Genomic DNA, 54859 nt, shown 5'->3' on the forward strand with positions numbered 1-54859 from the left:
CGCCGAGGCGATCGTGAGGGCGTGGCACGCGGCTCGCAGCGTCATCCGGCCCGCCTAGCTCCGCCACCTCAGGGTCGCGGGCTCCACGGGGTTCACGAACGCCCGCCCCTCGCGGCGGCTGGCGAGCCATTCGCGCTTCAGGGCCTGGTACCACTTGGCCTGGCGGTCGGCGTCGTCGAGCCAGAGCAGCGCCGGGTCGTGCTTCAGGCCCTGGTTCTGCAACTCCACCATCTCGGCGTCCTGGCGCAGGAAGGTGCGCGCCATCGCGCCCACCACCGGCTTCAGCAGCGTGAAGGCCGGATGGTCCGACCAGGCGATCTGGGTCACCCGGGTGCGCGCCCCGTCGATCGGCGTCAGGCAGGTCAGCGACAGCACCTGGCGCCTGCCCACCGTCACGTGCTCCCAGCGCAGGCCGGGCAGGCGGAAGGTGATCTCGGTGAGCGGCTGGCCGCCCAGGATCGCGTAGGCGCGGCTGTTCTTCGAGGGCGCGTGCCGCACCATGGCGAAGCCCTGCTCGCGCGGTTCGAAGCGCTTCTCCTTGTCGTGCTCGGACCCCGCCGTGCGCCACCACCACTGCCGGTGGACGTAGGGGCCGTGCGCCGGGTCCATCAGCCCCACGACCGCCTGGTCGATATGCGCCTCGAACACCATCCGGTCGACCAGCTTCGGCGCGCCGCCGACCACGCCGGGGAAGGCCGGCGCGGGATGGTCGGGCTCGGACGCGGGCGACGCGCCCATCCAGACGAACACCATCCCCTGGCTCTCGGCCACCGGATAGCGCCGCACGCGGATGCGTTCGGTCTCCATCGCCTGGTCGGCGGTCAGCGACGGGATCGCCGCGCAGGCGCCGTCGGCCCGGAAGCGCCAGCCGTGGTAGGGGCAGGCCACCGTCTCGGCGCCCGCGGCGTCGCGGTGGAACCGCCCGGCCGACAGCGGCGCGGCCCGGTGCGGGCACACATCGCGCAGGGCGAACAACTCGCCGCCGCGGCTGCGGCCCAGCATCACCGGCTCGCCCAGCATCTCGACGTGGTTGAGCTTGCCCGGCTTCAGGTCGCCGGACAGCGCGCCCAGGTACCAGGCGTCGGTCAGGAATCCCTGGCCGAAACGTGTCTCGGCGCGGGTGGTGCGGGTCTCGCCGTCAGGCATGGTCGCGTTCACGCATACTGCGCCCTGAGTACGCGGGCGCCCGGCCCAACGTCCATTCAACTCTGGCCTCCTCTCCCCCCGCGAAGCGGAGAGGGAGAGGGCAGGGAGAGGGCGGCGCAGGTCGGAGATCCACTCCGAGGCGCCGCGAGGACCCTCGGGCCACCCCCTTGCGGGCCGACGTTCGGAGCCGCCCTCTCCCTACCCTCTCCCTCTCTCGCGCCTTCGGCGCTTGGGGGAGAGGCGATCACGATACCGGCCGCAGGAAGCAGGCGGCGTAGGGCGAGAGGCCGACGGACTCGCCGCGCAGGTCGGCCTCGCCGTTGCGGAGCGGCAGCAGCTCGGCCTGCGCCAGGCCCGGATGGGCGAACACCTGCGGCTCGCCCGAGAAGTTGAAGACGCACAGCACGTCGCCGTCCTCGTGCGCGCGGACGAAGGCCACCAGCGGCGCCGGCACGCCCAGGAACGCGATGTCGCCCACGCCGAGCGCCGGCGTCGCCTTCCGGAGCGCGATCATCTCCTTGGAGAAGCTCAGCACCGAGTCCGGGTCCGCGCCCTGTTCCTCCACCGAGAGCCCCCGGTGCTCGGCCGCCAGCGGCAGCCAGGGCTCGCCGTCGGTGAAGCCCATGTTCTCGCCCGCCGTCCACGGCATCGGCGTGCGGCACCCGTCGCGGCCGCCGTCGTAGGGCCAGTAGAGGTCGCCCACCGGGTCGCGAAGCTGGTCGCGCGTCAGCGACGCCTGCGGCAGCCCCAGCTCCTCGCCCTGGTAGACCAGCGTCGTCCCCTTCAGCGCGATCAGCAGCGCGAACATCATCTTCGCCAGTTCCGGCGAGGCGTCCTTCCCGCCGAACCGCGAGACGGTGCGCGGCACGTCGTGGTTCGAGAAGCTGATGGTCGGCCAGTGGCCCGGGAACCGCGCCAGGGTGTCGTAGTGCCGGGTGACGAACCCGGCCTCCAGCCTGCGCTGCAGCAGCATCACGAAGGTGTAGCCCGAGTGCAGCCCGTCCGCCGGCGACAGGTAGGCGCCGCACCGCTCCTCCTCCTCGGAGAACTCGCCGAACACGAAGCGGTCGGGGAAGGCGTCCACCCGCCGCCGGATGACGTCCAGGGTCTCGACGTTCTCCTCGAGGTTGGAGTCGTAGAAGTGGAACTGCAGGTTGCCGGCGTGGCTCCAGTTCAGCCCGCGGCGCTCGGCCATCGGCACGGGCGGGTTCGGCGTCAGCGCCGCGTCGTGCAGGAAGGTGCCGGCCACGTCGAGCCGGAAGCCGTCGACGCCCTTGTCCAGCCAGTAGTCCAGCACCGAGAGCGCCGCCTCCCGCGCCCCCGGATCGCGCCAGTTCAGCTTCGGCTGCTGGCGCAGGAACTTGTGGTGGTAGTGCTGCCGCCGCGCCGGCTGGTAGGCCCAGGCGGGGCCGCCGAACACCGAGAGCCAGTTGTTCGGCGCCGTCCCGTCCGCCTGCGGGTCGGCCCAGACGTACCAGTCGGCCTTGGGCCCGTCCTTGCCGCCGGTCAGGCTCTCCACGAACCACGGATGGACGTCGGAGGTGTGGGAGAGCACCTCGTCCAGCACCACCTTCAGCCCGCGCGCATGGGCCTCGTCCAGCAGCGCCTGGAAATCCTCCAGCGTCCCGTAGTCCGCCTGGATGCCTTCGAAGTCGGCGATGTCGTAGCCCCAGTCGCGGTTCGGCGACGGGTGGATCGGCGACAGCCAGATCCCGTCCACGCCCAGGCCCTGGATGTAGTCGAGCTTGGACATCAGCCCCGGCAGGTCGCCGTGCCCGTCCCCGTCCGAGTCGCAGAAGCTGCGCACATACACGTGGTAGAGGATCGCGCCCTTCCACCAGGGATCAGCCGCCATCGCGCCCTCCGCTCTCACCTCCCCCTCCCGCCGCTGCGCGGGGGAGGTGAGGCGTTTGGCTAGACCTCCGACGCGTCGGTGATGATCTTGCCTACCAGGCCGTACTCGACCGCCTGCTCGGCGCTCATCCAGAAGTTCCGCTGGGTGTCCTTGACGACCTTCTCGTAGGTCTGCCCGGTCTCGGCGGCGATCGTGCGGTTGATGCGCTCCTGCATCTTGATGATCTCCTCGGCCTCGATCTGGATGTCCGAGGCCTGGCCGCGCACGCCGCCGGCCGGCTGGTGCAGCAGGAAGCGGGTGTTCGGCAGGCAGAGCCGGTTTTCCTTCTTCGCGCCCAGGAAGATGTGCGCGCCCGACGAGGCCACCCAGCCCGTCCCGATCACCTTCACCTGCGCGCCGCAGAAGCGGATCATGTCGTGGACGGTGTCGCCGCTCTCCACGTGGCCGCCCGGCGAGTTGATGATCACGCGGATCGGCTTGTCGCTCTCGGCGGCCAGCGCGGTGATCTGCGCGGTGACGCGCTCGGCCAGGCGCATGTCGATCTCGCCGAAGATCAGGACGGTGCGGCTCTTGAACAGCGCGTTCTGCACCGGCCCGGCCGTCATCGGCATGTCGGGCAGGCGGCCCTTGTCCTCGTCGTCGCCGTCTTCGTCGTCGAGGTAGGAAGTCCACTTCAGCATAGGTCGCGCCTCAAAGTCGGGTGTGTGCCCTTGGAGTTATTGGTCCGCCGCGGTTCCGGCAAGTGCGGAAGGATCGCAGAGCGCCGCTCATCCACCCCAACGAACCCTAACCCCACCGCTCGCGGTCGGCGTGGTCCTGGGCGGTGGGTTCGATCCAGCGTTCGCCGTCGGGGCCGTGCTCCTTCTTCCAGAAGGGGGCGCGGGACTTCAGGTAGTCCATCAGGAAGTCGCAGGCCTCGAAGGCGGCGCGGCGGTGGCCGGCGGCGGCGGCCACGAAGACGATGGGCTCGCCCGGCGCGATGCGGCCGACCCGGTGCAGGATGGCGAGGTCGTGCAGGCCGAAGCGCTCGCGGGCCTGGTCGGCGATCCTGCCGATCTCGGCCTCGGTGAAGCCGGGGTAGGCCTCCAGCTCCAGGATCGCGGTCGCGCCGGCCTCGGCGCGGGCGATGCCGGTGAAGGTGGCCACCGCGCCGGTCTCAGTGCGGCCCTTCGTGAATTCGGTCAGGAGCGCGCCGGGGTCGAAGGGCGCCTCGGTGAGCCGGATGCTCATCCTACTCCGCTCCTGGCGGAGCTACGAAGGATCGACCAGACCCTCCGAAGCCTTGGCGAAGGAAGGTCATCCGCCGCTCATGGGCGGCAGGAAGGCGACCTCGCTGCTGGCGCTCAGCGCCACGTCGCCGCGGACGACGGCCTGATCCACCGCCACCTGCACGCCCTTGCCGCCCAGCGCCGCGCCCAGGTCGGCGTCCTCGGCGGCGAGGACGCTGCGCAGCTCCGCGACGGACGCCGCCGCGATCCGGCGCTCGCGCCAGCCGGCGAGGTCGCGCAAGGGACCGAAGAGCAGCACGCGGGCCATGGCTCAGCCGCCCGTGGTGGACATGTGCCGCGCCACGGCGGGCCGCCTGCGGGCGATCTGGAAGTCGTGGCCCCTGGGCTTCACGTCCACGCCGCCGCGGATGGCGGCGACCAGCTCGGCGTCGCTCGCGCCCGCCCGCAGGACCGCGCGCAGGTCGGTGGCGTCCTCCTGGCCGAGGCAGGTGTGCAGCGTGCCGGTGCAGGTGAGCCGCACCCGGTTGCAGGTTTCGCAGAAGTTGTGGCTGAGCGGGGTGATGAGGCCGAGCCGCCCGCCGGTCTCGGCGATGCGGACGTAGCGGGCCGGGCCGCCGGTGGAGAGCGGCAGGTCCTCCAGCGTCCAGAAGCTCTCCAGCTCGGCGCGGACGTCCTTCAGCGACAGGAACTCGTCGGTGCGGTCGACGTCGACCTCGCCCATCGGCATCGTCTCGATCAGCGTCAGGTCGCAGCCGCGCCCGTGCGCCCAGCGGATGAGGTCGGGGATCTCCCGGGCGTTGGAATCGGCCAGCGCCACCGCGTTGATCTTCACCGAGAGTCCAGCAGCCTGCGCCGCCGCGATACCCGCCTGCACCCTCGCAAGATCGCCCCCGCGGGTGAGCTTGCGGAAGAGGTCGGGCCGCAGCGTGTCCATCGAGACGTTCACGCGCTGCACGCCCGCCGCCGCCAGCTCGGGCGCGAACTCGGCCAGCCGCGTGCCGTTGGTGGTGAGCGTGAGCTCGTCCAGCGCGCCGGTCTTCAGATGGCGCGCCAGGCTGCGGACCAGGTCCATCATGCCCTTGCGCACCAGGGGTTCGCCCCCGGTCAGCCGCAGCTTGCGCGCGCCCAGCGACACGAACGCCGAGGCGACGCGGTCCAGCTCCTCCAGCGTCAGCACCTCCGCCTTCGGCAGGAAGGTCATGTGCTCGGCCATGCAGTAGACGCAGCGCAGGTCGCAGCGGTCGGTGACCGACAGGCGCAGGTAGGTCACCGTGCGGCCGAAGCCGTCGGCCAGCGCCCGGCGCGCGACGGGACCGGGATCGAGGGGCCTGGGACCGAGGGGGCTGTGCGGGGCGGCGATGTCGTCGTACGGCGTCATTCGAACGCCAAGATAGGAGGAAAGGCCGCGTGACGACAGGCGCCGACTTCGCCGCGCTGGTCCTGGCCGCCGGCGCGGCCTCGCGGTTCGGGGGCGGCAAGCTGACGGCCGCCTACCGCGGCGCGCCGCTGGTCCATGGCGCGCTGGCGGCCGCGCGGGCCTCGGGCGGCGCGATCACCGTCGTGACCGGAGCGGACGCAGACGCGGTGGCGGATGCGGCGCGGGCGTTCGATCCCGGCGTGCGGATCGTCCATGCGGCCGGCCACGCCGAGGGCATGGCCGCCTCGCTCAGGGCCGGGATCGCGGGCCTGCCCGACGGGCTCGCGGGCGCCTTCGTGTTCCTGGGCGACATGCCGCGGATCCCGCACGCGGTGCTGGCGCCGCTGGCCGAAGCGGTGCGTGGCGGCGCGCCGGCCGCGGCCCCGACCTTCCAGGGCGTGCGGGGCCACCCCGTCGTGCTGTCGGCGGCGCTCTTCGCAGGCGCGCGGACGCTCAGCGGCGACGTCGGCGCGCGGCCGCTGATCCAGGGGCTGGGCGCGCGGCTGGCGCTCGTGGAGGCGCCCGACGACGGCGTGCTCTTCGATGTGGACGAACGGCCCGATCTGGCCGGCTAGAGCATTCGGCGGTTCGCTTGAACCGTCGAATGCTCAACGCTTCGCTTGGAAATAGACCATTCGGCTTCCCGACCTCGGACCTACCTAAGCGCCGAATGGTCTAGACCTTGATGTCGACCTTGCCGCCCGTGCCGTTGCTGGGGGTGATGCGGACCTGGTCGGCCATGTTGAGCTGGCGCGCCGTGGCGGCGAGCGTCTGGGCGACCTGCACCGAGGTGGGCAGGCTCAGGGCCGTCCAGAGCCCCTGTCCGGAATTTCGTAGCTGCACGCTGACCATAGCGTCTGCCTCGACATTCTGGTCGGCATCCTAATGGCCACATCTTAACCGGCAGTTAACCGCACCTCACTTTCTGGTTGTGGCGATCAACTGTCGCGGGTTTCCTCCCGCAGCCCGCCCGATGCGGGTCCCGTTTCGGATGACGTGTTCGCCGGACGCCGTCTTTCCAGCCTTGCTTGCCCCGGTGGCCGCGCCGCGCGATGTTCGGCGCATGGCGTTTCGTCTCGCACCCCTCCTCGCCGGTCTCGCGTGCGCCTTCGGCGCCGGCGCCGCGCTGGCCAGCGACTATATGGTGGTGACCTCCAGCGATCCGGCGTTCGCGCGCGGCCAGGGGTTCGACGCGGGCGCCAGGGTGGCGCTGGGCGCGGGGCAGAAGCTGACCCTGATGCATGCCTCGGGCGACCTCGTCACCCTCAGGGGCGCGGCCGGCGGCGTGACACTGCCCAGGCGCATGGCCAACCAGGCCGAGGCCGACCGGCTGGCGATCCTGAAGGTGATGGTCGCGCCGGCCGCCAGGCAGATGGTGGGCTCCACCCGCACCCGCTCCGGCATCTGTCCGAGCCCGGAGAGCCTGACCAGCCTCGACGCCATCGTGCAGGTGCAGGCCGCGGGCTGCCGCGGCTCGGCCGGCGAGGCGCTGGAGACCTGGCTGGCCTCGCACGAGCCGCAGGACCCCTGAGGGGCCGGCGCCGGCCCCGGGCCGGCGCATTGACACCCCGCCCTTCCGCTGTATAACCGCGCCTCCCTCGTCCGGCGGGTCTCCGTCGGGCGCGAAAACGCTTTCAATCAAGAAGAAATACAAAGGCGCAGACGACGATGTACGCGGTGATCAAGACCGGCGGCAAGCAGTACCGGGTCCAGCCCGGCGACCTGCTGGTCGTCGAAAAGCTCGACGGTGAGCCCGGCGCGAAGGTCGCGTTCGGTGACGTGCTCCTGCTGGGCGAAGGCGAGGCCGTGACGGTCGGCGCCCCGCTCGTGGCCGGCGCCTCGGTCGCCGCGACCCTGATCGAGACCCGCAAGGGCGACAAGGTGAAGATCTTCAAGAAGATCCGTCGCCAGGGCTATCGCCGCACCCGCGGCCACCGCCAGGCCGAGTCGGTCCTGCGCGTCACCGGCATCACCGCCGGCGGCAAGGAGACCAAGTGGGACGGCGAAGTCTCGCTCGTCACCAAGGCCGAGCTGGACGCCCGCGCCCGCGGCCTGGACTTCGCGACGATGAACCAGCCGCGCAAGACCAAGGCGCAACTGGCCGCCGAAGCCGCCGCCCCGGCGCCGAAGGCCGCCAAGGCCCCGAAGGCTGAAGCCGCTCCGGCGCCGGAAGCCGAAGCCCCCAAGGCCGAGGCCAAGGCCGCCGCGCCGAAGAAGGCTGCTGCGCCCAAGGCCGAAGGTGAAGCCAAGAAGCCGGCCGCCAAGAAGGCGGCTGCCAAGAAGGACGACGCGGCGGAGTAATCCGGCCGCGCAGTTGAGGACAGGAGCAGACCATGGCTCACAAGAAATCCGGTGGTTCGTCGCGCAACGGTCGCGATTCCGCGGGCCGCCGTCTCGGCGTGAAGAAGTTCGGCGGCGAAGCCATCAACGCCGGCTCGATCATCGTGCGCCAGCGCGGCACCAAGTTCTGGCCGGGCGAAGGCGTGGGCATGGGCAAGGACCATACCCTCTTCGCGCTCGTCACCGGCGCGGTGAAGTTCGTCACCAAGGCCAAGAATCGCACCTACGCCACCGTAGTGCCGGCCGACAAGGTGATCGCAGCCGAATAGGCGGAACCCGCTTTCTCCGGGTCCGCCAGCACCAAGGCGGACCGGACAGACGACCTTCGCGGGGAGTCCGGTTCGTCCGGGCTCCCCGCAGTCGTTTTGGGCCCCCACGCAACCAAGAAGGGGCCGGGAGGTAGGGAAATGTGTGCAGTCGACGTCAGGCCGGCCATCGCGACCGAGCGGCTGGTGCTCCGGGGTCTCGTCGCGGGCGATGCGCCGCAGGTGGCCGAGCTCGCGAGCGATTTCAACGTGGCGGCCATGACCGCGCGCATCCCGCATCCCTACGCCCTCTCCGACGCCGAGTGGTTCGTGGGCTATGCGCAGGCGCGCGATCCGCGGCGCGAGGCGAACTTCGCCATCGAGCATCGCCGGTTCGGCGTGATCGGCGTCCTGGGCTTCGACGGGACCGACCCGAGGCGGCCGGAGGTCGGCTACTGGCTGGGCCGCCCGTTCTGGGGCCGCGGCTATGCCTCGGAGGCGCTGAAGGCCGCGATGGCCTGGGCGCGCGCGGACTGGGGGAAGAACGCGGTCTGGGCCGGCCACTTCGCCGACAACCGCGCCTCGGGCGGCGTGCTGGTGAAGGCGGGCTTCCTCTACACGGGCGACGTCGAGACCCGCCACTCCGTCGCCCGCGGCGAGGACGTGCCCACCCGCATGATGGTCTGGCTCGCCTAGGCCATTCGTCGGGACGAACGGCCTGTTTCCAAGCAAAGGTCCCGAGCATTCGGCTGTTCGCCGAATGCTCGGGGGCTGGTATGCGCACGCCATGACCGCCGCTGCATCCCGCCGCCGCGCTTCCGGCGCCTCCAGCCAGCCGCTGCCCTTCCAGGCGGCGGCCGTGGCGGCGGGCGCGCTCGCCATGGCGGCGGCCGGGCGCTTCAGCTTCGACCTCGGCCCCGTGCCGATCACCCTGCAGACCTACGCGCTCTTCGTGATCGCCGGGCTGTTCGGCGGGCGGCTGGGCCTGCTGGCCGTCCTGGCCTGGCTCGTGGCCGCCGCGCTCGGCCTGCCGGTGCTGGCGGACGGCGCCGGCGGCTGGCGCGCGGTGGCCGGCCACACCGCGGGCTTCCTGGCCGGCATGGCCGCCGCGGCCTGGGTGGTGGGCGAGGCCGCGCCCAAGGCCAAGGGCTGGATCCCGCTCATCCTGCTCGTCCTCGCCGGCCACGCCATCGTGCTGGCGGTCGGCTGGGCCGGCCTCGCCACGTTCATGGACCCCAAGCCGGCGCTGACCGTCGGCATCGTCCCCCTCCTGCCCGGCGCGGTCGTCAAGTCGCTCGCCGCCGCGGCCACGATCCGACTGATTTCCCGATGAAGTTCCTCGATCAGGTCAAGGTCTACGTGAAGAGCGGCGCGGGCGGCGGCGGCGCCGTCTCGTTCCGCCGCGAGAAGTACATCGAGTTCGGCGGCCCCGACGGCGGCGACGGCGGCAAGGGCGGCGACGTCTGGATCGAGGCGGTCGAGGGGCTGAACACCCTCATCGACTACCGCTACCAGCAGCATTTCCGCGCCGGCACCGGCGTCCACGGCATGGGCCGCAGCCGCCACGGCGCCGCCGGCGCCGACGTCGTCCTGAAGGTCCCCGTCGGCACCGAGGTCCTCGACGAGGACAAGCGCCTGATCGCCGACATGTCCGCGCCCGGCCAGCGCCTCCAGCTCCTGCAGGGCGGCAACGGCGGGTGGGGCAACGAACGCTTCAAGGGCCCCGTGAACCAGGCCCCCCGCCACGCCAACCCCGGCCAGGAGGGCCAGGAGATGGCGCTGTGGCTGCGGCTGAAGCTGATCGCGGACGTCGGGCTCGTCGGCTTGCCGAACGCCGGGAAGTCGACCTTCCTGGCGGCGTCCAGCGCGGCGAAGCCGAAGATCGCGGACTATCCGTTCACGACGCTGGCGCCCAACCTCGGCATGGTCGACCTGTCGGTGGGCGAGCGGTTCGTCCTGGCCGACATCCCTGGCCTGATCGAAGGCGCCAGCGAGGGCGCAGGGATCGGGACGCGGTTCCTGGGCCACGTCGAGCGGACGGCCGTGCTGGTGCATCTGGTCGACGCGACGCAGGAGGACGTGGCGGGCGCGTGGAAGACGGTGCGCCACGAACTGGAGGCCTACGGCGAGGGCCTGGAGGACAAGTCCGAGATCGTGGCGCTGAACAAGATCGACGCGCTGGACGAGGCGACGATCGCGCAGAAGGCGGCCGAGCTGGAGGCCGCGGTCGGCCACAAGGTCCGCCGGGTCTCGGGCGTGGCGAAGATGGGCGTGACCGAGATCCTGCGCGAAGCCTACGCCCTGGTGCGCGAGAAGAAGGGCGAGATCGCCGCCGAGGACGCGGCCCCCGAGGAATGGCGGCCCTGACATGAGCGAGATCGCGTCCGCCCGCCGGGTCGTCGTCAAGGTCGGCTCGGCCCTGCTGGTCGGGCCCGACGGCGCCGCGCACGGCGCGTGGCTCAGCGACTTCGCCGCAGACGTGGCGCGGCTGCGGGCGCGGGGACAGCAGGTGCTGATCGTGTCGTCCGGCGCGGTGGCGCTGGGGCGGCGCAGGCTGGGCCTGGGCAAGCGGGCGCTGACGCTGCCGGAGAAGCAGGCCGCCGCGGCGGCCGGGCAGTCGGCGCTGATGCGGGCGTGGGAGGAGGCGCTGGCGCCGCTCGGCCTGGTCTGCGCGCAGGTGCTGCTGACGCGCGACGACACCGAAGTGCGGCGGCGCTGGCTGAACGCGCGGGCGACGGTCGAGGCGCTGCTGGGCCTGGGCGTCATCCCGGTGATCAACGAGAACGACACCGTCGTCACCGAGGAGATCCGGGTGGGCGACAACGACCGGCTCTCGGCCCGCGTGGCGCAGCTTGTGGGCGCCGAGGCGCTGGTGCTGCTGTCGGACGTCGAAGGGCTCTACACGGCCGATCCGCGGCGCGATCCGGCGGCGACGCTGGTCCCGCGCGTCGGGCGGCTCACGCCCGGGATCGAGGCGATGGCGGGCGGCGCGAATGCCGCGGCCGGCGTCGGCACGGGCGGCATGGCGACCAAGCTGGAGGCGGCGCGGATCGCGAGCCATGCCGGGTGCGCCACCATCATCACCCTCGGCGAGCGGCCCGGCCCGCTGGCCGCCATCGAGGCCGGCGCGCCGGCCACGGTCGTCGAGCCGGAGACGAGCCCGCGCGCGGCCTACAAGGCGTGGATCGCCGGCTCGCTGGCGCCGGCCGGATCGCTGACGGTGGACGCCGGCGCGGCGGCGGCCGTGCGGCGCGGCAAGAGCCTGCTGGCGGCCGGGATCAAGGCGGTGGACGGCCGGTTCGACAAGGGCGACGCGGTGGTCGTGCGCGACGAGGCGGGCCGCGAGATCGGCCGCGGCCTGGTGCGCTATCCATCGGACCATGCGGCGCGGATCTGCGGGCTGAAGTCGGCCGCGGCGGAGGCCGAGCTCGGCTACACGTCCGGGCCGGTCGTACACGCCGACGACCTGGCGCTAGCCGCGGGCGCGCTCACCGCCTAGGTTAGGCTCAGGGCGAGCATAAGGGGGAGCCGTGGACGACGGCGCATCAGGCAGGGAGGCGCAGGCGGTCCGCACCGGACGGCTGGACGCGCTCGCGCCCGGCCAGGCGATCCCGTTCGCGGGCGACCGCGTCGCCTATGTGACCCCCGGGCTCGCCGCCGCCTTCCGGCCCGGCGACCGGCTGGCGGTCGTCCAGGACACCGGCGACCTGCTGCACATCCCCGCCCGCGAGCACGCGGCCGCCGAGGCCGCGGTGGGCCGCGCCGTGGGCGCCTTCGCGCGGATGGGCGAGGTGGACGACGCCGCCGTCACCGCCTTCTTCGACACCTTCGCGCGTCGGCTGGAGGACGACGCCGTCTGGGCGAGGATCGCAACCGCCAACGCCGCCGACGTGGAAGGCGCCAGGGCGCGGGGCCGCTCGACGACGCGGCTGATCGCGTCGGACGCGATGCGCGCCGACATGGTCGCGGGCCTGCGCGCCTGGCGCGACGCCGAGCCGCCGCGCGGCCGGGTGATCGAGACCGTGGCGCACGACGGCTGGACGGTGGAGCAGGTGACGGCGCCGCTGGGGGCGGTGGGCTTCGTCTTCGAGGGCCGGCCCAACGTCTTCGCCGACGCCACGGGCGTGATCCGCGCGGGCAACACCGTCGTCTTCCGCATCGGTTCCGACGCGCTGGGCACCGCGCGCGCCATCGTGGCCGAGGCGCTGGACCCGGCGATCGCCGAGGCGGGGCTGCCCGACGGCGCGGCGGTGCTGGTGGATTCCGCGGCCCACGCGGCCGGCTGGGCGATGTTCGCCGACAGCCGCCTGTCGCTGGCGGTGGCGCGGGGGTCGGGGCCGGCGGTGGCCCAGCTCGGCGCCATCGCGCGGCAGGCCGGGACGCCCGTCAGCCTGCACGGCACGGGGGGCGCCTGGATGGTGGCCGACGCGAGCGCCGCCGCCGAACGGTTCCACGCCGCGGTCTTCCATTCGCTGGACCGCAAGGTCTGCAACACGCTGAACGTCTGCTGCGTCGTGCGCGAGCGGGCGGACGAGTTGATCGCGGTGTTCCTGGAGGCGCTGGAGCGCGCGGGCGAACGGCGCAGGGGCGTGAAGCTGCATGTGGCCGAGGCCGACTGGGACCGCCTGCCGGAGCGCTGGCGCACCGCGCGCACAACCGTGGTCCGCGCCGAGGGGCCGGTGGAGGAGGCGCTCGCCGAGCCGTTGGCCGACGCCGATCTCGGCCGCGAGTGGGAGTGGGAGGAGACGCCCGAGGTCACGCTGAAGGTGGTGGCCGACGTCGCCGAGGCGGTGGCGCTGTTCAACCGCCTGAGCCCGCGGTTCGCGGCGACGCTGATCTCGCAGGACTCCGACGCGCACGCGCGGTTCTACGCGACGGTCGATGCGCCGTTCGTGGGCGATGGCTTCACCCGCTGGGTCGATGGCCAGTACGCGCTGAACAAGCCCGAGCTCGGGCTGTCGAACTGGGAGCACGGGCGGCTCTTCGCCCGCGGCGGCGTGCTGGCCGGCGACGGCGTCTTCACGGTCCGCGCCCGCGTCCGGCAGAGCGACCTCGACCTCGACCGCGGGGGCGCAGCCACCCCGCCGCGCAACCGGTAGCGCCGGCGCATGTGGTTTGCAGGCCCGGCGCGCCGCGCGCCCGTCGCAGGACGTCCCGGGGCGCTGAGGCTGGGCTTCACGCTCAGGCCGGGCATGCGGGTCGGCCTCTTCGGCGGCTCGTTCAACCCGGCGCACGAAGGCCACGCCCACGTGGCCGAGACGGCCCGGCGGCGACTGGGCCTGGATCGCGTGGTCTGGCTCGTCTCGCCGCAGAACCCGCTGAAGTCGCGCCACGAGACGGCCGACCTCCCCCAGCGCATGGCCGGCGCCCGGGCGCTGGCGCAGGGGCCGGGCATGGTGATCTCCGACATCGAGACCCGCCTGGGCTCGGCCTACACCATCGACACCATCCGCACCCTCAAGGCGCGTTTCCCGGGCGTCCACTTCGTCTGGATCATGGGCGCGGACAGCCTGGCCGGCTTCCACCGGTGGAAGGGCTGGACGCAGATCATGCACGAGGTCCCGGTGGCCGTGGTCTCGCGCCCCTGGATCTCGCTCAAGAGCCGGTTCTCGCCCACCGCAAAGCGGTTCGCCCACTCCCGGCGCTCGTCGGCGGCGGCCATGGACCTGCCGGGTTCGAAGCCGCCGGGCTGGGTCTTCCTGCGGGGGCCGCTCAATTTCCAGTCATCCACCGCGCTTCGGGAACGGATGCGCCGGGCGAAGGCTTGATCGGGTCGCGAGGCGCCTGACCGCGCGCCCATGATGTGGTAGGGTCCCGCTGGCGAGGACACAAAGGAGCTACCCCGCTGAACCGTAACCCCGCGCCGAGTGCGCACGAGACCCCGGCGAAGACCGAGGCCTCGATCCAGGACCCGGGCCGCAACACCGCGATCGAGGACCTGATCCTCAATCGCCTGGACGATGACCAGGCCCAGGACGTCGTCTTCATCGACCTCAAGGGAAAGAGCCCCGTCGCCGACGGGCTCATCGTCGCGTCCGGCCGCTCGCAGCGGCACGTGGGCGCGATGGCCGACCACCTGCTGCGTTCGCTGAAGGAGGCGGGCTACGGCAAGTGCCGGATCGAAGGCATGCCCAGCGCCGACTGGGTGCTGATCGACGCCGGGGACGTGATCGTCCACCTGTTCCGGCCCGAGGTCCGCTCCTTCTACAACATCGAGAAGATCTGGTCGGTCGAGACCGGCGGCCACCGCGCCGCCGTCTGAGCCCCTTCCCTCCCCATCAAGGGAGGGAACGGCGCTTTACAGCCGCGCCTTGCGCAGCTAAAGCGCCTGCGATGTTCGTCCGCGCGACCATGATTATCACCCGGAAAACGACCCGCTCCTGCGGGGCGTCGACGGGTGCGCGCGTGATCTGAAGCGAGCACACACCCGGAGAGAGCCCCGCCGAAGCGCGGGGCCCCGATCACCGGACCAGCACCCCGCGCCTCCGCCCATCAGGAGACGCCGCCATGACCTTCCAGACCTTCCGCAGAGCCCATCCCAACGTCGCCATCCTCGGCGCGACCGGCGCCGTGGGCGTCGAGCTGATCCGCTGCCTGGAGCAGCGCGACTTCCCGCTGGCGCGGCTGAAGCTGCTGGCCTCGCCGCGCTCGGCGGGCCGCAAGCTCGCGTTCCGCGGCGAGGAGCTGACGGTCGATGCGGTCGATAACGCCAGCTTCAACGACGTGGACCTGGCGCTGTTCTCGGCCGGGGCCGGCCAGTCCAGGACCTGGGCGCCCGTCGCCGTCGCCGCCGGCGCGGTGGTGGTCGACAATTCCTCGGCCTTCCGGATGGACCCGGACTGCCCGCTGGTGGTGCCCGAGGTGAACCTCGACATGCTGGTGGCGCACCGCGGCGTGGTGGCCAATCCCAACTGCGTGGCGATCATCGCGGCGATGGCGATCCAGCCGCTGCACCGCGCCTTCGGCCTGACCCGCGTTCGCCTGTCGACCTATCAGGCGGCGTCCGGCGCCGGCGCGGCGGCGATGGAGGAGCTGCGGGCCTCGACCGCGGCCCACCTGGCCGGCGAGGCCTATGCGCCGCAGGTGCTGAAGCACCCCTACGCCTTCAACCTGTTCAGCCACGACAGCGGCGTCGATCTCGAGAGCGGCTACAACGGCGAGGAGCTGAAGGTGGTGGCCGAGACCCAGCGCCTGCTGGGCCGCCCGAACCTGCCCGTCGGCATCACCAGCGTCCGCGTGCCGGTCCTGCGGGCCCACACCATCGCCATGACCCTGGAGTTCCCCGAGCCGGTGAGCCCGGAGGCGGCGCGCGAGGTGCTGTCGGGCGCGCCGGGCGTGCGGATCGTGGACGACCGGGCGGGCAACCACTTCCCGATGCCCTCGGAGTCGCAGGGGCAGGGCGACGTCCTGGCCGGCCGCTTCCGCACCGACCTGGCCGACCCCACCGGCCGCTCGGTCTGCCTGATGGTCTCGGGCGACCAGTTGCTGAAGGGCGCGGCGCTGAACGCGGTGCAGATCGCCGAGCACCTGTTCGCCGACGCGCGTGAGCAACTGCGGTCGAGCGAGGTGCTGGGCGAGCCCGTGGCCTGAGCCCGTCATTCGCGGCTGGACTCCGGCCGGGCCGGGTGATGCGATCCTTCCAGGGAGAAAGCACGCCATGTCCGAGACCCCCAGCCACGAGACGGTGGGCCGCGATGTCGTCGATCACACCGCGGGCGAGCTCGTCGAGATGCTCGCCGCGCGGAAGGTGGGGGCGCTGGAGCTGACCGATGCGCTGATCGCGCGCATCGAGGACCGCGACCGCGCGCTGAACGCGGTCGTCGTCCGCGACTTCGACCGCGCCCGCGACGCCGCCCGCGCGGCCGACGCCCTGATCGCCAAGGGCGAGCGCCGCCCGCTGCTGGGCCTGCCGATGACGGTGAAGGAGAGCAACAACGTCGAGGGCCTGCCCTCCACCTGGGGCAGCCCGGCGTTCACCGGCTGGACCGCGCCCACCGACGCGGTGGCGGTCCAGCGGCTGAAGGCGGCGGGCGCGATCATCGTCGGCAAGACCAATGTGCCGCCCTTCCTCGCCGATTGGCAGAGCCACAATCCCGTCTACGGTCGCACCCGCAATCCGTGGGACCTCTCGCGCTCGCCGGGCGGCTCTTCCGGGGGCAGCGCCGCGGCGCTGGCGGCGGGGATGACGCCGCTGGAGCTGGGCTCGGATATCGGGGGCTCGATCCGGGTCCCGGCCGGGTTCTGCGGGGTCTATGGCCACAAGCCCAGCTACGGCGTGATTCCGCTGAGGGGACACTCGCCGCCCGGCCTGGACGCCGGGCCGATCGCCCTGGCCGTCGTCGGCCCGTTGGCCCGCAGCGCCGCCGACCTCGATCTCGCCCTGGGCGTGCTGGCCGGCCCCGAACCGGAAGAAGCCGTGGGCTATCGGCTGGACCTGCCTGCGCCGCGCCAGGCCGATCTGGCCGACCACCGCGTCTTCGTGATCGACCGACATCCGGTGGCGGCCCTGGACGACGAGATCGCCCAGGCGCTGGACGAGGTGGCGCGGCGGCTGGACCGTCTGGGCGCCCGCGTCACGCGCAGCAGCGACCTGCTGCCCGACCTCGCGGCGCAGCATGGTGTCTACATGGGCCTGCTCGGCGCGGCGATGTCGCGCGGAACGCCGGGCGCCACCCCGATCAATGCCCATGAGTGGATGAACCTGCTGGACGCCCAATTGGCGTTCCGCCGGGCCTGGGGCGCGTTCTTCGAGGCGTTCGACGTGGTGCTGGCGCCGACGTTCGGCGTCCCCGCCTTCCCGCACGACGACAATCCTGACCAGCAGGCCCGGATCCATGTCGTCAACGGCGAGGCGACGCCCTACTTCGGCCAGATCGCCTGGCCGGGGATCGCGCTTCTGCCCAACCTTCCGGCGACGGCCTGCCCGATGGGGTTCACCCGTGGCGGCCTGCCCATGAGCTTGCAGGTGATCGGCCCATATCTCGAAGACCGCACGACCATCCACGTGGCCGGCCTGCTGGAACGCGAGTTCGGCGGCTTCGTCGCACCGCCGCCGTTGACCTGACGGCCGTGCAGACCCAGCGCCCCCTCCACCGCTTCGCGGTCCCCCTCCCCCGCTGCGCAGGGGAGGTTCGCGTTTTCCAGTACCTCCCCCGTTCATGGGGGAGGGGGACCCGAAGCGTGGAGGGGGCGCTGCCGCTCGCATGAAGATGGCCGTCGTCGCCATCGGGCGGCTCTCCCGCTCGCCCGAGACGGAGCTCGTGAAGCTGTACGTCGAGCGCGCCACCGCGGCCGGGCGTGCGCTCGGCCTCGGGCCGGTCGAGGTGGTGGAGGTCGAGAGCCGGAAGCCCGGCAAGGCGGCCGAGGCCGAGGCGCTCCGGCCCCATCTCGCCGGCAGCCACGTCATCGCCTGCGACGAGCGCGGCAAGGCGCGGGCCTCGCGCGCCTTCGCCGGAGAGATCGGGATGCTACGGGACCGCGGCGTGCGGCGGCTCGTGTTCCTGATCGGCGGGGCCGACGGGCTGGATCCGGAGCTCGTGAAGGCGGCGCAGGGCACGCTGGCGTTCGGGCCGCAGACCTGGCCGCACGCCCTGGCCCGCGCGATGCTCGCCGAACAGATCTACCGCGCTGTCTCCATTCTCGCCGGATCGCCGTATCATCGGGATTGATGCGGATTCTCCTCCTCTCGGGCGCCGCGGCCTTGCTGGCCGGCGCCGCCGCCTTCGCCGCCACGACCGACCGGCTCGAACGGTTGAACGCGGCCGAGACCACGCTGTCGGTCGACCAGGGCGCCAACACCCACCGGCTCTCGCGGCTGCTGTCGGTTCTGGAGCTGCTGCGGCGCGATCCGCCGCCGGCGCTGCTGGTCTCGCCCGACGACGCCCGCGACGCCGTGCGCGCCGCGATCCTGGTGCGCGCCATGACGCCCGAGCTCACCGGCCGCGCCCAGACCTACGCCCAGGGCGCGACCGAGGTGATGCGCCAGCGGCGGCTGGCGGCCGTCCAGAGCGAGGCCCTCTTCGAGCGCGACAGCCTCGCGGCCGAAGCCCTGCCGACGCCGGCGTCGTCGGCGGGCCTGCGACTCAGGGGCGCGGTCGGCGACGATACGGCTCAGCTCACGCCGCCGACGCGCCTCGTCTATCCGGTCGCCGGGAGCGTATTGCGGAAGTTCGGCGACCCGCTCGCCGGCGGCGGCCGCTCCAACGGCCTGACGCTGTCCGCGCCCGGGGGCGGCCAGGCCGTCAGCCCGGCGTCGGGGTCCGTCCAGTACGTGGGCCCGGTAAAGGGTTGGGGCGTCATCGTGATATTAAGACTAGCCGGTGGATATCATCTCGTGCTTGCTGGTCTGGAGAGAACGTCGATCGAGGTCGGACAATCCGTCGCGGAGGGTCAACCTGTCGGATGGGCTACCGGTGACCGACATGCGGCCTCGGAACTCTATCTGGAGGTCCGCGAGCAGGGTTCGCCCGTCGATCCGGCCCGGTGGCTGGCCAAGGCGGGCGGTTGAAACAAGTCGGGCTGATTGCGGCCTCAAAACCGTCGCTTCGGCCTGATCCATAAGCGGGGCATCTCCGCGAAAGGGAGTCTGAGCCAGGCTATGAAGAAGTATCTCCTGATCGGTGCGTCGGCGTTCGTTCTCGGCGCGGGCTCCATGGCCTACGTGAGCCAGCAGGCGCTGGCCTCTTCGCAGCCGCGGGCCAAGACCTATCGGATGCTCGGCCTGTTCGGCGACGTGCTGAACACCGTCGAGAACCAGTACGTCACCGAAGTGGACGATACGAAGCTGATCCAGTCGGCGATCGACGGGATGCTCACCTCGCTCGACCCTCACTCCGGCTACCTCAATCCCCAGGACTTCGACGACATGCGCGACCAGACGCGCGGTGAGTACGGCGGCCTGGGCATCGAGGTGACCAGCGAAGACGGCGTCGTGAAGGTGATCTCGCCGATGGACGGCACGCCCGCCGCCCGCGCCGGGATCAAGGCCGGCGACTATATCACCGCCGTGAACGGCGAGAGCGTGCTGGGCCTGTCGGTCACCGAGGCCGTCAAGCAGATGCGCGGCAAGCCGGGCGAGACCGTCTCGCTCACCATCGCGCGCGAGAAGTCCGACCCGTTCGACGTGAAGCTCGTGCGCGAGGTCATCAAGCCGAAGAACGTGACGGCGCGGCTGGAGGGCGACGACATCGTCCTGCGCATCGCCAGCTTCAACGAGAAGACGACGGACGAGGCCGAGGCCGCGTTCGCCGACGCCCGGGCCAAGAACCCGAAGGCCAAGGGCCTGATCCTCGACCTGCGCAACAACCCGGGCGGCCTGCTCGACCAGGCGGTCGGCGTGTCGGACCTGTTCCTGGAAGGCGGCGAGATCGTCAGCCAGCGCGGCCGCGACCCGCGCGACGTCGAGCGCTACAACGCCCGCCCGGGAGACATCACCAAGGGCATGCCGATCGTGGTGCTGATCAACTCGGGCTCGGCTTCGGCGGCGGAGATCGTCGCGGGCGCCCTGCAGGACCGCAAGCGCGCGGAACTGGTGGGCCTCACCAGCTTCGGCAAGGGGTCGGTGCAGACCGTGATCCCGCTGCGCGGCGGCATCGACGGCGCGCTGAAGCTGACCACGGCGCGCTATTACACGCCGTCCGGCCGCTCGATCCAGAAGACCGGCATCACGCCGGACCTCGAGGTCGCGTCCAGCCGCGACGAAGCGCAGATCATCGCCAACCGCAGCTACCAGTTCTCGGAGGCCAGCTTCAAGAACGCCCTGAACGCCGACGAGGGCAAGGTGCGCCGCGGCGCCCACGAGCCCGCCGAGGCGCCCCCGGAAGGCTTCGACGAGAAGAAGGACTTCCAGGTGGCCCGCGCCATGGACGTGCTGAAGTACGGCTCGGTCGCGGCCACGCCGAAGCTGCCGAAGCCGACGGCGCGCCTGGCCGAGATCGTCTCGAAGGCCAAGGTCGCCGAAGTGAAGCCGCCGCAGACCACGCAGAAGTAGACGAGCGCCGTTCCAGTGCTTTCGGCGAGCCTCCGCGAAAGCGGAGGCTCAGTCGTCTTGGAACCACGGAATACGCGGAAGAACGCGGAAACAGCGCCGACGCCTTCCGCGCCATTCCGCGTATTCCGTGGTTCCTCGAATCGGAAGGCGCCGCTTCGCAGCGGCTGGGCGAGCCCGCCGAAAGCCGGCGTTAACCATGTCGGGCGAGGGTGTCGGCTGAGGAGGGCTCCCCTTGGCCAGCATAGCGCTTCCCCGGTTGAAGGCGCCGCAGATCGACCTGCGGGGCGTGTTCACGAGCCCGGCCGTGGGCCTGGGCGCGGCGTCCGCGCTGTTCGCGGGCTGCGTGTTCGCCCTGGCGAACCTGCTGGGCCCGGTGGGCGGCGCCGCGACCGAGGTCCGGGTGCCCCTGGAGGCCGGCCATGCCCCGGCGGGCTGGCGCGAAGCGCTGAAGCCCGCACACGGCCAGCCGCACACCTACCGCGACGTGGTCAGCCTCTCCGAGCGCCCGCTAGCGCCCGGCGCGGCCGCGCCCGCCACGCCTTCGCCGCCGGCGCCGGTCTACGCCGGCCCGGGCCTCGCCGTCTCCCCCATCGCCGGGTTCTACGCGCCGGGCCCCGGCGGCCCGCTGCCGATCATCGCCCAGGACGGCCGCACGCCGGCCCAGGCCTATGCGCGGCCGTTCACGGCCAACGGGCGGCCCAAGGTGGCGCTGGTCATCGGCGGCCTGGGCCTGAACGCCCGCGCCACCCGCCAGGCGATCGAGACGCTGCGCCCGGAGATCACGCTGTCGTTCGTCGTCTATGCGGCAGGCCTGCAGGGCTGGATCGACATGGCCCGCGCCCACGGCCACGAGGTGCTGCTGGAAACGCCGATGGAGCCGGTCGACTATCCGGACAACGACCCCGGCCCCTACACCCTGATGGCCGCCGGCCAGCCGCCGGAGACGGTGAAGAAGCTGGAGTGGATCCTCAGCCGCGCCACCGGCTACTTCGGCCTGACCAACTACCTGGGCTCGCGCTTCCTCGCCACCGACGCGGCCTACAACGCCTTCGCCAGCTCCGTGAAGGGCCGGGGCCTCGCCTTCATCGACGACGGATCGGCGGCGCGGCGCGGCGGCGGCATGGCCCGCGCCACGGCGGAGCGGGTGATCGACGACAAGCTGTCGGGCCCGGCCATCGACCAGCAGCTCTCGGCGCTGGAATCGGGCGCCCTGCAGCGGGGCCAGGCCTTGGGCTCGGGCTTCGCCTATCCCGTGACGCTGGAGAAGGTTGCGTCCTGGGCCAATGCGGTGGAACAGAGGGGCTACCTGCTGGCGCCCGCCAGCGCCCTCACCGCCAAGCGCTGACGCGCCGCCCGCCCGATGACCACGATCGACCTGTCGTCCTACCGCCCCAACGTGGGCGTGGTGCTGTTCCATCCGGACGGCCGCGTCTGGCTGGGCAAGCGGCGCAGGACCGAGGGGTCCCATTGCTGGCAGTTCCCGCAAGGCGGCGTCGACGACGGCGAGGACCTGGAGGCCGCCGCGCGGCGCGAGCTGCGGGAAGAGACCGGCGCGACGACGGCGACCTATCTCGGCCGTACGGACGGCTGGCTCACCTACGACTACCCGCCCCTCGTGGCGCAGGAGCTCTCCCGCGGCTGGAGGGGGCAGAAGCAGGTGTGGTTCGCGCTGCGCTTCGACGGCGGCGAGGCCGAGTTCGACCTGGCCTCGCACCACCAGCAGGAGTTCGACGCCTGGCGCTGGGGCTACCTGGCCGAGACGCCGGAGCTGATCGTGCCGTTCAAGCGGGCGACCTACGAAGCGGTCGCCCGGGCCTTCGCGCCCTTCGCCGCGACGAAGAGCTCCGCGGCCTGATTCCTGCACGAAGCCTTCGCGACTTCGGTCTAGGGTGCGGGCGACGCCCCAGCGGCGTTGGGGGATAGCATGCCGACTGTGGTGATGGTTCACGGCGCCTTCTGCGGCGGCTGGGCTTTCGAGGCCTTCCGCGAGCCCTTCGAGGCGCGCGGCTGGACCGTGCATGCGCCCGACCTGCCGGGGCACGCGCCGGGTGGATCGGTGGCCGGCCTCTCGATGAGCGACTACGCCCGCGCGGTCGTGCAACTTTGCGAAGGCCTGCCCGAGCGCCCGGTGCTGCTGGGCCACTCCATGGGCGGGCTCGTCTGCCAGCTCGCCGCGCGCCGGATGCACGCGAAGGCCCTGGCGCTGCTGGCGCCGTCGGCCCCCTGGGGCGTGCCGGGCTCCAGCGTCGAGGAGGCGATCACCGCCTTCGGCGTGCAGATGGTCGACCCGTTCTTCTCGGGCGCGGTGCAGCCCGACCGGCGCCTGATGCGCCACCACAGCCTGGACCGTGTCGCCAAGGCGCAGCGCGACGCCATCCTCGACCGCCTGCGGCCCGAGAGCAGCCGGGCGGTGCGCGAGGTGCTGAACTGGTGGCTGGACCCGTTCATGACCACCAGCGTGGGTTCCGGCCCGCTGCCGTGCCGTTCGCTGGCGCTCGCCGGCGAGCGCGACGTGGTGCATCCCGCCGCGACGATCCGCCAGACCGCCCAGCGCATCGGCGGCCGCTTCCAAGCGCTGCCCGGCATGAGCCACTGGCTGATCGGCGAGGAGGGCTGGGAAGACGCGGCCGCGATCGTGCTGGACTGGCTCGAGACCGAGGTCCTGGTCGACGCCTAGGGGGCCAGGTCCAACGCGAGCTGAGTTGATCCAACAACTCCCGCTGATCGCGGAAGTCATTGCATTCGCGCTGAAGGATTTGACCCTGGACCCTAGGCCCGGTTCCGGGTCAGCGCCCAGCGCAACAGGCCGAACGCCGCAACCAGCGCCCACGCGCCTTCCATCACGGTGGCCGAGAGGTTGAAGTCGCCCGCCAGCAGCGAGGCCAGGATCAGGCTCGCGCCGACCATGTTGGCCAGCAGCGAAATGGGCCGGTTGGCGTCCAGCCGGCCCATCGCGGCGGCCGCGTAGGCCACCAGGATCATCAGCACGCCTGCGAGGCCGGCGGCGTCGAGCGCGCTCATTACAGAGCGCGTTCCTGATACTGCATCGTGCCCGTGTCGTACTTGGGCGAGAGCGCGCTGTCGTCAGGCTTGCGCACGGTGGAGAAGTTCAGGCCGACCGACCTGCCCTGCTCCAGGTACTCCCACGAGCGGCGCACGCGCTTCAGGCCGTCCGGGTCCTGCGGCTGGGTGTAGTTGGCGGTCGGGTCCAGCGGCGGCTGATGCACGAACGACCAGACGTTCAGCGACTTGGCGATGTCGACGTCGGCGCCCATCGCGTAGCGGAGCTCGACGTTGCAGACCGTCCGGTTCGAGCCCGTCGGGAAGACGATCACCTGCGAGGCCTTGTTGTCGGCGTTGAACTGGCGGCTCCAGGTCTGGTCGCGCCGGTTCATCTTGAAGCCGTTGGCCTTGGCGACCGAGTCCAGCGACTCACCGCGCACGACCGGCACGCAGACCTTCTCGATGATCTGGATCGCGTCGAAGCCCGGGCCGGCGGTGGGCAGGGTCGGCGGCGGCGGGGCCGGCGTTTCCACGGTCGGGGCGGCAGGCGCAGCGGCCGGCGGCGCGGCTTCCTCGGCCGGCGGAGCCGGAACGGCGTCCGCGGGCGGCGCCGGCTGGGCGGCCGGGTCCTGGGCGTAGGCCGCGCCGGCGAGGCCGGCGGCGAGGATCAGGCTCGGGAGGACGAGGCGGCGCATGTTCAAAAACCCCTGACTGTGCCGGGCATAGAACTTGGTCATCACGCCCTATGCAAGGCCCGAAGACGGCCAATTTACGGCAGTCAAATCTATGCCTGTTCAGGCCGCTTCCGAAGCGTGCTCCGCCAGGATCGTGAGCCCTTCCGGCGTCACGTCGGCGAAACCGCCACGGACCTCGTAGGTGGTGACCCGGCCGTCGGCGTGGACCCGCACGGGGCCTTCCTTCAGCGCGGTCATGAACGGCGCGTGGCCCGCCAGGACGCCGAAGTCGCCTTCGGAGCCCGGCGCGTCCACCTGGTCCACCGGGCCCGAGAACAGTTCCCGTTCCGGCGAGACCAGGGAGAAGTGCAGCTTCTCGGCCATCGACCTTACGCTTCCGCGGCGAGGGCTTCGGCCTTGCGGACCGCGTCCTCGATGTTGCCGACGTTGTAGAAGGCCGGCTCGGGCAGGTGGTCGTACTCGCCGTCCACCAGCGCCTTGAACGAGCGGATGGTGTCTTCGAGGCTGACCAGCACGCCGGGCGTGTTGGTGAACTGTTCGGCCACGTGGAACGGCTGCGACAGGAAGCGCTGGATCTTCCGGGCGCGGGCCACGATCAGCTTGTCCTCTTCCGACAGCTCGTCCATCCCGAGGATGGCGATGATGTCCTTGAGCTGCTTGTAGGTCTGCAGGGTCTCCTGGACCCGGCGGGCGACCTGGTAGTGCTCCTCGCCGATCACCAGCGGGTCCATGATCCGCGAGGTGGAGTCCAGCGGGTCCACGGCGGGGAAGATGGCCTGGGCGGCGATGTCGCGGCTCAGCACGGTCGTCGCGTCCAGGTGGGCGAACGAGGCGGCCGGCGCCGGGTCGGTCAGGTCGTCGGCGGGCACGTAGATGGCCTGCACCGAGGTGATCGAGCCCTTCGAGGTCGAGGTGATCCGCTCCTGCAGGTTGCCCATCTCGGTGGCCAGCGTCGGCTGATAGCCCACGGCCGAGGGGATGCGGCCCAGCAGCGCCGACACTTCCGAGCCGGCCTGGGTGAAGCGGAAGATGTTGTCGATGAACAGGAGCACGTCCTTGCCTTCCTGGTCGCGGAAGTACTCCGCCTGGGCCAGGCCGGTCAGGGCCACGCGGGCGCGGGCGCCCGGGGGTTCGTTCATCTGGCCGTAGACCAGGGCGCACTTGGAGCCTTCGGTCGAGCCGTTGTTCTCCTTCGGATCCATGTTGACCTTGGACTCGATCATCTCGTGGTAGAGGTCGTTCCCCTCGCGGGTCCGCTCGCCCACGCCGGCCAGCACGGAGTAGCCGCCGTACGCCTTGGCGATGTTGTTGATCAGCTCCTGCATCGTCACGGTCTTGCCGACGCCGGCGCCGCCGAACAGGCCGATCTTGCCGCCCTTGGTGTAGGGGCAGAGCAGGTCGATGACCTTGATGCCGGTGACCAGCACCTCGGCCTGCGTCGACTGCTCGGCGAAGGACGGGGCCTCGCGGTGGATCGGCGCCGAGAAGGCCGAGTCGATCGGGCCGGCTTCGTCGATCGGGTCGCCGATGACGTTCATGATGCGGCCGAGGCAGGCGGGGCCCACCGGCACGATGATCGCCTTGCCGGTGTCGACCACGGGCTGGCCGCGGGTCAGGCCCTCGGTGGTGTCCATGGCGATGGCGCGCACGGTGTTCTCGCCGAGGTGCTGGGCCACTTCCAGCACCAGGCGGAAGGGCTGGCCCGTCCGCTGGTCGGTGTTGGTGGTCTCCAGCGCGTTCTGGATCGCCGGCAGGTGGCCGTCGAACTCGACGTCGACGACGGCGCCGATGATCTGCACCAGCTTGCCGGTGGCGACGCCCTGGGCGGCGGCGGCCTGCGGGGCGGCGGCGGACTTGGCCGGGGCGCGCTTGGCCGGAGCCTTCGCGGGGGCCTTGGCGGCGGGCTTTTTGGCGGTGGTGGTGGCCATCGTCGTTCTCTTTCGTGTGTTCGGTCTAGATCGCTTCGGCGCCGGAGATGATCTCGATCAGCTCCTTGGTGATCTGCGCCTGGCGGGCTCGGTTCATCTGCAGGGTGAGGCTGGCGATCATGTCGCCGGCGTTGCGGGTGGCGTTGTCCATCGCCGTCATCTGGGCGGCGAAGAACCCGGCCTGGTTCTCCAGCATGGCGGAGAAGATCTGGGTCGTGATGTTGCGCGGCAGGAGGTCGGCGAGGATCGTGGCTTCGTCCGGCTCGTACTCGTAGGACGCGCCCTTCAGATCGATCCCCGCCTGCGCGGGGACCGCGCCGCCATCGGCGACCTCGGCCGGGATCAGTTGGCGCGCGGTCGGGGTCTGGGTGACGACCGACTTGAACTGGCTGAAGAAGAGCGTGACGACGTCGACCTCACCGGCCTCGAACAGCGCCTGGACCTTGGCCGACACCTCTTCGGCGACGGCGAGCGACGGGTTGCCGCCGACCTCGTAGCCCTCGACGAGGCGCGTGGCGTGCAGCCGGCGGAGCTGGTCGCGGGCCTTGCGGCCGGCGGTGATGATCTTCACGTCCTTGCCGGCGGCGAGCAGGCCGTCGATGTGCTGGCGCGCGGCCCGCACGATCGAGGTGTTGAAGCCGCCCGCGAGGCCGCGGTCCGACGTCGCGATCACCACCAGGTGGCGCTGGTCCGACCCCGTGCCGACCAGCAGCTTCGGGGCGCCGTCGCCGCTGACCCCGGCCGCCAGGTTGGCGATCACCGCCGCCATGCGCTGGGCGTAGGGGCGCGAGTCCTGCGCGGCGTTCTGCGCGCGGCGCAGCTTCGCCGCCGCCACCATCTGCATCGCCTTCGTGATCTTCTGGGTGGATTTCACCGCAGCGATCCGAACGCGCATCTCCTTGACGCTGGCCATACGCCGTCAAGCCTTCCTGAAGAGCCACCAGGTGCTGTCGTCCATCACGGTCGTCCTTCGCCAGAAGAACCCGTAGTCGACGAGCACGAGGTCGGGGAAATTGTCGAGGTAGAGCGACCCGAAGTCGTTCTTGAAGAGCAGGTCCGTCTCGCCGCGGTAGGAGATCGTCTCGGCCTTGGGCGAGAAGTACTCCGCGCAGAAGACGTACCTGGACGAGACGCGATGGATCTCGCGCATCGTCCGGTCGAGCAGGCTGGGGTCCACGTGGATCAGCACGCCCGAGGTGAAGGCCATCTCCACCGCCCCGTCGGCCAGCGGGATCTCGTGGCCGAAGCCTTCGATCACGCGGTCGGCGGGCAGGATCCCGTCTTCCACCAGGCGCCGGCGCGCGGCCGGGTTCGGCTCGATGCCCCAGAGGTCCACGTCGGCGAGCGCCTGGATGCCCTGGAGGTTGAGGCCCAGGTTCGGGCCCACCTCCAGCGCCGACGCCGGCATGTCGCCGACGATCGTGCGGAACACCTCGCCCCAGACGCGCGCGCGGCCGCGGACGGCGTCGGCGGTACGGGCGTTGCGCGCCGTATACCGATCACCGAACTCGCCCGACCAGGCGCCCAGTGCTTTGGGTTGATCCGCGACCATCAGGATGTCAGGCGAAGGTGTCCGCGAACGCCGCGAGGGCGGCCTTCAGATCGTCTTCGACGTTCTTGAGGTCCTTCTCGGTGCGGATCTTGTCCAGCAGGCCCTGGTGCTTGGCGTGCAGGTTCGAGAGCAGCTCGCGCTCGAAACGGCCGACCTGGTTGGTCGCGACCTTGTCGAGGTAGCCGCGGGTGCCGGCGTAGATCACCGCCACCTGCTCCTCGACCGACAGCGGCGCGTACTGCGGCTGCTTCAGGAGCTCGGTCAGGCGCTCGCCGCGGGCCAGCATGCGCTGGGTGGCGGCGTCGAGGTCCGAACCGAACTTCGCGAAGGCGGCCATTTCCCGGTACTGGGCGAGCTCGCCCTTGATCGGGCCGGACGCGGCCTTCATCGCCTTGATCTGCGCCGAGGAGCCCACGCGCGACACCGAGATGCCGACGTTCACCGCCGGGCGGATGCCCTGGAAGAAGAGGTCGGTCTCGAGGAAGATCTGGCCGTCGGTGATCGAGATCACGTTGGTCGGGATGTAGGCCGACACGTCGTTGGCCTGGGTCTCGATGAGCGGCAGCGCCGTCAGCGAGCCCGAACCGTTGTCCTCGTTCAGCTTCGCAGCCCGCTCGAGGAGCCGGCTATGCAGGTAGAACACGTCGCCCGGATAGGCTTCGCGGCCCGGCGGGCGGCGCAGCAACAGCGACATCTGGCGGTAGGCGACGGCCTGCTTGGAAAGGTCGTCGTAGATGATGACGGCGTGCATGCCGTTGTCGCGGAACCACTCGCCCATGGCGCAACCCGCGAACGGGGCCAGGAACTGCAGCGGCGCCGGCTCGGACGCCGTGGCCGAGACGACGATCGTGTAGTCGAGCGCGCCGCGCTCCTCGAGCGTCTTGACGATCTGGGCGACCGTCGAGCGCTTCTGGCCGATGGCGACGTAGATGCAGTAGAGCTTGGCGCTCTCATCCGTGCCGGCGTTGATCGCCTTCTGGTTCAGGATGGTGTCGATCGCCACGGCGGTCTTGCCGGTCTGGCGGTCGCCGATGATCAGCTCGCGCTGGCCGCGGCCGACGGGGATCAGGCTGTCGATGGCCTTCAGGCCGGTCTGCACCGGCTCATGCACCGACTTGCGCGGGATGATGCCCGGGGCCTTCACGTCCACGCGGCGGCGTTCGGCCACGTTCTGGATCGGGCCCTTGCCGTCGATCGGCTCGCCCAGCGGGTTGACCACGCGGCCCAGCAGGCCACGGCCGACCGGCACGTCCACGATCTCCGAGAGGCGGCGGACTTCGTCGCCTTCCTTGATGGCCTGGTCCTGGCCGAAGATCACGACGCCGACGTTGTCGCGTTCGAGGTTCAGGGCCATGCCCTTCACGCCGGCGGAGGGGAACTCCACCATCTCGCCGGCCTGGACGTTGTCGAGGCCGAAGACGCGGGCGATGCCGTCGCCGACGCTCAGCACGGAGCCGACGTCCGATACGTCGGCTTCCTCGCCGAAGTTGGCGATCTGGGACTTGAGGATGGCCGAGATCTCGGCGGCGCGGATATCCATCGTTTCTACGCTCTCTTGAGGGCGAATTTCAGGGAGTCGAGCTTCGACTTCAGCGAAGCGTCGAAGAGGCGGGAGCCGACCTTCACCTTGATCCCGCCCAGGAGGGCCGGATCGACGCGGGTCGTGATCTCAGGGTCCTTGCCCAGCGATTGGCGGAGCGCGGCCTGCACGCCCTTCGCCTGGGCGGCGGTGAGCGGGATCGCGGTGGTGACCTCGGCCGAGACGGCGCCGCGGGCGGCGGCCGACAGCCTGGCGTAGGCGTCGATGACGCTGGGCAGGGCGGCGGCGCGGCCGTTCGAGGCCAGGAGGCCCAGGAACTTCAGCGTCGTCATGTTGAACTTCGCCTTGGCGCCCACGGCGACGAGGGCCTTGCCCTTGTCCTCGGCGCTGAAGGTCGGCGAGCCGATGAGGGTCCGCAGGTCCTTCGAGTCCGCCATCGCGGCCTTCAGGGACTGCAGGTCCTTCTCGACGGCGGCGACGTTCTTCTCATCGCTCGCCAGATCGAAGAGGGCTTGGGCGTATCTGAGGCCCACGTTCGCTGCGCTGGAGTCGTCTGCCACTACTGTCCGCCCGGGTCGTATTTCGCGCGCCGCAAACGGACCGGTCCGCTGCGGCTAAAGGCTTGAAAGCGCTTGAAAAAAGCACGTCGGACCCAGGGTCGTGCATGACCCCCGGCCCAAAGCCGCGCGCTCACTAGCACGCGACGTTGTGCGCCGCAACCGAGAGGGACGGGGCGCCGTGAGGGAAGGCTGCTCAGCCGTAACCCGTGGGCGAGGACTGCAGTCCTCGCTTGGCAAAGATCGTCAATCGCGCGCCGACGCAAAAAGAAAGGCCCGCGGGTCTCCCCGCGGGCCAGGCGTGACAGAAGCTCGACTAGAGAGCTGCTGGGAGTCCGTTGGCTTACTGCTTGGCCAGCGTGGTCGAGCCGGCCTTGGCGACGGCCTTGGCGTTGCAGTCGGCGAGCTTGTCTTCGTCCAGCGACTTGCGGCCGTCGAACGAGGCCACCACGCCCACCTTGTCGGCGATCGCCTTGCAGGTGGAGACGGCGAAGGTCTGCGAGGTCGGGGCCATGGCCACGCAGGCGTCGGCGTCGCAGTTGAACATGGCGCCGCCGGCGATGAACTTGGTCTTCGCCGCGACGGGCGAGGCCAGCTTGGCGGTGATGGCGTCGGCGGCGAGCGCCTGACCGGCGGTGAGGGAGGCGAGGGCGGCGCAGGCCGCGAGGATTTGGAGCTTCATTGAGCCCTCCAGCGTTCGGGGAGTTTTCAGCATCAAGGATTTGACTACCGGCCCGGCCCGCCGCGTTTGGCCCGCCGCCGGGTATCCCCTCCCGTTGGCGCACGTCGAACTGAGCAATGTAAAGATAACGGTGTTAAGATCGCCTGCGCAACTGCAAAATGTTCTATAGCGCTATGCGAGAATGCAGAGCCGATCTGCGAAGGCGCCGCCGCGACCGGCCTCGTCGACGCCCGCCCTCGAAACGCCGCGGTTGGCGGGCATCCGTTCATATCTCGTCAATCATGTTGGGCGTTCCGTCGGCTTTGGCTAAGGGCAGGGCCGTCTTCGGTCGTGAGCGGTTAGGAAGAACATCCGAATGGCCAATGCGCAGCCGCCGGGCCGCGGGCGCCAGCAGCAGCCGCAGCGCCCCAGGCGCTCGTTCCTGCAGGGGCTGATCTACTGGACGCTGGTGCTGGGCGTCTGGGGCCTGATCTTCCTGGTCGCCTTCTTCGCGGTGTTCGCGGTCGACCTGCCCGACACGTCGAAGCTCTACGACGTGAAGCGCCAGCCCTCGGTCAGCTACCTCGACCGCTCGGGCGGCCTCATCGCCGTGCGCGGCAGCCAGTACGCGCCGCCCGTCGATCTCGACAAGCTGCCGCCCTACGTGCCCAAGGCGTTCATCGCCATCGAGGACCGCTGGTACTACTGGCACTTCGGGTTCAACCCGTGGGGCATCGCCCGCAGCCAGATCTACAACATGCAGCACAAGGACGAGGGCGGGCCGCTCCGGGGCGGGTCGACCATCACCCAGCAGCTTGCGCGGAACCTGTTCCTCACGGCCAACCAGAACTACCGCCGCAAGGCGCAGGAGCTGATCCTGGCGGTCTGGCTGGAGGCCAAGTTCTCGAAGAAGCAGATCCTCGAACTCTACCTGAACCGGGTCTACTTCGGCGCCGGCGCCTACGGCATCGAGGCCGCCTCGCAGCGCTATTTCGGCAAGCCCGCCGCGCAACTGACGCTGGGCGAGAGCGCCCTGCTGGCCGGGATCATGAAGGGGCCGTCGCGCTATTCGCCCGTGGCCTCGACCGACCGGGCCGCGCGCCGCGCCACCATCGTGCTGAACGAGATGGTGCAGGCCAGGTTCATCACCTCGGCCGAGCGCGATGCGGCGATCCGCGCCAAGGTGCGCGTCAATCCGGTGCTGGCGAACCAGCGGGCGCAATACTTCACCGACTGGGCAGACGACCAGGTCCGCGCCCTGGTGGGCGAGCCCACCGAGGACCTCGTGGTCGAGACCACGCTGGACCTGCCGTTGCAGGCCAGCGCCGAACAGGCGGTTTCGGCGGGCGTCGCGGCGGCCAGGGGCCAGGGGGTCGAGCAGGGCGCGCTGGTCTCCATCGACGGCGAAGGCCACATCCGCGCCTATGTGGGCGGCACGAACTACCTGCAGACCCAGTTCGACCGCGCCACCATGGCCCGGCGGCAGGCCGGATCGGCGTTCAAGCCGTTCGTCTACCTGACCGCCATGGAAGCGGGCCGCACGCCCGAGACGCCGGTGGTGGACGAGCCGATCCGGATCGGGACGTGGGAGCCGCGGAACTACACCGGCGAGTACCTCGGCCCGATCACCATCCGCACGGCGCTGGCGCAGTCGGTGAACACCGTGGCGGCGCGGCTCGCCAACGAGGTCGGCACGTCGAACGTGGCGGCGACGGCGCGCCGGCTCGGCATCTCGTCGCCGATCCAGCTCGATCCCTCGATGGCGCTGGGCGCGGTCGAGGTCTCGCCCCTGGAGATGGCCCAGGCCTACGCGCCCTTCTCCAACGGCGGCTTCCTGGCGCGGGCCTTCGGCGTCGAGCGCATCCGCACGGCCGCCGGCCGCGTGCTCTACGAACACGGGATGGACCAGCCGCCGCGGGCGCAGGTGATCGGCCAGCCGGCGCTGGGCGAGATGGTCTCGATGATGCGCGGCGTGGTCAACGGCGGCACGGGCGGCCGCGCCAAGGTCCCGGGCTACGACATCGCCGGCAAGACGGGGACGACCAGCGACTACCGGGACGCCTGGTTCGTCGGCTACACGGGCGGCTTCGTCACCGCCGTCTGGGTGGGCAAGGACGACAACAAGCCGATGAAGCGGGTCACGGGCGGCGCGGCGCCCGCCGGCATCTGGCGCGACTACATGACCGCCGCCCTGCCGCGCCTGAAGGTGGCGGCGATCCCGGGCGGCGACTATGCTCCGCCCCCGCCCGAAGAGGACGGCCCGATCGACCAGCTCATCGACGGCGTCACCGGCTTCTTCCGCGGCGACCGCAACGAGCCGCCGCCGTCGGAGTTCGACGACCGCCCCCCGCCGAGACCCCGCGACCGCGACCGACGCCCGCAGGACCCGCCGTTCTGACTTCCCTGCCCCGCCGGGGCAGGGCGATCGCATACGCATGTGGGCGGCCGAAAGGCCGTCGGTCGAACCGCGGAGATCGCGGAGGATTCCGTTGCATCCGCGACCTCTCTGCGTGTCTCCGCGATCTCTGCGGTTCATGAATCGGGCGGACGGGCCGCCCCCAGTCCGAGAGGAAGAGAGGCTATCTTCCGAAGGCGTGAAGACGGGCGCCTTCCGCCCGCAGCCAGGCGCGGTGGGGGCGTTCGTCGCCGACCAGGTTGCGCACATGGGCCCAGAAGCGCGGGCCGTGGTTCAGTTCCAGGAGGTGCGCGCACTCGTGGGCGGCGACGTAGTCGGCCACCTCGAAGGGCGCCAGCGCTAGGCGCCACGAGTAGCGGACGGCGCCCGGCGTCCCGCGCGGTCCGGGCCGGCACGAGCCCCAGCGCGACCTGGCGTCGGCGACGGTGACCTTCGGCGTCGGCGCGCCGAGGGCGGCGGCATAGTGGGCCGTTCGCGCGCCCAGCACCTCGGCGGCCTTCTTCCGGATCACCAGGATCACGGCGCGGGTGAAGCCCTCGCCCTCGCCCATGGCGGCGATGCGGGGCGTCGAGCCGTCGGCCGGCTCGATCCAGCGGGCGCGGCCCGCGCCGGCCTCGAGGCGCACGGGGCGGCCGAACACCTCGATCAGCATGCCGGGCCGGAGCGCCTCGGCCCGGGGCAGTTCGGCCAGCCGCTCGGCGATCCAGGCGGCGCGCGAGCGCGCGAAGGCGGCGGCCTCGGGCAGGCGGCGCAGCGACGGCGCGGTGGCGACGATCTCGCGCCGGGTGCGGTCGAGCCGCAGAGACACGCGCCGGGCCCGGCGGTTCACCTTCAGCCGCACGGACGCCCCGGCCACGTCCAGCCGGTCACCGTCGGAATAGGAGGCGCTGCGACTCAGCAGGTTCATCTGCCGGGGAATCTAAGCAAAGTTGCGACGCCAGCCCAGCAGACAGGACGTGAGCAGGTCTCCCTTCCTCCTCCCCCGGGACGCGCCGCTGCGCGGCCCGCCCGAGGGCAGGCTAGGAAGGGCCGGGGATGGTGGTGTGCGCAGGACTTCACCGGCCGGGCGCGAGAGGCGCCGACGCCACATGCGCCTGACGAACAAACGCCGCGGCCACACCACCACCCAACCCTCCTCCATCGAGGAGGAGGGCTTTCGTCAGTGCGACCGCTTCCGCCTCAGGCGCCGGCAGAGCGCGGGCGCATCTGCACGACGCCGTCCTGCTCGGTCGCCTTGGCGGCGACCGCGACGGGCTTGCGCTGCTGGCTCTTTTCCATCCGGCGCACGAAGTCGCGGACGCGCGGGTAGATCTCCTCGCGGAACCGCTTGCCGTTGAAGACGCCGTAGTGGCCCACATGCGGCTGGATGTAGTCTTCCTTCAGCTCGACCGGCAGGCCGAGGCAGAGGCGGTGGGCGGCCTGGGTCTGGCCGATGCCCGAGATGTCGTCGTTCTCGCCCTCGACGGTGAGCAGGCCGATGTCGGTGATCCGCTCGGGCCGCACCTTGCGGCCGCGGTGCTCCAGCTCGCCCTTCGGCAGCAGGTAGCGCTGGAAGACCACGTCGATGGTCTGGAGGTAGAACTCCTCGGTGAGGTCGAGCACCGAGAGGTACTCGTCGTAGAACTCCAGGTGCTTTTCGGCGCTGTCGCCGTCGCCGGCCATCAACTGCGCCAGGTAGCGGCGGTGCGCCTCCTGGTGCTTGTCCAGGTTCATCGACATGAAGCTGGCGAGCTGGACGAACCCCGGATAGACGCGCCGCCCGGCGCCCAGGTGGGGCGGCGGCACGTTGTAGATCATGTTGGTCTCAAACCAGGCGAACGGCCGGTCCTCGGCCAGCCTGTTCGTGACCGTGGGCGACAGCCGCGCGTCGATCGGCGAGCCCATGAAGGTCATCGAGGCCGGGCGGCACTCCTCGCCGTCCTCGGCCATCAGCGCGGCGGCGGCCAGGACCGGCGGGCCGGGCTGGCAGACGGCGACCACGTGCGGGCGCGGGCCGAGCTGGCGCAGCATCTCGCGGATGTGGTCGATGTAGTCGTGGAAGTCGAAGCGGCCTTCGACGATCGGCACGTCGCGCGCGTTGGTCCACTCGGTGATGAACACCTCGTGGTCCTGCAGGAAGGCCTCGACCGTGCCGCGCAGCAGGGTGGCGTAGTGGCCCGACAGGGGCGCGGCGATCAGGAGGGCCGGCTCCAGCTCGGTCTTCCCCGCGCGGCGCAGGTCGCTCATGTCGCGCGAGAAGTGGGTCAGCTTGCACCAGGGCGTCGACCACACCTCCTGGGCGCGCACGCGCACGTCGCGGCCGTTGATCCGGACCGTATCGAGCATCCACTCGGGCTTGCCGTAGCGCCGGGTCAGGTTCGCGAAGAGGTCCGAGGTGGCGTAGATGCGCTTGGCGACTTCGCTGTCGGCCGCCGGATTGAGCGGCGAGCTCCAGAAGTCTCGCGCCGCGAGCGCCGCCCAGCGCAGGGGGGACGCCGCGTAGTAGCCGGCCTCGTAGAGGGTGTAGAGCATCAGGATCGCCTTTGTGCGCCGCAACATACCATGTGGAGAGTTAACGCCACGCGCAAGGCCGAGGATGCGGCTTTCGAGGAGATTCCGCCAGTGCGCCCAACGGCGCAGCCGTGCGGCGGCGCCGCATGGCCGGCTTTCTCAGCAGCTCTCGGCGCCGTTTCGGTCCTGCATCGCGGCCTTGATCTTCGCCGCGGTCTGCTCGGGCGTGAGCTCGTAGGGCAGCACGCAGGCGAAGCGGCCCCGGGGGTTCATCAGGTAGCTGTAGGCGGCGTGGTTGACCTGGTAGTCGTCGCCGTCGCCGACCTTCTGGTAGTAGACGCGGTAGGCCCTGGCCGTGGCGTCGACCTGGGCCTGGGAGCCGGTCAGGCCCACCAGGCGCTTCGGGAAGGCGGGGTTGGCCACATAGGCCTTCATCTGGGCCACCGTGTCGCGCGCCGGGTCGACCGTGATGAACACCGTCTGCACCTTGGCCGCGTCGGCGCCCAGCAGCGGCTCGACCTGGCCCATCTCGAACAGGGTGGTGGGGCAGATGTCCGGGCAGTGGGTGAAGCCGAAGAAGACGACACTCCACTTGCCCTTCAGCACGTCCTGGTCGACCGTGCGCCCGGATGTGTCGACCAATTGGAACGGACCCCCCACGGCCACGGTTTGAGGCGCGGGGCCCAGCACGCCCCGGCGGACGGCGAGACCCGTGAGTATGGCCAGCGCGATCGCCAACACCGCGACGAGCGCCAGGATGCGCCTGGACATGGGGACTCCCTTGCGTAGCGGGCGCGGACAGGCCGGCGCATGAGCGACACGCCTGCCCCGACCGCCGGCTTCGATACGGCCGCGCCGAACGCACCGCAAGACGTGTGGGACACCGCCGCGATCCGCCGCGGACACCTGCGGGTGCGCACGCTGGTCACCGTCCGCTGGATGGTCATCGTGGGCCAGGTGGCGCTGCTGGCCGCCATGGCCGTCCTGCTGCGCTACCAGGCCCCCTACCTGCCGTGCGCGGTGGTCATCGCGGCCGGCGCCTTCGTGAACCTGCTGACCTCGTTCGCCTGGCCGATGCAGAAGGTGCTGTCCGACCAGGAGGCGGTCGCCCAGCTCGCCCTGGACGTCCTGCAGCTTTCGGCCCTGATGAGCCTGATCGGCGGCACGGCCAACCCGTTCGTCCTCGTCCTGATCGCGCCGGTGACGCTGGCCGCCGCCACCTTGCCGCTGCGCCCGCTGATGTTCCTGGGCGGACTGGCGTCCGCCGCCTCGCTGCTGCTGGCCGTCGCCGCGCTGCGCTACCCCTCCGCGATGCCGGAGCCGCGGCTCTCGCTGGAGTACCGGCTGATCTCGGCCATGGCCAATATCGCCGGCATCGTCCTGATCGCCGGCTACGTGCGCCAGTCGGTGGTGGAGGCCGCCCGCGTCTCCCTGGCGCTCGATGTCACCCAGACCGTGCTGGCGCGCGAGCAACGGCTGTCGGCCCTGGGCGCGCTCGCGGCGGCGGCGGCGCATGAGCTGGGCACGCCGCTCGCCACCATCTCCATCGTCGCCAAGGAGATGGCGCGCGAGGCGACGGCGCCCCAGGTCAAGGAGGACGCCGAGCTCCTCATCGCCCAGTCCGAACGCTGCCGCGAGATCCTGAAGCGCCTGGCCGCCACGCCCGACAAGGCCGCCGACGAGGTCCACGAACGCCTGTCCCTCCGCGCCCTGGTGCAGGAGGTGATCGAGCCGCACGCCTCCGCCAGCAAGGAGGTTCGCGTCGAGGCCATCGTCACCGGGGCCAAGGACGTGAAGACCCCCGACATCCGCCGCCTGCCCGAGATCACCCACGCCTTCACCACCTTCGTCGAGAACGCGGTCGACTTCGCGACGTCGGAGATCCTGGTCTCGGCCCGGTTCGACGCCGAGACGATCACCATGGAGGTCCGCGACGACGGGCCGGGGTTCGCCCCCGACATCCTGGCGAAGCTGGGCGAGCCCTACGTGACGAGCCGGCCGGACGCCGAAGGCTCGCGCACCGGGCACATCGGGATGGGGCTGGGCTTCTTCATCGCCAAGACCCTGCTGGAACGAACCGGGGCGGATGTGACGTTCCACAATGCGAAGCCCCGGGGCGCCGTCGTGGCGGCCCGTTGGCCTCGCGCTTTGGTTGAGGCTGTTTGACGTTCGCGCAGCGAAGCTTGCAGAAACGCGTTCAGGTGCGACACTCTGACGCAAGTTCCACTGGAGGAACGAGTCACATGACCGACCTTTCCACCGAAGTCTCCAGCCTGCCCGACAGGAGCCTGCTGGTGCTCGACGACGACGCGCCCCTGCGGACGCGCCTGGGCCGGGCGCTCGAGCAGCGCGGGTTCGAGCCGACGCTCGTGGGCAGCGTGCAGGAGGCGATCCAGGCGGTGAGGAGCCACGCGCCGGCCTATGCGGTGCTGGACATGCGCCTCGAGGACGGGTCGGGCCTGAAGGTGGTGGAGGCGGTCCGCGACGCGCGGCCCGACGCCAAGATCATCATGCTGACCGGCTACGGCAACATCGCCACCGCGGTGCAGGCGGTGAAGGCCGGGGCGGTCGACTACCTCTCCAAGCCCGCCGACGCCGACGACGTGGTCCGCGCCCTGCTGGCCAAGGGCGACGCGGCCCCCGCCCCGCCGGAGAACCCGATGAGCGCCGACCGCGTGCGGTGGGAGCACATCCAGCGCGTCTACGAGCTCTGCAACCACAACGTCTCGGAGACCGCGCGGCGCCTCAACATGCACCGCCGCACCCTCCAGCGCATCCTGGCCAAGCGCGCGCCGCAGTAGCCTGCCCTTCTCCCCCTTCTGCGCGCCGCAGGCGCCCTTGAGATGGACCACAGAAAACACGGAAGGACATAAGAAGAGGCTCTGCGGGATCCGCCGCCTTCCGTGTTTTCTGTGTTTTCCGTGGTTGAATCAAAGCGGCGCTGACGCGCCAACGCGGCTGGAAAGCTCGCACAACCCCGGCACGCTGCGCGCGCCATATCCACGCCGAGACGTCACAACTCCATCGCCTGCACGCCGGCCGCCCTGAGCGCCGCGAGCCGCGCGAAGGCCAGGGTGAGGGCCTTGCGGCGGGCGCCGGCCAGCGGGGCGACGGTGGCTTCGCGCAGGATCGCGCCGCCGAAGCCGTCGGCGACGATCAGGCCGGGCTCCTCGGGCAGGATCTCGCGCGGGAACTCGGGCGCCACCGCGAAGGCGAAGGCGTCGCAGTAGGGGCGGTACTCGGGCCACTTCAGGTCGACCCGGAAGTCCTCGATCCCCGACTTCACCTCGACGATGAAGATCTCGCCCTTGGGCCCCAGCGCCATCAGGTCGGCCCGGCGGCCGTTGGGCAGGGCGACCTCGGCCAGCGGGGCATAGCCCAGCGCCGTCAGCAGGCGCGCGGCGCCGCGGGTGACCGACGTGGTGATCTCGGGACGGGTGATGACGACGGCGACGTCCATGGACGACACCTTGTTCCGCCTTCGTTCCGAGTCAAGGCTCGGCAGCGATCAACTGCCCATCGGCGGCGGGAACTCCAGGCGCGCGACGTCCAGGCCAAGCTGGCGGATGCGCGCGATGGCCTGGCTCCTCACCGCGGGCGCCAGAACGGGCTTCTGCGACATGAGCCAGATGTAGCGGCCGTCGGCGGTGGCCAGCGCCAGCCAGCCCTGGTCGGGGCGATGCTCGAGGACGACGTAGTTCTGCGTCACGACGCCGCCGAAGAAGGCCATCCTCAGCTTGGCGTTGGTCTGGGGGTCGGAGACCGTGGCCTTCGCCTTCCAGACCGCGAGCGGCCCGTTCGCGCCGCCCTTGTGGCACGACTGGACGACCGCGAAGCCGTTCGGCGCCGCCCGCCAGTCGGACGCGCCGGCGACGCAGTCCTTCTGGAGCGCGTTCGGCGTGCGGGCGACCTCGTACCAGCGGCCCATCATCTTGGAGATCTCGATCCGGCCGGCCGGCTCGACGGCGGCGTTCGCGGCGGACACGGGCGCAAGCAGCAGGGCGGCGGAAAGCGCCGCGAACGTCAGGCGTCGGAGCATGTTGCAGCGCAATATACGAAAGGCGGCCTCAAGGCTACGGCCGGCGCCGCGCGCCATAGGGACGCACCCGCATGATGACCGCCGCCTGAACGGCGGCGTCAGGAGTGTTACCTGCCTCTCCCGCTCGCGGGAGGGGGACCGCACGCCGAGCCCAGCGCATGCCGGGCGTAGAGCGGGGGGTGGAGAGGGAAAGCCCCTCCACGACATCGACAACAGTCCGGTCGCCCCGCCCTGCCGGCCGCTTTCCCTTTCCACCACTCGCTCTTCGGCGAGCGGTCCCCCTTTCCCGCAAGCGGGAAAGGAAGGGCCTACTCGGCGGCGATCAGGACCTGCTTGGCCTTCTCGGCGAAGTTGATCTCCTGGAGGTAGCGGATGCCCTCCTCGGCGATCTCGTCGCCCACCATCTTGTCGCCTTCCGAGCGGAGCTCCTCGAGGTCGACGTACATGGCGTAGAAGGCCTTGGTGCGGTCGGTGATGATGCCGGCGTTCAGCAGCGTCTTCACCAGCACGCGGAAGATGTTGGTCTGCTCCTTCATCCCCTCGCGGCGGCTCTCGTCGGTGATGATGGCGGCCAGTTCCTCGATCACCTTGTCGGGGTCCAGGCCGAACTCCTCGTAGAGGCTGCGCTGCTGCGACGGGCCCACCAGGTTGAACAGCAGGGTCTGGAAGCACTGGGCGGCCCAGAGCTCGATGATCTCGTGCTCCTTCTCCGACAGGTGCGGGATGGTGCGGTCGGCCCAGATCTTCCCGAACTTGTGGTGGAAGGCCTCGTCGGTCATGACGAGCTGCATCAGCTTCTTGGCCAGCGGGTCGTTGGAAACCTTGAAGAAGGTGGCGAAGGCGCCCATCGCCAGGCCCTCGACCAGCATCTGCATGCCGACGATCTTCTTGTAGACCTCGGGGCTGCCGATGATGTCGACCAGCAGCGCCTTCAGGGTCGGGCCGCACTCCACGGGGCGGCCCCAGCGCGCCTTGATGTACTTGGCGAAGGCCGTGACGTGGCGGGCTTCTTCGCGGGTCTGGTTGGCGGCGTACTCCTGCGCGCCCTGGTCCTTCAGCACGTGGCAGAGGCTGGCCGACAGGTTCAGCGCGCCCTGCTCGCCGTGCAGGATCGACGAGAAGCTGCGCAGCGCGAACTGGTTGACGAACCGGACGCGGTCCTTGCGGTCGGACAGGCGGCTGGAGACGTATTCGGTCTGCAGCGACACCACCATGTCCTCCGGGAGAACCATCTCGTTCTCCATGTCGAAGGGCTCGTCGAAGTCGATGTACTTCTTATCGAGCGGATCCCAGAAGTGGTCGTGGGTCGCCGAGATGATCTTGTCGAACGCCGTCGAGCGGGCGTTGTAGCGGTCCAGCTCCAGCATCGACTCGAAGTCGTCGGGCGCGACGGCGTCGTAGATGATGTCCTTGGTGATGTTGCCGTCCGCGGCCATGCGCTCGCTCCTTCGCCGGAATGCGAACGGGACCATGTGATCTTATCGGTGTTCAGTCAAACAAAATGACGGCGGCGTCACTTTCGTAACCTCCTCTCCCCCGAGGCGTAGCCCGAGGGGAGAGGGCAGGGAGAGGGGCGACGCCGGCCGCGGTCCGGATCGCTCCGGGTTCAGCCAGGGCCCTGGGAGCTTGATGGCTGAACCGGCCTGCCAGCGGAAAGGCCAGCGTCGCCCCTCTCCCTACCCTCTCCCCTCCCACTTCGTGTGGGGGGAGAGGAGGCTACTCCGCTGCGGCCTCGATGGCGTCGATCTGGGCGTCGGAGAGGCCGAAGTGGTGGCCGATCTCGTGGACGAGGACGTGGGTGACCAGTTCCTCCAGGGTGACCTCGCCGCGCTCGGCCCACTCGTCGAGGATCGGGCGGCGGTAGAGGAACACACGGCTTGGCCCGGCCTCGGGGCCGAACGAGCTGCGCTCGGCGAGGCTGACGCCCGAGTAGAGGCCGGTCAGGCCGAACGGGTCCTCGATGCCCAGGTCGTCCAGCACGTCGTCGGGCGGGAAGTCGTCGACGCGGAACACCACGTCGCCCGCGAGCTGGCGGAAGCCGTCGGGGAGGGCGGCAAAGGCCCGCTCGGCGAGCTCGGCGAAGTCTTCGAGTGAGGGCGCTCGGCCCCAACTGATCGGGTCACTCATCCGGCATCACGATATGCGGCGCCTCGGGCGGCCGGGTCTCGAACAATCCGATGTCCAGCGGCTGCTGCGGCTTCGTCGGGCGCAGCGGGGCGCGGGAGATGGCGCGCAGCGCGTCCGCCTCCAGCGGCTGCTTCGACTTGCGGGCGTCGCGCGCCTGGGGCGGATCCAGTGGCCGCCCGGCCGTGCCGACGCGCCAGTAGGAGACGGTCAGGCGCCAGACGGTCTTCGGCGGCGTCTTCGGCGGATCGGGCCAGCGGTGGCCGCCGGCATAGCTGGGCTCGACCGGCTTCGGCCGCGGCGCGCCCTCGGCCACCTGCTCGACCAGGGAACAGTAGCGATCCTCGGCCTCCGGCGCGGCGCCGGTGCGCTCGTCCTCGACGCGGCCGCTGTAGGCGTCGAGCGCCGCCTCGCGGGTGGCGAACGCCGGGCCGATGGCGTCGGTGGTGAACGCGACGCCCGCGCCGGCCCGCCGCGCCGCCTCGCTCTTGCGCGCCGCACGGCCCAGCGGGCGCGAGAGCGCCTGCTCGCCGTTGGCGGCCACCGGATAGAGGATCGCGGTCATCGGGCGCATTCTCGCTGAAAACACCTGCGGATAGAACTCAGGCGAGCGTGCCGGGGGGCCAAGCCCGGCCTAAGCTGCGCGGGAACTGATTCGGGACGTGATGAGCGCGCAAGACCTGATCCTCGCAGCCGCTGCGGGCGCGGTCAGCCTGGCCCTGTCGGCGGTGCTGTGGGCCTTCGCCCAGCGCCGCGTGGCCGACCGTCGCGTGGCCGAGCTGGCGAAGCGCATCCGCCAGCTCGAAGCCGGCGCGGAGACGGCCCAGGCCTCGGCCGAGGCGTTCGATTCCGCCCTGCTGGCGGTCGAGGACGGCCACGCCCTGCTGGCGTCGGGCGAGGAGAGCCTGGGCGTGTGCTGCGAGGCGCTGGGCCTGGGGCAGGCCGACCCGCAGGTGCTGCTGAACGCCCTGATGCGCGCCGACCCGGACCACGCGCGGCGGCTGCGCGGCCTGTTCGAGCGGGGCGAGGCCTGCGCCTTCGAGGTGAAGGGCCCCGCCGGCGTGGTCACCGTCGAGGGCCGCGCCGCGGGCGCGCTGGCGTGGCTGCGCGTCTCGGCGGTGCTGGGCGAGGACCAGGGCCTGCCGACTGCGCCGCGCTTCGCCGCCTTCCTGGACAGCCGCGCGACGCCGGCCTGGATCGCCGCGGCCGACGGCTCGCCCGTCTGGGTCAACGCCGCCTGGCTGAAGGCCGTGGACGCGGGGTCGCTGGACGAAGCCGCCGAGCGCGGCGTCGCCTTCGACCGGGGCGCCGACGCCATCGCTTCCGAGGCCGCCAACCTGGGCCAGCGCCGCGAGGCCGTGCGCTGGCTGTCGCTGGGCGGGCGCCGCCGCGCCTTCCACATCTGCGCCCAGCCGCTGGAGGGCGGCGGCGTCGGCGTCTGGACCGACGACCTCACCGACCTCGAGGACGCCCGCGAGGACATCAAGCGCAACATCGAGGCGCACGACGAGACGCTGAACCGGATCGACGACGCGGTGGTGGTCTTCGACAAGGCCAAGCGCCTCAGCTTCCACAACACCGCCTTCGCCGAGCTCTGGGGGCTGGAGCCGGCCTGGCTGACCGAGCGGCCGACCCACGGCGAGGTGCTGGACCGCCTGCGCCAGCGCCGCCGCCTGCCCGAGACGGCCGACTACGCCAGGTGGAAGGCCGCCGAACTCGGCCGCTACGAGCAACTGGGCGCCGCCCCCGACGAGATGTGGTCGACGCCCGACGGCCGCACCCTGCGCGTCGTGCGCCAGCCGCACCCGATGGGCGGCCTGCTCCTGCTGTTCTCCGACATCACCGGCGAACTCAGGATGAAGGCGCAGTTCAGCGCCCTGGTGCAGGTGCAGCAGGCCACCCTCGACAAGCTCAGCGACGCGGTGGCCGTGTTCGGCTCGGACGGGCTGCTGCGCCTGCACAACGAGAGCTTCGAGCGGTTCTGGAACATCACGCCCCTGCAACTGGAGGCGGCCGGCGACTTCGAGGGCGTGGTCGACCTCTGCGTCCACAAGCTGCACGACATGATGTTCTGGCGGGAGTTGAAGGGCCGCGTCGCCGACCCCGATCCCACCGCGCGCATGGCGATCAACGGCGAGGTCCAGACCTCGGACGACCGGATCATCGAGTACCGCACCCGGCCGCTGCCGGACGGCGCGACCCTCATCGCCTTCACCGACGTCACCGACGCCCGCCAGTTGCAGAGCGCGCTGGCCGACCGCGAGGCGGCGCTGTCCGAGACCGAGCGGCTGAAGCGCGACTTCGTGGGCAACGTCTCCTACGAGCTGCGCACCCCGCTCACGACGATCATCGGCTACTCCGAGCTGCTGGAGCATTCCGGCGACGGCGTCTCGGACCGGGCGCGCGGCTATGCGACGGCGGTGAAGACGGCGGCGACTCAGCTCGCGCGGTCGATCGACGACGTGCTGGACATGGCCCAGATCGACGCCGACGAGATGGCGCTGGACCTGGGGCCGGTGAACGTCGCCGACCTGCTGATCGAGGTGGCCGCCCGCTGGCGCGGCGAGGCCGAGCCCAACAAGGTCTCCATCGTCCTGGAGCGGCCCGACGACGTGGGCGTGATCCGCGGCGACCGCCGCCGCCTCAGCCAGATCCTCGACCACCTGATGGAGAACGCCATCGGCCAGGCCCCGGCCGGCGGGACCGTCACGGTCGCGGCCCGCAAGGCGCTGGGCGAGGTGCAGTTGCAGGTCTCGGACACCGGCCGCGGCATCCCCTTCCACGTCCAGGCGCACATCTTCGACCGCTTCATCGGCCGCGAGCGCGGCGGGCCGGGCCTGGGCCTGGCGCTGGTCAAGGCGCTGACCGAGCTGCACGGCGGCTGGGTGGCCCTGGAGAGCGAGCCGGGCGCGGGCGCCACCTTCACCTGCCACCTGCCCGAGGAGGCCCACGCCGTCAGCCAGCCCGAACTGGGCTTCGCGGGCTAGAGCGCGTTCCGAAAAGTGGGAACCGGTTTTCGGAATAAACGCGCGACAAAACAAAAACCTAGAGCGGCGATCTGATTCCATCAGATCGCAATCCGCTCTAGGAGCACCCGGCTAGCGGACCGCCTCCAGGGACGGGACGGTCTGCCGGAGGCGACCGCCGATGCGGATGGGCTCCAGGCGGCGCGCCAGGCCCGTGGCCGGGTCGGTCTCCACGAAGACGCCGCAGACGGTGGCCGGGCCCTCGGCGGGCTTGTAGCGGCCGCCCGAGATGCGGGTGGTGAAGCGCCGCAGCGGCTCTTCCTTCTGGTTGCCGATGACGCTGTCGTAGTCGGCGCAGGCGCCGGCGTCGGTCTGGTAGGCGGTGCCGCCGGGCAGGATCTGGGCGTCGGCCGTGGGCACGTGGCTGTGGGTGCCGACCACCAGGCTGGCGCGGCCGTCGCAGAAATGGCCCATGGCCATCTTCTCGGACGTGGCCTCGGCATGCATGTCGACCACCACGGCGTCGGCGACCGCACCGAGCGGGCAGGCCTCCAGTTCGCGGTCGACGGCGGCGAAGGGGTCGTCCAGGGCGTCCATGAAGACGCGGCCGAGCAGGTTCACCACCAGGATCTGCCGGCCGCCCTGCGTCTCGAACAGTTGCGCGCCACGGCCGGGCGCGGCGGCGAAGGCGGGATAGTTCAGCGGGCGGATCAGGCGGGGCTCGCGGACGATGTAGGTCAGCGCCTCCTTCTGGTCCCACGAGTGGTTGCCCAGCGTCAGGCAGTCGGCGCCGGCGTCGAACAGCTCCCGCGCGGTCGCCTCGGTGATGCCGAAGCCGGCGGCGGCGTTCTCGGCGTTGACGATGACGAACTCCAGGTCGAGCGCCCGGCGCAGGCCCGGCAGGTGCTCGGCCAGCCCCTCGCGTCCAGAGCGGCCGACGATGTCTCCGAAGAAAGCGAAACGCATGACGCTTCTCTAGCTCACCTGGATGTAGCCGGTCTCGGTGAGAATGGCGTCCAGCCGCTCGTCGTGCGGCTCCATGGGCGCCTCGGGCAGTTCCTGGCCCGCATAGGCCACGCCGATGATCACGACCGGCTTCTGCGCGCGCAGGCCCGCGATGGTGCGGTCGTAGCAGCCCGCGCCCTGCCCCAGCCGCCCGCCTCGCCGGTCGAAGGCCAGCACGGGCGTGAAGACGATGTCCGGCGCGACCTCGGGCGCGGCCGTGGTCGGGGCGAGGATGCCGAAGGCGTCGGCGACGAGCGGATCGCCGGGCGCGTAGCGGCGGAAGACGAGGGCGGCGTTGCGGGCCAGCGCCACGGGCAGGGCGATGTCGCCGGGAAGCCGGATCTCGCGCGGATCGATCTCGGAGCCGATGGGGTGATAGAGGCCATATGCCCGGCCCGCGGGAAGCGCCTGCGGCAGATGTTCGGCCAGATGCAGCGACGCGTCGGGCGCCTCCGCCGCGAGGCGGCGCCGCGTCACCCGCATGCGGGCTCTAAGTTCGTCTTTCGAGATCACGTCGAGCAGTATCGCCCTCCTCCTCTCGAACGTCATCCCGCGGCTTGTCCGCGGGACCCATGCGCGCCGCATGGGCGCTTGAGGACGCGGCGGCGACGCTGCCGATCAGAACGCTCCCCCGTGTTCATGGGTCCCGCGGACAAGCCGCGGGATGACGTTCAGAAAGGGGAGATCACGCCTCCCTCATAACCCGGGAGGAAGGGTGGCGGCGCCACGGAAACCGTGAAGGACTGTTCAATTCCCTCGACCTGGATAGACCAGGTGGGCGCCGTGTTGCCTGAGACCACGATCCCAGGCAGGGACAGCTCCCGATGAGTGAATTAAGGTCGCTGGAATTTGGTTGCCTTCGACGCGAGCCGCAGCAGACCCGCCGGGACCCAAGGTAGGGCCGCAGGACGCCAGTCTCAAGCGCAACTCTCAAGCACGACGGGGGATACGATGGGGTCGCAGGGCGTGCAGGCGGTGCTGGACCGCGCGGTGGCCGAGGGCGTCGCGCCGGGGCTGACGGCGGCGGTGCTCCACGCCGACGGCGGGGAGACCCTCCACGCGGCGGGCGTACGCGGGATCGCCGATCCGACGCCGATGTCCGCGGACGACGTCTTCTGGATCGCGTCCTGCACCAAGGCGATCACCTCGGCGGCGGCGCTGCAACTCGTCGAGCGCGGCGTGCTGGACCTTGACGCGCCGGTGGGCGAGCGGTTGCCGGGGCTCGCCGCGCCGCAGGTGCTGGAGGGCTTCGCCGACGACGGGACGCCGCGCCTGCGGCCGGCGCGCAGGCCGATCACGCTGCGCACGCTGCTGACCCACACCTCGGGGCTGGCCTACGACTTCTTCAGCGCCGACCTGACCCGCTACTACGCGCACACGGGCGGGAACCTGATGGCCGACGCGCCGGGCGAGCCGGTGCTGGCGTTCGACCCGGGCGACGGCTGGCAGTACGGGATCAGCACCGACGCCGCCGGCTGGCTGGTCGAGCAGGCGGCCGGCCAGGGCCTCGACGCCTATGTGGCGGAGCACATCACGGGCCCGCTCGGCATGGCGGACACCGCCTTCGTCGCCCCGCCGTCGCTGGAGGCCCGCGCGGTCGGCATGCACGCGCGCGGCCCGGACGGGGCGATGGTCGAGGCGCCGGCGTTTCCGTCCTCGCCCGTCTACTACGGCGGCGGCGGGCTGCGCTCGACGGCGCCCGACTACCTGAAGTTCCTGCGCGCCGTGATCGCGGAGGACGGCGCGGGCGTGCTGGGCCCGAAGGCCCGGGCCTGGCTGCACGCCGCCGACAGCGCGATGCCGGCCGGGGAGCTGAAGACCGCCGCGCCGCCGCTCAGTTGCGACTTCAGCCCGATGCCGGGATCGCCCAAGACCTGGACGCTGGGCTTCCTGCGCAACGAGGCCGACATTCCGGGCGGCCGCCGGGCCGGCAGCCTCGCCTGGGGCGGCCTCGCCAACTGCTACTACTGGGCCGACCCGCGGAGCGGCGTGGCGGGCGCGCTGTTCGCGCAGTTCCTGCCCTTCGCCGATCCGGCCATGCTGGGGGCCTTCGAGGCGTTCGAGCGGGCGGTCTACGCGGGCTGAGGGTTTCGCCCGCGACGCTCAGGCCCTAAGTGTCCGGTCCGCCTTCAGGTTGGACTCCCGCGTGACCCTCACGGCCGACACCGAAGTCTCCCTCGCCCGCCAGGCCAACGACCTGGCGCGCGACCTGACGCGCGCGAGCCCGCGGATCTACTGGACCGACCTCGCGGCGACTGCGGCGGTCACGTGGCTGAGCTTCTTCGTGGCGGTGACGGCGGCGTCCACGGCCTGGACGCTCGTCGCGGGCGCGGTCTGCGTCCTGGCCCTCTACCGCGGCATCAGCTTTATCCACGAACTCACGCACCTGCGGCGCGACGACGTGCCCGGCTTCCACTTCGCCTGGAACGCCCTGATCGGCGTGCCGTGGCTGACGCCGTCGCTGCTGTACGAAGGCGTCCACGTCCTGCACCATGCCAAGGACCGCTACGGCACCGCGCGCGACCCCGAGTACCACCCGCTGGCGCGCCGCCCGCTGTACGAGCTCGCGGTGTTCCTGGGCATCGCCTTCCTGGCGCCCGTCGGAACGTTGCTGCGCTTCGGCGTGCTGGCGCCGCTGGGGTTCGCGATCCCCGCCGTGCGCCGCTTCGCCATCGCCAAGGCCTCCGGGATGGTGATCAACCCGCACTTCAGCCGCGAGGACTTCGACCGTGCGGTGAGCCCCGCCTGGCTGGCGCAGGAGATCGGCGCGTGGCTGTGGTGCTGGGCCGTGGTCGGCCTGACCGTCGCAGGCGTCCTGCCGGTCCGCGTGCTGGCGACCGCCGTCGCGATCTTCGCCCTGATGACGTTCCTGAACCAGGTCCGCACCGCCGTCGCGCACCGCTGGGACAACGACGGCGAGGTGATGGCGCCCCTGGACCAGTTCCTGGATTCGGTGAACGTGCCGCCGCCGGCGCTGCTGCCGTTCCTCTGGGCGCCCGTGGGCCTGCGCTACCACGCGCTCCACCACCTGATGCCGCGCCTGCCCTACCACAACCTGGGCCACGCCCACCGGCGGCTGGTCGAGGCCCTGCCGCCCGACCACGACTACCGCCGCGCCGAGGAGCCGGAGCTGATCCCGGCGCTGGGGCGGCTGATCGGTCGGATGCGGCGTTCCCTCCCTTAATGGGGAGGGACAGCTCGCCGCAGGCGAGCAGGGTGGGGAAGCCTGGATCATCCCCGCCGTGTGAGTTCCGGCCTGCACTGCCCCACCCTGGCCGCTCCGCGGCCTGTCCCTCCCCATCAAGGGAGGGAAGGCTAGGCGTCGGCCGCCGCCAGCCGTTCGATCTTGGCCGCGGCGTTCTCCAGCGCGGCGACGGCCTTGCCTTCCACGCGGGCGCGGTCGGCCTGCAACCGCGTGACCTCGACCTGGAGCGAGGCGAGGCGCGACCTCGCGTCGTGGAGCTCGTCGGCCAGCAGCAGGGCGCCCATCAGGAACAGGCGGGTGTCGCCGAGCTGGCCCATGTCCTGGCTCACCTGGCGGACCTGGTGGTCGAACAGGCGGGCGAGTTCCTGCAGGTGGGCCTCCTGGCCGTCCTCGCAGCCCACCGCATAGGGGCGGCCGTTCACTTCGACGTTGAGCTGAGCCATGGGATCAAGCCTCCGGAGCCTGGCCGTTGAGAGCGGCGCGGATTTCCTGGATGGCGCGGCCGAGGGCGGCGGACGCCTGGGCGCCGGCCTCCTCCAGCTCGCGCTCGCGGGCGCGGGACGCATCGAGTTCTGCGGCGAGGTTGGAGCGGTCGGCGTCGAACAGGCCGCCCGCGTCGGCGCTGGCCGCCTTCAGCCGCTGGCCCATGCGCTGCTCCAGCACGTGGAGCGCGTTTTCCAGACGCTTGGCCGCCAGGTCGAGGGCGCTCTCGCCGGTCATGCGATCCTCCGAAGCCATCCGGTCATCTATACCCGCTGCAAGTGAGTCTCGCGAAATCGCAGGGCGATTTCTTGACCCCCGCGTCCGCGCGTGCGAGGCGGCGCCCACTTCCGTCGCAAACAGATTCCGCAGGACCGATGCCCGCGCCCACACAGCTCATGGCCAACGCCATCCGCATGCTCTCGCTGGACGCGGTCGAAACCGCGGGGTGCGGACACCCCGGCATGCCGATGGGCATGGCCGACGTGGCCACGGTGCTCTGGACGAAGGTCCTGAAGTACGACGCCGGCGACACCGGCTGGCCCGACCGCGACCGCTTCGTGCTGTCGGCCGGCCACGGCTCGATGCTGCTCTACTCGCTGCTGCACCTCTCCGGCGTGAAGGGCGTGCCGATGCAGAGTCTGCGCGACTTCCGCAAGCTGGGCTCGAACACGCCGGGCCACCCCGAATACGGCCACACGCCGGGCGTCGAGACCACCACCGGGCCGCTGGGCCAGGGGCTGGCCACCGCCGTCGGCATGGCGATGGGCGAGCGCAGGATGGCCGCCCGGTTCGGCGAGGACCTGGTCGACCACCGCACCTGGGTCGTGGCCGGCGACGGCTGCCTGATGGAGGGCGTGAGCCACGAGGCGATCAGCCTGGCCGGCCGCCTGAAGCTCTCCCGGCTGACGGTGCTGTGGGACGACAACGACATCACCATCGACGGCCACGTCGGCATCGCGGACTCCACCGACCAGATCGCGCGCTTCAAGGCCGCCGGCTGGGCGACCCGGCGCATCGACGGCCACGACGAGAAGGCGATCCGCAAGGCGCTCGCCTGGGCGCTGAAGCAGGACCGACCCAGCCTGATCGCCTGCAAGACCGTGATCGGCAAGGGCGCCCCCAACATGGGCGGCACCCACAAGGTCCACGGCGCGGCGCTCGGCAAGGACGAGGTCGCCGCCACCCGCGTGGCGCTGGACTGGCCCTACGAGCCCTTCGTCGTGCCGGACGAGGCGCTGAAGCCCTGGCGCAAGGCCGGCAAGCGCGGGGCCAAGGACCGCAAGGCCTGGGAAGCCCGCCTCGCCGCCTCGCCGCACAAGGCCGAGTTCGAGCGCGCCATCGCCGGCGACCTGCCGAAGCACGCCTTCGACGCGCTGGACGCCTTCATGGAAAAGGCGGCGGCCGAGAAGCCCGCCGCCGCCACCCGCGTCCACTCGGGCGCCGTGCTGGAGCAGATCTTCGGCGCGATCCCGGACCTCCTGGGCGGCTCGGCCGACCTGACGGGCTCGAACAACACCTACGTCAAGAACACCCCGATCTTCGACGGCCCCGACTACGCCGGGCGCTACGTGAACTACGGCGTGCGCGAGTTCGGCATGACCGCGGCGATGAACGGCCTGGCGTTGCACGGCGGGGTGATCCCCTACGGCGGCACCTTCCTGGTGTTCTCGGACTACGCCCGCCCGGCGATCCGGCTGTCGGCGCTGATGGGCGTGCGCTCGATCTTCGTGGGCACCCACGACTCGATCGGCCTCGGCGAAGACGGCCCGACCCACCAGCCAGTGGAGCACGTCGCCTCGCTGCGCGCGATGCCCAACCTCCATGTCTTCCGCCCCGCCGACGCGGTGGAGACCGCCGAGTGCTGGAAGCTGGCGCTGGCGGCCAGGACCACGCCCTCGGTGCTGGCGCTCAGCCGCCAGAAGACCGCCGGCGTGCGCGGCGACGCGGGCGAGAACCGCTCGGCGCGCGGCGCCTACCAGCTCGCGGCCGCCTCGAAGCCGGCGCAGGTGACGATCTTCGCCTCGGGCACCGAAGTGCCGATCGCGCTCGCCGCCCGAGACCTGCTGGAAGCCGACGGCGTCGGGACCCGCGTGGTCTCCGTGCCCTGCTTCGAGCTCTTCGAGGCCCAGCCGGCCGACTACCAGGCCGCGCTGATCGGCGAGACAGAGGTGCGCGTCGCCGTCGAGGCCGGCGTGCGCCAGGGCTGGGACCGCTTCATCGGCTCGGACGGCGCCTTCATCGGCATGACCGGCTTCGGCGGCAGCGCCCCCGACAAGGCGCTCTACGAACACTTCGGCATCACCGCCGAGGCGGTCGCCGCCGCGGCCAGGGCGAAGCTCTGACTCTTGTTTTGAACGTCATCCCCGGGCCTGTCCCGGGGATCCATACGCGTCTGAGTCCCGAGATCGTCCTGCTGCCGCGGTGTTCATGGCTGGCCGGGACAAGCCCGGCCATGACGTTCAGGTATGAGGATTGGTGATGCGCCTCGGAACGCCCCTTTCACCCACCGCCGTGAAGGTCATGCTCCTGGGCTCGGGCGAGCTCGGCAAGGAGGTGGCGATCGAGCTGCAGCGGCTGGGGTGCGAGGTGATCGCCGTCGACCGCTACGCGAACGCGCCGGCCCAGCAGGTGGCGCACCGCGCCCACGTCATCGCCATGACCGATGCTGCGGCGCTGCGGGCCCTGGTCGAGGCCGAGCGCCCGCACCTGATCGTCCCCGAGATCGAGGCCATCGCCACCGACGAGCTGGCGCGGATCGAAGCCGACGGGCTCGCCGTCTGCATCCCGACCGCGCGGGCCGCGCAGCTCACCATGAACCGCGAGGGCATCCGCCGGCTGGCGGCCGAGGAGCTCAGCCTGCCGACCAGCGCCTACGCCTTCGCCTCGTCGGAGGCCGAGCTGGCGAAGGCGGCGGCCGACGTCACGGGCTTCCCCTGCTTCGTGAAGCCGGTGATGAGCTCGTCGGGCAAGGGCCAGTCCTACGTCGAGAGCGCCGACGGCATCGCGGCGGCCTGGACGTACGCCCTGGAGGGCGGCCGGGTCGCCGAGACGCGCGTCATCGTCGAGGGCCGCGTGGACTTCGACTTCGAGATCACCCAGCTCACCGTGCGCAGCGGGCCGGACGGCGCTGTCGAGACCAGCTTCTGCGCCCCCATCGGCCACCGGCAGGTGAAGGGCGACTACGTCGAGAGCTGGCAGCCGCAGGCGATGAGCGACGCGGCGCTGGCCAGGGCCCGCGAGATCTCCAGGGGGGTGACCGACGCGCTGGGCGGCCGCGGCATCTTCGGCGTGGAGCTGTTCGTGAAGGGCGACGACGTCTGGTTCTCCGAGGTCAGCCCGCGGCCGCACGACACCGGCCTCGTCACGCTGGTCACCCAGTACCAGAGCGAGTTCGCGCTGCACGCCCGCGCCATCCTGGGCCTGCCCACCGACGTCGCCCAGCGCGAGCCGGGCGCCAGCGCGGTGATCTACGGCGGCCTGGACGCCAGGGGCGTCGCCTTCGACGGCGTGGCCGAGGCGCTCGGCGTCCCCGGCGCGGACCTGCGCCTCTTCGGCAAGCCCGAGAGCTACGAGCGCCGCCGCATGGGCGTCGCCCTGGCCCGCGCCGCCGACACCGACACCGCGCGCAAACTGGCCGCGGAGGCGGCGGGCAAGGTCAAGCCCGTCGCGGGCTGAGCCCTCGCCGTTCCCGCCGCCTGCGGCGAAACCGGGATTACAGCCGGGGTGAGGTTGGGGGGCCTACGCGAAATCCCGGCTCAGCTCCGCCCGGCTCGCTGGCGAGAGGCCGGCGAGGTGGCTGTAGCGTTCGTGGTTGCAGCCCACGAGGATCTCGGCGGACGGGTCGCGGAAGCGGGCGATGTGTTCGGGCTTCAGCGGGAAGCGCAGGAAGTGGACCGAGCTGGTCTTGCCGTCCTCGCGGGTGCGTTCGACGTCGCCTTCGGGCTCGGCCATCACCCGCTCGCCGCCCACGGAGACGAAGAAGCAGTCCTCGACGCCGCCCAGCCGCGCCAGCATCGCCTCGCGCCGCACCGGATCGTCGATCTCGAACATCACGGTGGCGACCAGCTCCGACCCGCGCGGGATCAGCGGGTTGTAGGCCGCGAGTTCGTCGGGGACCTGGGCCGCGCCGCCCTTCTCGATCAGGAGCATCTCCTGCACCTGGAACAGCATGGTGTCGTAGTTCTCGAAATAGAACGTGCAGACGGGCCCGAGCTCGATCCGCCGCAGCCGCTTCACCGGCAGCAGCTCGGCGCGCCAGGCCTTGCGCCGCGTCGCGAACTCGGCGTCGGGCAACAGGTCTTCGGGCGTGATCTTCCGTTCGGAACTCGGCATCACAGCACTCCGTAGGCGCGCGCCATCACCGCGATCGGATGCGCCTGGGCCGGCGCGGGCGTCTCGACCTTCGGGTCGTCGGCGATGAGCTGGACCATGTGCTTGCACGCCAGCGGGCAGTCCGAGCACAGCGTCCCGGCGCCCTTGGCCACAACCTGCCTGGCGGCCGGCCGGCCCACCTTGTTGGCGACCCCGTGCGTGGCCTTCATCACCCCGAAGGTGCCGCCGTGGCCCGAGCAGCGCTCGACGATATCGACCTTCAGGCCGGGGACCAGCTTCAGCATCTCGGCCGACTTGGCGCCCATGTTCTGCGCCCGCGCGTGGCAGGCGTGGTGGACGGTCACGCCCTCGTCCAGCGTCGCCAGCCCCTCGGCCAGCCCGTAGGCCTTGGAGAGCTCGACCACGTACTCGCAGACGTCCCGGGTCGCCGCCGAGAGCTTCACGACATCGGGGTCGTCGCCGGCCATCAGCGGCCACTCGAACTTCATCATCAGACCGCACGAGGCGGTCAGCGAGACGATGTCGTAGCCCTCGGCGACGTAGGGCGCGAACGCCCTGGCCACGCGGCCTGCCGTCGCCGCGACGCCGGCCACGTCGCCGGCCTCCAGTTGGGGCATCTGGCAGCACTCGGGATAGACGAGCTTCACCTCGCACCCCTGCCGCGCCAGCACCTTCGCCGCGGCCACCGCCACGTCGGGCTCGTTGTACTCGACGAAGCAGGTCGCATAGATCGCGACCTTGCGTTTCCCGAAGGCGGGGCCTTCCGGATTGGGCTGCATGGGGCCCTTCAGCCGGTCGCTGGCGGTCCTGGAATGGAACTTCGGCAGCTCGACCTCGGCGTCGACCTGGGCGATCGCCTCCAGCAGCTTGCGCAGCGGCGTGTTCGTCCTGGCGCTGGCCCAGTTCGCCACCGGCGCGACGGGCTTGGCGAGCTTGCCGTTGCGGTCGGTCCTGCCCAGTTGCTCGCGCATGCCCTCGCGATGCCCGGCCCGGCGCTTGGCGGCGCGGTAGCGCAGGATCAGGTGCGGGATGTCGATGTCGAAGGGGTGCGGCGGGACATAGGGGCACTTCGTCAGGAAGCACATGTCGCAGAGCGTGCAGGCCTCGTCGACGTGGTCGTGCTCCTTGGTCCCGATGCCGTCGACCTCGCCCGTCGGGCCCTCGTCGATGGCGTCGAACATCCGCGGGAAGCTGTCGCACAGGTTGAAGCAGCGCCGGCACGTGTGACAGACGTCGAACTGCCGCTGCAGCTCGGCGTGGACCTTCTCGAGGTCGTAGTAGTCCGGGTCCCGCCATTCGATGGGGCGGCGGAACGGCGCGTCGAGGCTGCCCTCGCGCGGCGGGCCCTTGCTTTCTTCGCTCACACGTCAGCTCGCAAAAAAGCTGTCATCCCGGTTTCGCGTCAGCGAAGACCGGGACCCAACCCTCCGGTGCTCGGCGGCGGCCGGACTGCCCCGGCCGCTGCGCCACGCCCTTGACGCGGCGCACCCCTTGGTTGGGTCCCGGTCTTCGGCATGCGCCAAAACCGGGATGACACGCGTTGGATCTAGTCGAGCGTGTCGAGGGCGCGCTGGAAGCGGCCGGCGTGGGACTTCTCGGCCTTGGCCAGCGTCTCGAACCAGTCGGCGATCTCGTCGTAGCC

58 protein-coding genes and 1 other RNA gene (1 of these 59 cut by a window edge) are annotated in these 54859 nt (G+C 71.2%); 27 read left to right on the forward strand and 32 right to left on the reverse strand.

From position 1 onward, the window contains the following. Positions 1–54 precede the first annotated feature (54 nt). The 6 genes from KF737_RS16865 to moaA form a co-directional block, all read right to left on the reverse strand. A complete protein-coding gene (locus KF737_RS16865) occupies positions 55–1146 on the reverse strand; it encodes an aromatic ring-hydroxylating dioxygenase subunit alpha (protein ID WP_296457690.1) in 1092 nt (363 codons plus the stop codon). A gap of 244 nt (positions 1147–1390) precedes the next feature. Continuing rightward, positions 1391–3001, reverse strand: a complete 1611-nt coding sequence (locus KF737_RS16870) for an alpha-glucosidase (protein ID WP_296457486.1) — start codon at positions 2999–3001, stop codon at positions 1391–1393. A 59-nt stretch (positions 3002–3060) separates the two neighbouring features. Then, on the reverse strand, positions 3061–3681 hold the full coding sequence (locus KF737_RS16875; protein WP_296457489.1) for an ATP-dependent Clp protease proteolytic subunit: 621 nt from the start codon (positions 3679–3681) through the stop codon (positions 3061–3063). A 106-nt stretch (positions 3682–3787) separates the two neighbouring features. Further along, complete coding sequence (locus tag KF737_RS16880) at positions 3788–4231, reverse strand: molybdenum cofactor biosynthesis protein MoaE (protein WP_296457493.1); 444 nt, start codon at positions 4229–4231, stop codon at positions 3788–3790. 66 nt (positions 4232–4297) lie between these two features. Further along, positions 4298–4537 carry a MoaD/ThiS family protein gene (locus KF737_RS16885; protein ID WP_296457495.1) on the reverse strand — a complete coding sequence of 80 codons (240 nt, stop codon included), beginning with the start codon at positions 4535–4537 and terminating at the stop codon, positions 4298–4300. A 3-nt stretch (positions 4538–4540) separates the two neighbouring features. Beyond that, positions 4541–5608, reverse strand: a complete 1068-nt coding sequence (moaA, locus tag KF737_RS16890; protein WP_296457498.1) for a GTP 3',8-cyclase MoaA — start codon at positions 5606–5608, stop codon at positions 4541–4543. A gap of 29 nt (positions 5609–5637) precedes the next feature. On the opposite strand from moaA, the gene KF737_RS16895 reads away from it, so the two are divergent. After that, positions 5638–6222, forward strand: a complete 585-nt coding sequence (locus tag KF737_RS16895) for a nucleotidyltransferase family protein (RefSeq protein WP_296457501.1) — start codon at positions 5638–5640, stop codon at positions 6220–6222. 100 nt (positions 6223–6322) lie between these two features. Here KF737_RS16895 and KF737_RS16900 read toward each other — a convergent pair whose 3' ends face one another. Next, positions 6323–6490 (reverse strand): hypothetical protein, encoded by a 168-nt coding sequence (locus KF737_RS16900; protein ID WP_296457504.1) that lies wholly within the window; start codon positions 6488–6490, stop codon positions 6323–6325. Positions 6491–6710: 220 nt separating this feature from the next. On the opposite strand from KF737_RS16900, the gene KF737_RS16905 reads away from it, so the two are divergent. The 18 genes from KF737_RS16905 (at position 6711) to KF737_RS16990 (ending at position 22898) form a co-directional block, all read left to right on the forward strand. Further along, positions 6711–7178: a hypothetical protein gene (locus KF737_RS16905; RefSeq protein ID WP_296457507.1), complete on the forward strand. Its 468-nt coding sequence runs from the start codon at positions 6711–6713 to the stop codon at positions 7176–7178. 137 nt (positions 7179–7315) lie between these two features. Beyond that, complete coding sequence (gene rplU / locus KF737_RS16910) at positions 7316–7948, forward strand: 50S ribosomal protein L21 (RefSeq protein ID WP_296457511.1); 633 nt, start codon at positions 7316–7318, stop codon at positions 7946–7948. A gap of 32 nt (positions 7949–7980) precedes the next feature. Further along, complete coding sequence (gene rpmA / locus KF737_RS16915; protein WP_293477192.1) at positions 7981–8256, forward strand: 50S ribosomal protein L27; 276 nt, start codon at positions 7981–7983, stop codon at positions 8254–8256. 138 nt (positions 8257–8394) lie between these two features. Next, positions 8395–8928 (forward strand): GNAT family N-acetyltransferase, encoded by a 534-nt coding sequence (locus tag KF737_RS16920; RefSeq protein ID WP_296457514.1) that lies wholly within the window; start codon positions 8395–8397, stop codon positions 8926–8928. Between the two features lie 91 nt (positions 8929–9019). Next, a complete protein-coding gene (locus tag KF737_RS16925; protein ID WP_296457521.1) occupies positions 9020–9565 on the forward strand; it encodes a biotin transporter BioY in 546 nt (181 codons plus the stop codon). Then, the gene (gene obgE / locus KF737_RS16930) at positions 9562–10599 is read left to right on the forward strand and encodes a GTPase ObgE (protein WP_296457524.1); all 1038 of its coding nucleotides are present in this window, start codon (positions 9562–9564) and stop codon (positions 10597–10599) included. Before KF737_RS16925 ends, obgE begins: the two co-directional genes overlap by 4 nt. 1 nt (position 10600) lies before the next feature. After that, positions 10601–11731: a glutamate 5-kinase gene (gene proB / locus KF737_RS16935; RefSeq protein WP_296457527.1), complete on the forward strand. Its 1131-nt coding sequence runs from the start codon at positions 10601–10603 to the stop codon at positions 11729–11731. A gap of 31 nt (positions 11732–11762) precedes the next feature. Beyond that, complete coding sequence (locus tag KF737_RS16940; protein ID WP_296457530.1) at positions 11763–13331, forward strand: aldehyde dehydrogenase family protein; 1569 nt, start codon at positions 11763–11765, stop codon at positions 13329–13331. Between the two features lie 9 nt (positions 13332–13340). After that, positions 13341–14000, forward strand: a complete 660-nt coding sequence (locus KF737_RS16945; RefSeq protein ID WP_296457532.1) for a nicotinate-nucleotide adenylyltransferase — start codon at positions 13341–13343, stop codon at positions 13998–14000. 35 nt (positions 14001–14035) lie between these two features. Beyond that, positions 14036–14494 carry a ribosome silencing factor gene (rsfS, locus tag KF737_RS16950; protein ID WP_296457537.1) on the forward strand — a complete coding sequence of 153 codons (459 nt, stop codon included), beginning with the start codon at positions 14036–14038 and terminating at the stop codon, positions 14492–14494. A 245-nt stretch (positions 14495–14739) separates the two neighbouring features. Next, a complete protein-coding gene (locus tag KF737_RS16955; protein WP_296457540.1) occupies positions 14740–15822 on the forward strand; it encodes an aspartate-semialdehyde dehydrogenase in 1083 nt (360 codons plus the stop codon). Positions 15823–15889: 67 nt separating this feature from the next. After that, complete coding sequence (locus KF737_RS16960) at positions 15890–17296, forward strand: amidase family protein (RefSeq protein WP_296457543.1); 1407 nt, start codon at positions 15890–15892, stop codon at positions 17294–17296. A 139-nt stretch (positions 17297–17435) separates the two neighbouring features. After that, entirely contained in the window at positions 17436–17900 is a 465-nt protein-coding gene (rlmH, locus tag KF737_RS16965; RefSeq protein WP_296457545.1) for a 23S rRNA (pseudouridine(1915)-N(3))-methyltransferase RlmH, read from the forward strand. Then, positions 17900–18739 carry a peptidoglycan DD-metalloendopeptidase family protein gene (locus tag KF737_RS16970; protein WP_296457547.1) on the forward strand — a complete coding sequence of 280 codons (840 nt, stop codon included), beginning with the start codon at positions 17900–17902 and terminating at the stop codon, positions 18737–18739. The genes rlmH and KF737_RS16970 overlap by 1 nt, the downstream gene beginning before the upstream one ends. A gap of 90 nt (positions 18740–18829) precedes the next feature. Next, positions 18830–20221 carry a S41 family peptidase gene (locus KF737_RS16975; RefSeq protein ID WP_296457550.1) on the forward strand — a complete coding sequence of 464 codons (1392 nt, stop codon included), beginning with the start codon at positions 18830–18832 and terminating at the stop codon, positions 20219–20221. Positions 20222–20453: 232 nt separating this feature from the next. Then, positions 20454–21566, forward strand: coding sequence for a divergent polysaccharide deacetylase family protein (locus KF737_RS16980; protein ID WP_296457553.1), 1113 nt, complete (start codon positions 20454–20456; stop codon positions 21564–21566). Positions 21567–21581: 15 nt separating this feature from the next. Beyond that, positions 21582–22076 (forward strand): RNA pyrophosphohydrolase, encoded by a 495-nt coding sequence (locus KF737_RS16985; RefSeq protein WP_296457556.1) that lies wholly within the window; start codon positions 21582–21584, stop codon positions 22074–22076. Positions 22077–22145: 69 nt separating this feature from the next. Next, on the forward strand, positions 22146–22898 hold the full coding sequence (locus KF737_RS16990; protein WP_296457559.1) for an alpha/beta hydrolase: 753 nt from the start codon (positions 22146–22148) through the stop codon (positions 22896–22898). A gap of 92 nt (positions 22899–22990) precedes the next feature. Here the strand turns inward: KF737_RS16990 and KF737_RS16995 are convergent, their stop codons facing one another. From KF737_RS16995 to KF737_RS17035, 9 genes are all read right to left on the reverse strand, one after another. Then, positions 22991–23242, reverse strand: a complete 252-nt coding sequence (locus KF737_RS16995; RefSeq protein WP_296457562.1) for a hypothetical protein — start codon at positions 23240–23242, stop codon at positions 22991–22993. Continuing rightward, positions 23242–23919 carry a hypothetical protein gene (locus KF737_RS17000; RefSeq protein ID WP_296457564.1) on the reverse strand — a complete coding sequence of 226 codons (678 nt, stop codon included), beginning with the start codon at positions 23917–23919 and terminating at the stop codon, positions 23242–23244. Before KF737_RS17000 ends, KF737_RS16995 begins: the two co-directional genes overlap by 1 nt. Positions 23920–24018: 99 nt before the next feature. Beyond that, positions 24019–24282: an ATP synthase F1 subunit epsilon gene (locus KF737_RS17005; protein ID WP_296457567.1), complete on the reverse strand. Its 264-nt coding sequence runs from the start codon at positions 24280–24282 to the stop codon at positions 24019–24021. A gap of 5 nt (positions 24283–24287) precedes the next feature. Further along, positions 24288–25847, reverse strand: coding sequence for a F0F1 ATP synthase subunit beta (gene atpD / locus KF737_RS17010; RefSeq protein ID WP_296457570.1), 1560 nt, complete (start codon positions 25845–25847; stop codon positions 24288–24290). A 25-nt stretch (positions 25848–25872) separates the two neighbouring features. Next, on the reverse strand, positions 25873–26760 hold the full coding sequence (locus tag KF737_RS17015) for a F0F1 ATP synthase subunit gamma (RefSeq protein ID WP_296457573.1): 888 nt from the start codon (positions 26758–26760) through the stop codon (positions 25873–25875). A gap of 6 nt (positions 26761–26766) precedes the next feature. After that, entirely contained in the window at positions 26767–27399 is a 633-nt protein-coding gene (locus tag KF737_RS17020; RefSeq protein WP_296457575.1) for a pseudaminic acid biosynthesis-associated methylase, read from the reverse strand. A gap of 7 nt (positions 27400–27406) precedes the next feature. Then, the gene (gene atpA, locus KF737_RS17025; RefSeq protein WP_296457577.1) at positions 27407–28939 is read right to left on the reverse strand and encodes a F0F1 ATP synthase subunit alpha; all 1533 of its coding nucleotides are present in this window, start codon (positions 28937–28939) and stop codon (positions 27407–27409) included. A gap of 5 nt (positions 28940–28944) precedes the next feature. Then, positions 28945–29499, reverse strand: a complete 555-nt coding sequence (locus KF737_RS17030) for a F0F1 ATP synthase subunit delta (protein WP_296457581.1) — start codon at positions 29497–29499, stop codon at positions 28945–28947. A gap of 340 nt (positions 29500–29839) precedes the next feature. After that, the gene (locus KF737_RS17035; RefSeq protein WP_296457584.1) at positions 29840–30178 is read right to left on the reverse strand and encodes a hypothetical protein; all 339 of its coding nucleotides are present in this window, start codon (positions 30176–30178) and stop codon (positions 29840–29842) included. Positions 30179–30533: 355 nt separating this feature from the next. Here KF737_RS17035 and KF737_RS17040 point away from each other — a divergent pair, with 355 nt between their 5' ends. Next, on the forward strand, positions 30534–32555 hold the full coding sequence (locus KF737_RS17040; RefSeq protein ID WP_367273248.1) for a transglycosylase domain-containing protein: 2022 nt from the start codon (positions 30534–30536) through the stop codon (positions 32553–32555). Between the two features lie 181 nt (positions 32556–32736). Here the strand turns inward: KF737_RS17040 and KF737_RS17045 are convergent, their stop codons facing one another. From KF737_RS17045 to KF737_RS17055, 3 genes are all read right to left on the reverse strand, one after another. Beyond that, entirely contained in the window at positions 32737–33480 is a 744-nt protein-coding gene (locus KF737_RS17045) for a M48 family metallopeptidase (protein WP_296457587.1), read from the reverse strand. 272 nt (positions 33481–33752) lie between these two features. Further along, positions 33753–35084 (reverse strand): polyhydroxyalkanoate depolymerase, encoded by a 1332-nt coding sequence (locus tag KF737_RS17050; protein ID WP_296457692.1) that lies wholly within the window; start codon positions 35082–35084, stop codon positions 33753–33755. Positions 35085–35222: 138 nt separating this feature from the next. Beyond that, positions 35223–35834 (reverse strand): SCO family protein, encoded by a 612-nt coding sequence (locus KF737_RS17055; RefSeq protein WP_296457589.1) that lies wholly within the window; start codon positions 35832–35834, stop codon positions 35223–35225. 39 nt (positions 35835–35873) lie between these two features. Here KF737_RS17055 and KF737_RS17060 point away from each other — a divergent pair, with 39 nt between their 5' ends. Both KF737_RS17060 and KF737_RS17065 read left to right on the forward strand, forming a co-directional pair. After that, positions 35874–37229: an ActS/PrrB/RegB family redox-sensitive histidine kinase gene (locus KF737_RS17060; RefSeq protein ID WP_296457592.1), complete on the forward strand. Its 1356-nt coding sequence runs from the start codon at positions 35874–35876 to the stop codon at positions 37227–37229. A 77-nt stretch (positions 37230–37306) separates the two neighbouring features. Further along, on the forward strand, positions 37307–37864 hold the full coding sequence (locus tag KF737_RS17065; RefSeq protein ID WP_296457595.1) for an ActR/PrrA/RegA family redox response regulator transcription factor: 558 nt from the start codon (positions 37307–37309) through the stop codon (positions 37862–37864). 212 nt (positions 37865–38076) lie between these two features. Here KF737_RS17065 and mmcB read toward each other — a convergent pair whose 3' ends face one another. The 5 genes from mmcB to KF737_RS17090 all read right to left on the reverse strand — a co-directional run bounded on the left by mmcB (position 38077) and on the right by KF737_RS17090 (position 41791). Further along, positions 38077–38523, reverse strand: a complete 447-nt coding sequence (mmcB, locus tag KF737_RS17070) for a DNA repair putative endonuclease MmcB (RefSeq protein ID WP_296457598.1) — start codon at positions 38521–38523, stop codon at positions 38077–38079. Between the two features lie 48 nt (positions 38524–38571). Then, the gene (locus tag KF737_RS17075; protein WP_296457602.1) at positions 38572–39102 is read right to left on the reverse strand and encodes a lipocalin family protein; all 531 of its coding nucleotides are present in this window, start codon (positions 39100–39102) and stop codon (positions 38572–38574) included. 308 nt (positions 39103–39410) lie between these two features. Then, positions 39411–40538, reverse strand: coding sequence for a ferritin-like domain-containing protein (locus KF737_RS17080; RefSeq protein ID WP_296457605.1), 1128 nt, complete (start codon positions 40536–40538; stop codon positions 39411–39413). 280 nt (positions 40539–40818) lie between these two features. Next, positions 40819–41229, reverse strand: a complete 411-nt coding sequence (locus tag KF737_RS17085; protein WP_296457608.1) for a metallopeptidase family protein — start codon at positions 41227–41229, stop codon at positions 40819–40821. Next, on the reverse strand, positions 41222–41791 hold the full coding sequence (locus tag KF737_RS17090; protein ID WP_296457611.1) for a hypothetical protein: 570 nt from the start codon (positions 41789–41791) through the stop codon (positions 41222–41224). Before KF737_RS17090 ends, KF737_RS17085 begins: the two co-directional genes overlap by 8 nt. Before the next feature lie 100 nt (positions 41792–41891). Between KF737_RS17090 and KF737_RS17095 the strand changes: the two genes are divergently transcribed. Beyond that, positions 41892–44213, forward strand: a complete 2322-nt coding sequence (locus KF737_RS17095) for a PAS domain-containing sensor histidine kinase (protein ID WP_296457614.1) — start codon at positions 41892–41894, stop codon at positions 44211–44213. Positions 44214–44324: 111 nt separating this feature from the next. Here KF737_RS17095 and KF737_RS17100 read toward each other — a convergent pair whose 3' ends face one another. The 3 genes from KF737_RS17100 to ssrS all read right to left on the reverse strand — a co-directional run bounded on the left by KF737_RS17100 (position 44325) and on the right by ssrS (position 46078). Next, a complete protein-coding gene (locus KF737_RS17100; RefSeq protein WP_296457617.1) occupies positions 44325–45158 on the reverse strand; it encodes a TIGR00282 family metallophosphoesterase in 834 nt (277 codons plus the stop codon). 9 nt (positions 45159–45167) lie between these two features. After that, positions 45168–45710: a 5-formyltetrahydrofolate cyclo-ligase gene (locus KF737_RS17105; RefSeq protein WP_296457620.1), complete on the reverse strand. Its 543-nt coding sequence runs from the start codon at positions 45708–45710 to the stop codon at positions 45168–45170. A gap of 205 nt (positions 45711–45915) precedes the next feature. Next, a non-coding RNA gene (gene ssrS / locus KF737_RS17110) (6S RNA) lies at positions 45916–46078 on the reverse strand. Between the two features lie 70 nt (positions 46079–46148). On the opposite strand from ssrS, the gene KF737_RS17115 reads away from it, so the two are divergent. Both KF737_RS17115 and KF737_RS17120 read left to right on the forward strand, forming a co-directional pair. Then, positions 46149–47282, forward strand: a complete 1134-nt coding sequence (locus tag KF737_RS17115; RefSeq protein ID WP_296457622.1) for a serine hydrolase — start codon at positions 46149–46151, stop codon at positions 47280–47282. A 61-nt stretch (positions 47283–47343) separates the two neighbouring features. Beyond that, complete coding sequence (locus tag KF737_RS17120; RefSeq protein WP_296457625.1) at positions 47344–48381, forward strand: fatty acid desaturase; 1038 nt, start codon at positions 47344–47346, stop codon at positions 48379–48381. Positions 48382–48512: 131 nt separating this feature from the next. On the opposite strand, the gene KF737_RS17125 is transcribed toward KF737_RS17120, so the two are convergent. Together KF737_RS17125 and KF737_RS17130 are read right to left on the reverse strand one after the other, a co-directional pair. Further along, complete coding sequence (locus KF737_RS17125; RefSeq protein ID WP_296457628.1) at positions 48513–48845, reverse strand: cell division protein ZapA; 333 nt, start codon at positions 48843–48845, stop codon at positions 48513–48515. Between the two features lie 4 nt (positions 48846–48849). Further along, positions 48850–49140 (reverse strand): DUF4164 family protein, encoded by a 291-nt coding sequence (locus KF737_RS17130; protein ID WP_296457630.1) that lies wholly within the window; start codon positions 49138–49140, stop codon positions 48850–48852. 119 nt (positions 49141–49259) lie between these two features. Between KF737_RS17130 and tkt the strand changes: the two genes are divergently transcribed. Continuing rightward, positions 49260–51227 carry a transketolase gene (gene tkt / locus KF737_RS17135; RefSeq protein ID WP_296457633.1) on the forward strand — a complete coding sequence of 656 codons (1968 nt, stop codon included), beginning with the start codon at positions 49260–49262 and terminating at the stop codon, positions 51225–51227. Positions 51228–51363: 136 nt separating this feature from the next. Beyond that, positions 51364–52560: a formate-dependent phosphoribosylglycinamide formyltransferase gene (gene purT, locus KF737_RS17140; protein ID WP_296457637.1), complete on the forward strand. Its 1197-nt coding sequence runs from the start codon at positions 51364–51366 to the stop codon at positions 52558–52560. 63 nt (positions 52561–52623) lie between these two features. Here the strand turns inward: purT and KF737_RS17145 are convergent, their stop codons facing one another. The 3 genes from KF737_RS17145 to KF737_RS17155 form a co-directional block, all read right to left on the reverse strand. After that, positions 52624–53217, reverse strand: coding sequence for a DUF3501 family protein (locus tag KF737_RS17145; RefSeq protein WP_296457640.1), 594 nt, complete (start codon positions 53215–53217; stop codon positions 52624–52626). Next, positions 53217–54581 (reverse strand): heterodisulfide reductase-related iron-sulfur binding cluster, encoded by a 1365-nt coding sequence (locus KF737_RS17150; protein WP_296457643.1) that lies wholly within the window; start codon positions 54579–54581, stop codon positions 53217–53219. Before KF737_RS17150 ends, KF737_RS17145 begins: the two co-directional genes overlap by 1 nt. Before the next feature lie 182 nt (positions 54582–54763). Then, positions 54764–54859, reverse strand: partial view of a rubrerythrin family protein gene (locus KF737_RS17155; protein WP_293395839.1) — the final stretch only. The gene runs 321 nt beyond the window's last position; 96 of the gene's 417 nt are visible here — the last part of the coding sequence; its start codon lies off the right edge, out of view; its stop codon occupies positions 54764–54766.

Origin of the sequence: Phenylobacterium sp. (assembly GCF_019636135.1) — a bacterium.
Taxonomy (GTDB): Bacteria; Pseudomonadota; Alphaproteobacteria; order Caulobacterales; family Caulobacteraceae; genus Phenylobacterium.

Bases quoted from the DNA above. Each gene is read 5' to 3' on its own strand.
- KF737_RS17040 (WP_367273248.1), top strand. From the start codon at position 30,534: ATGGCCAATGCGCAGCCGCCGGGCCGCGGGCGCCAGCAGCAGCCGCAG.
- KF737_RS16905 (WP_296457507.1), top strand. From the start codon at position 6,711: ATGGCGTTTCGTCTCGCACCCCTCCTCGCCGGTCTCGCGTGCGCCTTC.
- KF737_RS17095 (WP_296457614.1), top strand. From the start codon at position 41,892: ATGAGCGCGCAAGACCTGATCCTCGCAGCCGCTGCGGGCGCGGTCAGC.
- KF737_RS17045 (WP_296457587.1), bottom strand. From the start codon at position 33,480: ATGAACCTGCTGAGTCGCAGCGCCTCCTATTCCGACGGTGACCGGCTG.
- KF737_RS17125 (WP_296457628.1), bottom strand. From the start codon at position 48,845: ATGGCTCAGCTCAACGTCGAAGTGAACGGCCGCCCCTATGCGGTGGGC.
- KF737_RS16970 (WP_296457547.1), top strand. From the start codon at position 17,900: ATGCGGATTCTCCTCCTCTCGGGCGCCGCGGCCTTGCTGGCCGGCGCC.
- KF737_RS16975 (WP_296457550.1), top strand. From the start codon at position 18,830: ATGAAGAAGTATCTCCTGATCGGTGCGTCGGCGTTCGTTCTCGGCGCG.
- KF737_RS17085 (WP_296457608.1), bottom strand. From the start codon at position 41,229: ATGAGTGACCCGATCAGTTGGGGCCGAGCGCCCTCACTCGAAGACTTC.
- purT (WP_296457637.1), top strand. From the start codon at position 51,364: ATGCGCCTCGGAACGCCCCTTTCACCCACCGCCGTGAAGGTCATGCTC.
- KF737_RS16880 (WP_296457493.1), bottom strand. From the start codon at position 4,231: ATGAGCATCCGGCTCACCGAGGCGCCCTTCGACCCCGGCGCGCTCCTG.
- KF737_RS17060 (WP_296457592.1), top strand. From the start codon at position 35,874: ATGAGCGACACGCCTGCCCCGACCGCCGGCTTCGATACGGCCGCGCCG.
- KF737_RS17055 (WP_296457589.1), bottom strand. From the start codon at position 35,834: ATGTCCAGGCGCATCCTGGCGCTCGTCGCGGTGTTGGCGATCGCGCTG.
- KF737_RS17065 (WP_296457595.1), top strand. From the start codon at position 37,307: ATGACCGACCTTTCCACCGAAGTCTCCAGCCTGCCCGACAGGAGCCTG.
- KF737_RS16885 (WP_296457495.1), bottom strand. From the start codon at position 4,537: ATGGCCCGCGTGCTGCTCTTCGGTCCCTTGCGCGACCTCGCCGGCTGG.
- obgE (WP_296457524.1), top strand. From the start codon at position 9,562: ATGAAGTTCCTCGATCAGGTCAAGGTCTACGTGAAGAGCGGCGCGGGC.
- rpmA (WP_293477192.1), top strand. From the start codon at position 7,981: ATGGCTCACAAGAAATCCGGTGGTTCGTCGCGCAACGGTCGCGATTCC.
- KF737_RS16960 (WP_296457543.1), top strand. From the start codon at position 15,890: ATGTCCGAGACCCCCAGCCACGAGACGGTGGGCCGCGATGTCGTCGAT.
- KF737_RS16955 (WP_296457540.1), top strand. From the start codon at position 14,740: ATGACCTTCCAGACCTTCCGCAGAGCCCATCCCAACGTCGCCATCCTC.
- KF737_RS17115 (WP_296457622.1), top strand. From the start codon at position 46,149: ATGGGGTCGCAGGGCGTGCAGGCGGTGCTGGACCGCGCGGTGGCCGAG.
- KF737_RS17005 (WP_296457567.1), bottom strand. From the start codon at position 24,282: ATGGCCGAGAAGCTGCACTTCTCCCTGGTCTCGCCGGAACGGGAACTG.
- proB (WP_296457527.1), top strand. From the start codon at position 10,601: ATGAGCGAGATCGCGTCCGCCCGCCGGGTCGTCGTCAAGGTCGGCTCG.
- tkt (WP_296457633.1), top strand. From the start codon at position 49,260: ATGCCCGCGCCCACACAGCTCATGGCCAACGCCATCCGCATGCTCTCG.
- KF737_RS16875 (WP_296457489.1), bottom strand. From the start codon at position 3,681: ATGCTGAAGTGGACTTCCTACCTCGACGACGAAGACGGCGACGACGAG.
- KF737_RS17050 (WP_296457692.1), bottom strand. From the start codon at position 35,084: ATGCTCTACACCCTCTACGAGGCCGGCTACTACGCGGCGTCCCCCCTG.
- mmcB (WP_296457598.1), bottom strand. From the start codon at position 38,523: ATGGACGTCGCCGTCGTCATCACCCGTCCCGAGATCACCACGTCGGTC.
- KF737_RS17035 (WP_296457584.1), bottom strand. From the start codon at position 30,178: ATGAAGCTCCAAATCCTCGCGGCCTGCGCCGCCCTCGCCTCCCTCACC.
- KF737_RS16945 (WP_296457532.1), top strand. From the start codon at position 13,341: ATGTGGTTTGCAGGCCCGGCGCGCCGCGCGCCCGTCGCAGGACGTCCC.
- rplU (WP_296457511.1), top strand. From the start codon at position 7,316: ATGTACGCGGTGATCAAGACCGGCGGCAAGCAGTACCGGGTCCAGCCC.
- KF737_RS17130 (WP_296457630.1), bottom strand. From the start codon at position 49,140: ATGGCTTCGGAGGATCGCATGACCGGCGAGAGCGCCCTCGACCTGGCG.
- KF737_RS16925 (WP_296457521.1), top strand. From the start codon at position 9,020: ATGACCGCCGCTGCATCCCGCCGCCGCGCTTCCGGCGCCTCCAGCCAG.
- KF737_RS16990 (WP_296457559.1), top strand. From the start codon at position 22,146: ATGCCGACTGTGGTGATGGTTCACGGCGCCTTCTGCGGCGGCTGGGCT.
- KF737_RS16985 (WP_296457556.1), top strand. From the start codon at position 21,582: ATGACCACGATCGACCTGTCGTCCTACCGCCCCAACGTGGGCGTGGTG.
- KF737_RS17020 (WP_296457575.1), bottom strand. From the start codon at position 27,399: ATGGTCGCGGATCAACCCAAAGCACTGGGCGCCTGGTCGGGCGAGTTC.
- atpA (WP_296457577.1), bottom strand. From the start codon at position 28,939: ATGGATATCCGCGCCGCCGAGATCTCGGCCATCCTCAAGTCCCAGATC.
- KF737_RS17100 (WP_296457617.1), bottom strand. From the start codon at position 45,158: ATGCGTTTCGCTTTCTTCGGAGACATCGTCGGCCGCTCTGGACGCGAG.
- KF737_RS17000 (WP_296457564.1), bottom strand. From the start codon at position 23,919: ATGCGCCGCCTCGTCCTCCCGAGCCTGATCCTCGCCGCCGGCCTCGCC.
- KF737_RS16870 (WP_296457486.1), bottom strand. From the start codon at position 3,001: ATGGCGGCTGATCCCTGGTGGAAGGGCGCGATCCTCTACCACGTGTAT.
- KF737_RS16995 (WP_296457562.1), bottom strand. From the start codon at position 23,242: ATGAGCGCGCTCGACGCCGCCGGCCTCGCAGGCGTGCTGATGATCCTG.
- KF737_RS17075 (WP_296457602.1), bottom strand. From the start codon at position 39,102: ATGCTCCGACGCCTGACGTTCGCGGCGCTTTCCGCCGCCCTGCTGCTT.
- KF737_RS17090 (WP_296457611.1), bottom strand. From the start codon at position 41,791: ATGACCGCGATCCTCTATCCGGTGGCCGCCAACGGCGAGCAGGCGCTC.
- KF737_RS16865 (WP_296457690.1), bottom strand. From the start codon at position 1,146: ATGCCTGACGGCGAGACCCGCACCACCCGCGCCGAGACACGTTTCGGC.
- moaA (WP_296457498.1), bottom strand. From the start codon at position 5,608: ATGACGCCGTACGACGACATCGCCGCCCCGCACAGCCCCCTCGGTCCC.
- rlmH (WP_296457545.1), top strand. From the start codon at position 17,436: ATGAAGATGGCCGTCGTCGCCATCGGGCGGCTCTCCCGCTCGCCCGAG.
- atpD (WP_296457570.1), bottom strand. From the start codon at position 25,847: ATGGCCACCACCACCGCCAAAAAGCCCGCCGCCAAGGCCCCCGCGAAG.
- KF737_RS17015 (WP_296457573.1), bottom strand. From the start codon at position 26,760: ATGGCCAGCGTCAAGGAGATGCGCGTTCGGATCGCTGCGGTGAAATCC.
- KF737_RS17145 (WP_296457640.1), bottom strand. From the start codon at position 53,217: ATGCCGAGTTCCGAACGGAAGATCACGCCCGAAGACCTGTTGCCCGAC.
- KF737_RS17080 (WP_296457605.1), bottom strand. From the start codon at position 40,538: ATGGCCGCGGACGGCAACATCACCAAGGACATCATCTACGACGCCGTC.
- KF737_RS16920 (WP_296457514.1), top strand. From the start codon at position 8,395: ATGTGTGCAGTCGACGTCAGGCCGGCCATCGCGACCGAGCGGCTGGTG.